The organism is Treponema denticola, from assembly GCF_024181405.1.
Lineage (GTDB): Bacteria > Spirochaetota > Spirochaetia > Treponematales > Treponemataceae > Treponema_B > Treponema_B denticola_D.
Genome location: NZ_CP051302.1, coordinates 1901507 through 1959177, shown reverse-complemented (window position 1 = coordinate 1959177; position 57671 = coordinate 1901507). Strand labels below are relative to the sequence as shown.

General features: G+C 37.9%; 44 protein-coding genes and 3 tRNA genes (2 of these 47 running past the window's edge). 26 read left to right on the top strand and 21 right to left on the bottom strand.

Translation table 11 applies throughout. The features are described from left to right. Both HGJ18_RS09195 and HGJ18_RS09190 read right to left on the bottom strand, forming a co-directional pair. On the bottom strand, window positions 1-389 hold the 5' portion of the coding sequence (locus HGJ18_RS09195) for a DbpA RNA binding domain-containing protein (RefSeq protein ID WP_253696035.1). 238 nt of this gene lie to the left of the window's left edge; only the first 389 of its 627 coding nucleotides appear in the window; the start codon lies at window positions 387-389; its stop codon lies off the left edge, out of view. Between the two features lie 97 nt (window positions 390-486). After that, entirely contained in the window at window positions 487-882 is a 396-nt protein-coding gene (locus HGJ18_RS09190; RefSeq protein WP_253696033.1) for a rhodanese-like domain-containing protein, read from the bottom strand. Window positions 883-1059: 177 nt separating this feature from the next. On the opposite strand from HGJ18_RS09190, the gene HGJ18_RS09185 reads away from it, so the two are divergent. Beyond that, window positions 1060-2466 (top strand): aminopeptidase, encoded by a 1407-nt coding sequence (locus tag HGJ18_RS09185; RefSeq protein ID WP_253696031.1) that lies wholly within the window; start codon window positions 1060-1062, stop codon window positions 2464-2466. A gap of 221 nt (window positions 2467-2687) precedes the next feature. Next, window positions 2688-2770, top strand: a tRNA-Leu gene (locus HGJ18_RS09180). Window positions 2771-2836: 66 nt separating this feature from the next. Here HGJ18_RS09180 and HGJ18_RS09175 read toward each other — a convergent pair. Beyond that, on the bottom strand, window positions 2837-3856 hold the full coding sequence (locus HGJ18_RS09175; protein WP_253696029.1) for an endonuclease/exonuclease/phosphatase family protein: 1020 nt from the start codon (window positions 3854-3856) through the stop codon (window positions 2837-2839). 151 nt (window positions 3857-4007) lie between these two features. Between HGJ18_RS09175 and dnaX the strand changes: the two genes are divergently transcribed. Both dnaX and HGJ18_RS09165 read left to right on the top strand, forming a co-directional pair. Then, window positions 4008-5846 (top strand): DNA polymerase III subunit gamma/tau, encoded by a 1839-nt coding sequence (dnaX, locus tag HGJ18_RS09170; RefSeq protein ID WP_253696027.1) that lies wholly within the window; start codon window positions 4008-4010, stop codon window positions 5844-5846. Then, window positions 5794-8121 (top strand): methyl-accepting chemotaxis protein, encoded by a 2328-nt coding sequence (locus tag HGJ18_RS09165; RefSeq protein WP_253696025.1) that lies wholly within the window; start codon window positions 5794-5796, stop codon window positions 8119-8121. The genes dnaX and HGJ18_RS09165 overlap by 53 nt, the downstream gene beginning before the upstream one ends. Before the next feature lie 61 nt (window positions 8122-8182). On the opposite strand, the gene HGJ18_RS09160 is transcribed toward HGJ18_RS09165, so the two are convergent. Further along, window positions 8183-9634, bottom strand: coding sequence for a C69 family dipeptidase (locus HGJ18_RS09160; protein WP_253696023.1), 1452 nt, complete (start codon window positions 9632-9634; stop codon window positions 8183-8185). Between the two features lie 126 nt (window positions 9635-9760). Between HGJ18_RS09160 and HGJ18_RS09155 the strand changes: the two genes are divergently transcribed. Beyond that, window positions 9761-9834: transfer RNA gene (locus tag HGJ18_RS09155), tRNA-Asp, on the top strand. Between the two features lie 57 nt (window positions 9835-9891). Further along, window positions 9892-9963 (top strand) — tRNA-Pro (locus HGJ18_RS09150). A gap of 1 nt (window position 9964) precedes the next feature. On the opposite strand, the gene HGJ18_RS09145 is transcribed toward HGJ18_RS09150, so the two are convergent. Beyond that, window positions 9965-15265: a diguanylate cyclase gene (locus tag HGJ18_RS09145; RefSeq protein WP_253696021.1), complete on the bottom strand. Its 5301-nt coding sequence runs from the start codon at window positions 15263-15265 to the stop codon at window positions 9965-9967. Between the two features lie 11 nt (window positions 15266-15276). After that, window positions 15277-20607 carry a diguanylate cyclase gene (locus tag HGJ18_RS09140; RefSeq protein ID WP_253696019.1) on the bottom strand — a complete coding sequence of 1777 codons (5331 nt, stop codon included), beginning with the start codon at window positions 20605-20607 and terminating at the stop codon, window positions 15277-15279. 172 nt (window positions 20608-20779) lie between these two features. Here HGJ18_RS09140 and recG point away from each other — a divergent pair, with 172 nt between their 5' ends. The 3 genes from recG to HGJ18_RS09125 all read left to right on the top strand — a co-directional run bounded on the left by recG (window position 20780) and on the right by HGJ18_RS09125 (window position 23614). Beyond that, window positions 20780-22816 (top strand): ATP-dependent DNA helicase RecG, encoded by a 2037-nt coding sequence (recG, locus tag HGJ18_RS09135; protein ID WP_253696017.1) that lies wholly within the window; start codon window positions 20780-20782, stop codon window positions 22814-22816. A 133-nt stretch (window positions 22817-22949) separates the two neighbouring features. Beyond that, on the top strand, window positions 22950-23204 hold the full coding sequence (locus HGJ18_RS09130; RefSeq protein ID WP_002676042.1) for a DUF6364 family protein: 255 nt from the start codon (window positions 22950-22952) through the stop codon (window positions 23202-23204). Further along, window positions 23201-23614 carry a PIN domain-containing protein gene (locus tag HGJ18_RS09125; RefSeq protein WP_253696015.1) on the top strand — a complete coding sequence of 138 codons (414 nt, stop codon included), beginning with the start codon at window positions 23201-23203 and terminating at the stop codon, window positions 23612-23614. Before HGJ18_RS09130 ends, HGJ18_RS09125 begins: the two co-directional genes overlap by 4 nt. A 34-nt stretch (window positions 23615-23648) precedes the next feature. On the opposite strand, the gene HGJ18_RS09120 is transcribed toward HGJ18_RS09125, so the two are convergent. The 5 genes from HGJ18_RS09120 to HGJ18_RS09100 form a co-directional block, all read right to left on the bottom strand. Then, the gene (locus HGJ18_RS09120) at window positions 23649-24383 is read right to left on the bottom strand and encodes an RluA family pseudouridine synthase (protein ID WP_253696013.1); all 735 of its coding nucleotides are present in this window, start codon (window positions 24381-24383) and stop codon (window positions 23649-23651) included. 39 nt (window positions 24384-24422) lie between these two features. Then, window positions 24423-25037: a HutD family protein gene (locus tag HGJ18_RS09115; protein WP_253696011.1), complete on the bottom strand. Its 615-nt coding sequence runs from the start codon at window positions 25035-25037 to the stop codon at window positions 24423-24425. Window positions 25038-25040: 3 nt separating this feature from the next. Next, window positions 25041-25679 (bottom strand): ribosome biogenesis GTP-binding protein YihA/YsxC, encoded by a 639-nt coding sequence (gene yihA, locus HGJ18_RS09110; protein WP_253696010.1) that lies wholly within the window; start codon window positions 25677-25679, stop codon window positions 25041-25043. Further along, entirely contained in the window at window positions 25676-27253 is a 1578-nt protein-coding gene (locus tag HGJ18_RS09105) for a glucose-6-phosphate isomerase (RefSeq protein ID WP_253696008.1), read from the bottom strand. Before HGJ18_RS09105 ends, yihA begins: the two co-directional genes overlap by 4 nt. Window positions 27254-27314: 61 nt before the next feature. Continuing rightward, on the bottom strand, window positions 27315-28925 hold the full coding sequence (locus tag HGJ18_RS09100) for an ATP-binding protein (RefSeq protein WP_253696007.1): 1611 nt from the start codon (window positions 28923-28925) through the stop codon (window positions 27315-27317). Window positions 28926-29039: 114 nt separating this feature from the next. On the opposite strand from HGJ18_RS09100, the gene pgsA reads away from it, so the two are divergent. Together pgsA and HGJ18_RS09090 are read left to right on the top strand one after the other, a co-directional pair. After that, the gene (pgsA, locus tag HGJ18_RS09095) at window positions 29040-29633 is read left to right on the top strand and encodes a CDP-diacylglycerol--glycerol-3-phosphate 3-phosphatidyltransferase (protein ID WP_253696005.1); all 594 of its coding nucleotides are present in this window, start codon (window positions 29040-29042) and stop codon (window positions 29631-29633) included. Continuing rightward, window positions 29626-29856 carry a YdbC family protein gene (locus tag HGJ18_RS09090; protein ID WP_253695997.1) on the top strand — a complete coding sequence of 77 codons (231 nt, stop codon included), beginning with the start codon at window positions 29626-29628 and terminating at the stop codon, window positions 29854-29856. The genes pgsA and HGJ18_RS09090 overlap by 8 nt, the downstream gene beginning before the upstream one ends. A 13-nt stretch (window positions 29857-29869) precedes the next feature. Here the strand turns inward: HGJ18_RS09090 and rnhA are convergent, their stop codons facing one another. Genes rnhA through thiI form a run of 3 tightly spaced genes read right to left on the bottom strand, consistent with a single transcriptional unit; the run spans window position 29870 to window position 32585 of the window. Then, window positions 29870-30352, bottom strand: a complete 483-nt coding sequence (rnhA, locus tag HGJ18_RS09085) for a ribonuclease HI (RefSeq protein WP_253681471.1) — start codon at window positions 30350-30352, stop codon at window positions 29870-29872. Continuing rightward, window positions 30349-31419 (bottom strand): 3-deoxy-7-phosphoheptulonate synthase, encoded by a 1071-nt coding sequence (locus HGJ18_RS09080; RefSeq protein ID WP_253695995.1) that lies wholly within the window; start codon window positions 31417-31419, stop codon window positions 30349-30351. The genes rnhA and HGJ18_RS09080 overlap by 4 nt, the downstream gene beginning before the upstream one ends. Window positions 31420-31421: 2 nt before the next feature. Then, the gene (thiI, locus tag HGJ18_RS09075) at window positions 31422-32585 is read right to left on the bottom strand and encodes a tRNA uracil 4-sulfurtransferase ThiI (protein ID WP_253695988.1); all 1164 of its coding nucleotides are present in this window, start codon (window positions 32583-32585) and stop codon (window positions 31422-31424) included. 115 nt (window positions 32586-32700) lie between these two features. Between thiI and HGJ18_RS09070 the strand changes: the two genes are divergently transcribed. The 3 genes from HGJ18_RS09070 to HGJ18_RS09060 all read left to right on the top strand — a co-directional run bounded on the left by HGJ18_RS09070 (window position 32701) and on the right by HGJ18_RS09060 (window position 37357). After that, complete coding sequence (locus HGJ18_RS09070) at window positions 32701-33543, top strand: hypothetical protein (protein ID WP_253695986.1); 843 nt, start codon at window positions 32701-32703, stop codon at window positions 33541-33543. A gap of 64 nt (window positions 33544-33607) precedes the next feature. Continuing rightward, a complete protein-coding gene (locus HGJ18_RS09065) occupies window positions 33608-36418 on the top strand; it encodes a fibronectin type III domain-containing protein (protein ID WP_253695985.1) in 2811 nt (936 codons plus the stop codon). A gap of 57 nt (window positions 36419-36475) precedes the next feature. After that, the gene (locus HGJ18_RS09060) at window positions 36476-37357 is read left to right on the top strand and encodes a hypothetical protein (RefSeq protein ID WP_253695983.1); all 882 of its coding nucleotides are present in this window, start codon (window positions 36476-36478) and stop codon (window positions 37355-37357) included. 59 nt (window positions 37358-37416) lie between these two features. On the opposite strand, the gene HGJ18_RS09055 is transcribed toward HGJ18_RS09060, so the two are convergent. From HGJ18_RS09055 to HGJ18_RS09040, 4 genes are all read right to left on the bottom strand, one after another. Beyond that, entirely contained in the window at window positions 37417-37617 is a 201-nt protein-coding gene (locus HGJ18_RS09055; RefSeq protein ID WP_253695981.1) for a hypothetical protein, read from the bottom strand. Window positions 37618-37702: 85 nt separating this feature from the next. Continuing rightward, on the bottom strand, window positions 37703-38521 hold the full coding sequence (locus HGJ18_RS09050) for a metal ABC transporter permease (RefSeq protein ID WP_253695980.1): 819 nt from the start codon (window positions 38519-38521) through the stop codon (window positions 37703-37705). A gap of 1 nt (window position 38522) precedes the next feature. Next, window positions 38523-39206 carry a metal ABC transporter ATP-binding protein gene (locus HGJ18_RS09045; protein WP_253695978.1) on the bottom strand — a complete coding sequence of 228 codons (684 nt, stop codon included), beginning with the start codon at window positions 39204-39206 and terminating at the stop codon, window positions 38523-38525. 54 nt (window positions 39207-39260) lie between these two features. Then, entirely contained in the window at window positions 39261-40109 is an 849-nt protein-coding gene (locus HGJ18_RS09040; RefSeq protein WP_253695976.1) for an Rpn family recombination-promoting nuclease/putative transposase, read from the bottom strand. 165 nt (window positions 40110-40274) lie between these two features. On the opposite strand from HGJ18_RS09040, the gene HGJ18_RS09035 reads away from it, so the two are divergent. From HGJ18_RS09035 to HGJ18_RS09020, 4 genes are all read left to right on the top strand, one after another. Beyond that, window positions 40275-42095: an ABC transporter ATP-binding protein/permease gene (locus HGJ18_RS09035; protein ID WP_253695974.1), complete on the top strand. Its 1821-nt coding sequence runs from the start codon at window positions 40275-40277 to the stop codon at window positions 42093-42095. Next, window positions 42092-43750: an ABC transporter ATP-binding protein gene (locus HGJ18_RS09030; protein WP_253695972.1), complete on the top strand. Its 1659-nt coding sequence runs from the start codon at window positions 42092-42094 to the stop codon at window positions 43748-43750. The genes HGJ18_RS09035 and HGJ18_RS09030 overlap by 4 nt, the downstream gene beginning before the upstream one ends. A gap of 131 nt (window positions 43751-43881) precedes the next feature. After that, a complete protein-coding gene (locus tag HGJ18_RS09025; protein ID WP_002667318.1) occupies window positions 43882-44121 on the top strand; it encodes a type II toxin-antitoxin system Phd/YefM family antitoxin in 240 nt (79 codons plus the stop codon). Beyond that, window positions 44118-44513, top strand: coding sequence for a type II toxin-antitoxin system VapC family toxin (locus HGJ18_RS09020; protein ID WP_253695970.1), 396 nt, complete (start codon window positions 44118-44120; stop codon window positions 44511-44513). The genes HGJ18_RS09025 and HGJ18_RS09020 overlap by 4 nt, the downstream gene beginning before the upstream one ends. A 76-nt stretch (window positions 44514-44589) precedes the next feature. Here the strand turns inward: HGJ18_RS09020 and HGJ18_RS09015 are convergent, their stop codons facing one another. After that, window positions 44590-45213 (bottom strand): precorrin-8X methylmutase, encoded by a 624-nt coding sequence (locus HGJ18_RS09015; RefSeq protein WP_253695968.1) that lies wholly within the window; start codon window positions 45211-45213, stop codon window positions 44590-44592. Further along, window positions 45203-46132 carry an Hsp33 family molecular chaperone HslO gene (locus tag HGJ18_RS09010; protein ID WP_253698325.1) on the bottom strand — a complete coding sequence of 310 codons (930 nt, stop codon included), beginning with the start codon at window positions 46130-46132 and terminating at the stop codon, window positions 45203-45205. The genes HGJ18_RS09015 and HGJ18_RS09010 overlap by 11 nt, the downstream gene beginning before the upstream one ends. A 110-nt stretch (window positions 46133-46242) precedes the next feature. On the opposite strand from HGJ18_RS09010, the gene lysS reads away from it, so the two are divergent. From lysS to HGJ18_RS08970, 8 genes are all read left to right on the top strand, one after another. Beyond that, entirely contained in the window at window positions 46243-47829 is a 1587-nt protein-coding gene (gene lysS, locus HGJ18_RS09005) for a lysine--tRNA ligase (protein WP_253695966.1), read from the top strand. A 21-nt stretch (window positions 47830-47850) separates the two neighbouring features. Then, window positions 47851-49512 (top strand): ABC transporter ATP-binding protein, encoded by a 1662-nt coding sequence (locus tag HGJ18_RS09000; protein WP_253695952.1) that lies wholly within the window; start codon window positions 47851-47853, stop codon window positions 49510-49512. An 87-nt stretch (window positions 49513-49599) separates the two neighbouring features. After that, window positions 49600-50670, top strand: a complete 1071-nt coding sequence (locus HGJ18_RS08995) for a DUF2804 domain-containing protein (RefSeq protein ID WP_253695951.1) — start codon at window positions 49600-49602, stop codon at window positions 50668-50670. Beyond that, the gene (locus HGJ18_RS08990; RefSeq protein ID WP_366792991.1) at window positions 50667-51362 is read left to right on the top strand and encodes a YgjP family zinc-dependent metalloprotease; all 696 of its coding nucleotides are present in this window, start codon (window positions 50667-50669) and stop codon (window positions 51360-51362) included. The genes HGJ18_RS08995 and HGJ18_RS08990 overlap by 4 nt, the downstream gene beginning before the upstream one ends. 194 nt (window positions 51363-51556) lie before the next feature. Further along, window positions 51557-53101 carry a lipoprotein 17-related variable surface protein gene (locus HGJ18_RS08985; protein ID WP_253695947.1) on the top strand — a complete coding sequence of 515 codons (1545 nt, stop codon included), beginning with the start codon at window positions 51557-51559 and terminating at the stop codon, window positions 53099-53101. A gap of 246 nt (window positions 53102-53347) precedes the next feature. Next, window positions 53348-54232, top strand: a complete 885-nt coding sequence (locus HGJ18_RS08980) for a YitT family protein (protein ID WP_253695946.1) — start codon at window positions 53348-53350, stop codon at window positions 54230-54232. A 63-nt stretch (window positions 54233-54295) separates the two neighbouring features. Beyond that, window positions 54296-54940, top strand: a complete 645-nt coding sequence (locus tag HGJ18_RS08975) for a hypothetical protein (protein ID WP_010695068.1) — start codon at window positions 54296-54298, stop codon at window positions 54938-54940. A gap of 343 nt (window positions 54941-55283) precedes the next feature. Continuing rightward, window positions 55284-56654, top strand: coding sequence for a hypothetical protein (locus HGJ18_RS08970; RefSeq protein WP_253695944.1), 1371 nt, complete (start codon window positions 55284-55286; stop codon window positions 56652-56654). A gap of 280 nt (window positions 56655-56934) precedes the next feature. Here HGJ18_RS08970 and HGJ18_RS08965 read toward each other — a convergent pair whose 3' ends face one another. Beyond that, window positions 56935-57671, bottom strand: partial view of an SAM-dependent methyltransferase gene (locus HGJ18_RS08965; protein WP_253695942.1) — the 3' portion only. The gene runs 325 nt beyond the window's last position; only the last 737 of its 1062 coding nucleotides appear in the window; the start codon falls outside the window, past its right edge — the gene reads right to left on this strand; it ends in the stop codon at window positions 56935-56937.

The following is a 57671-nucleotide window of genomic DNA, read 5'->3' as shown; positions in this document are numbered from 1 at the left end:
CGTGAAATACCGGCTCCCTGAATCAACAATGTTATAATATCTTTTGGGAAAATTCCTCTTTTTCGGCCTACACCGATAAAAAGACTTGTAGATTCTTCTTCTGCCAATATGACTTTAGGCCTTGACGGTCTTGCAGAGTTTTGTTTAAAAGTGCCTTTTCCTAAACCGTTTCGGTTGTCTTTTTTATAAATGCGGCTGCCACCGATTCCCGCTTGTTTAATAAGGTAGGCGGCAACATAAGACCGCATCGTGAGCGGGACTGCTTTTTTAAAGATTCGGCGATATAAGTTTAATTCTTCAGGATTTTCCTGTGTTTTGATCGCCTCGATAAGATCTTTTAAGGAAGAAATTAATTGTTCTTCATCTTCAATTTTAATTTTGTTTGACACGATATATCTCCTAAAGGGCTATATTGCCATATAATCGCTTTTTAGGCAAGCCCTTTTAATGAGTTTTTTATAAAATCGGCAGATTACATATATGGGGTTATTTTTCCAATTTATAGTTGTATTTGCTTACGCCGTCGGCATCAAATATTTTTTTAAATCCGTGCTTTACTAAAATTTCGGCTGCGGTTCTGCTTCTTCTGCCGCTGCGGCATATAACAATTACATTCTTTTCTTTCCAATCGGAAATTTCCGAAATTCGGCTTTCTATTTCTTGTACGCTTATATTTATTGAGTAAGGCACATGGCCGGCCTTATATTCATAGTCTTCACGGACATCGATTACAAGATACTTTCCCCGTTCCGTTTCATCGTTCAAAATTGCTTCCAGCCGGGAACCGTCCATTCTGATAATATTTTCCGGAGATTTTGCGGTACATGAAACCGAAAAAATCACCATAAGTAAAAAGCTTAAAAATATACATGTTTTTTTCATCATCATACTCCTTGATTTGTACAAATCTACATAAATTCATATAATATGTCAAGATTTATTATTTTTTTATCATAAAAATGTGCATAAAAATTTGCCTGCTTTTCTAAAATTCAAAAAAAGTATATACTAAAATAGTATAAAAACCGTAAACTACGGTAAAAATTAAAGAGGTGCGTTATGGATTTATCTTATAAGCAGAAATCTGCGTGGGAAAATTTGACTAAGGCTGAACTTTCCGAATTAGGAAAACTTTCAGATAGTTATTTGGATTTTTTAGACAATGGAAAAACCGAAAGAGAATGTACTGTAGAGATTATAAAGCAGGCTAAAAAGCATGGATTTAAGTCTCTTGAAGAAGTCGTAAAAAGCGGTTCGGCAAAAAAAGGAACAAAGGTTTATCTAAACAATAAGGAAAAATCCGTTGTTTTGATGGTTTTGGGTGATGATATTACTCAGGGTATGAATATTATCGGAGCTCATATAGACAGCCCCCGCCTCGACTTAAAGCAAATGCCTCTTTTTGAAGAGTCAAATATGGCTTTTTTAAAGACTCACTATTACGGCGGTGTAAAAAAGTATCAGTGGACTACAATTCCTCTGGCTATTCACGGGGTTATCTTTACAAAAGAAGGAAAAAAAGTTGATATTTGCATAGGCGAAGACGAAAAAGACCCTGTTCTTTTTATAAATGACCTTTTGATACACCTTTCAAAAAAGCAGCTTCAGGAAACAATGTCTGAGGGTATAACCGGCGAGCAGCTTAATATTCTTGTAGGAAATCAAAAACCTTCTTCGAAAGAAAAAAAAGACGATAAAAAAGAAGAGTCAAAAAATCCGGTAAAGGACAATATCTTAAAAATCCTTAACGAAAAATACGGTATTATTGAGGAAGATTTTAGGGTTGCTGAGCTGGAAGTTGTTCCGGCAGGAAAGGCCCGAAATGTAGGTTTTGACAGCTCCCTCATTGCCGGACACGGCCACGATGACAGGGTTTGTGCTTATACAAGCTTAAAAGCTATTTTGGAAGTAGAAGCTCCAAAAATGACTGCTGTTGCTCTCTTTGCCGATAAGGAAGAAATCGGTTCCGTAGGAAATACCGGTATGCAGGCTCTCTATTTTGAAAATATGGTTGCAGAGATAGCTGCCTTAAACAAAAACTATAGGGATATTGATGTTAGAAGGGCCTTTGCCAACTCATATATGCTTTCGGCCGATGTTTCTGCAGGTTTCGACCCTGCCTTCCCATCCGTTTTTGAAAAGATGAATTCTGCCTATGTAGGCAACGGTATCTGCATCAATAAGTATACGGGTTCGGGCGGCAAGGGCGGTTCAAACGATGCCAATGCAGAATTCTTACAAAGAGTAAGAAAAATCTTTGATGATAACAAGGTTGTCTGGCAGACGGCTGAGCTCGGAAAAATAGATGCCGGCGGAGGCGGAACAATTGCCTATATTATCGCAAAATACGGTGCCGAAGTTGTAGACTGCGGTGTTCCCGTTCTTTCGATGCATGCTCCATTTGAAATTTTGAGTAAGGCCGACCTTTATATGGCCTATAAAGCTTATAGAGCTTTTTATAAATAATAATACACATTTAACGATAGTATGTAACCTATGATTACCAGCTTTGTTGGATATGTGTAGTTTGATTCCGTAATCCTCCTTCGTACGGAATCGGACTTGCCCGCGTAAGCGGGCTTTTTTTATAAACAGCCTTTTACAGTTTATAAATATTCACTTTAAAAAAGCCTTAAAAAAAGGGCTTTACAAAGTTTTATTTTTATGATAGAATAAGCCTTCAATGAGCCGGCGTGGTGAAATGGTATACACGATAGACTCAAAATCTATTGGGGGCGACTCCGTAAGGGTTCAAGTCCCTTCGCCGGTATTTGTTTAACCGTCCATTTATATGGACGGTTTTTTTATCGGTACAAATAGAACCGCTTAAAAAACATTATTGCCTTTTTAAAAGTATGCCTATCGGTAAATGATCCGAGTAACCATTTCCTGAATAAACGGAGTACTTATCGGGTTTTCCGGAAGTATCGGTCAGCGGTTTTAAATTAATTACGCAAAAGAAGCTTAGATCGAAATTTTTTCCATCGCTTAAATTATCCGAATAGAAAAAATGATCGATTCCTTCCCAGCTTTCCTTGTAAAAATAGCTTCCTGCGGGTTGACTCCCTTCTTGAGCTGCGGCCTGATAGGCTTCAATATTCCAGCAGTTGTCAAATTCGGACAAAAGAGAAAATTCCTCCAGAGTCTGATTAAAGTCGCCGCATATGATAAAGGGCGTTTGAGGCTCTGATGCTTTTAATTCTTTTAGCCTTTTATAGGCCTGTTCTTCCTGCTGCCTCCGAATGGAGTCTGTATCGGAGTCTCCCACCTTGGACTTCCAATGTACATTTAACAGCACCAATTCGTTATCCCCCGTAGAATTGCCTATCCGAATTCTGGTTTCAATCAGGGGCCGCAATGACCTTTTGCCTGAATATATATTAAAAACCTTTGTTTCGGTTATAGGAAATTTTGAAAGCAGGGCAGTGCTGAAGGCTCCGCCGCTTTGGGGAGGAATAAAGACTGCGTATTTGTATGAGTTATTCATCGGGAGAATTTTACAAAAATCATCTATAACGGCACGGCTTTCTATTTCCTGTAAAACAAGGATATCCGGTATGGCCTTTTCCCCTAAACCAAGGGCAAGACATGAAAGATTAACAGCCTCTTTTAGCCTGAAAAGCCTTTCGGCATACTTTTCCTTAGACCATTTTGTCTTTGAACCCTTGAATTCTTTGAATTCCCGGCCGTCCTCTACGGCATCAAAAAAGGTCTGTGCATTATAGCTTACAATCGAAATCTCATCTTTTCCGATGTTTTGTAAGCGGAATACATTTGTACATCCCGTGCAGGCGCACAAAATGAAACAAAAACATATAAAAATAGATAAAGTCAAAATTTTCCTTAATTTTTTCATAACTATCACCTCTACTATTGTTGTATGTTTTTTTGTAAAAGAATATCAAAAATACTAAAAGAAAATATATTTTTTTTCAAGTAATATCTAATAGAAAATTGAATGTGTTGCCTAGTTTAATTTTGGACTAATTTATGCTATACTGTCAGCTATGGAATATCAAGTAACAGCGACACGGAGGCGGCCTCAGCGTTTTGAAGATTTGCTGGGCCAGGAATTCGTTGCCGCAACATTGCAAAAATCGATTGAGGCAGGTAAGATTGCCCATGCCTATCTTTTTTCGGGTCCGAGGGGATGCGGAAAGACAAGTTCGGCCAGGATTTTGGCCAAGGTGCTCAACTGTGCCGAGGGACCTAGGCCTACGCCTTGTGGCCATTGTACCTCTTGTGAGGAAATTACTGCCGGTTCGTGTTTGGATGTAATCGAAATTGACGGTGCTTCAAATACGAGTGTAAATGATGTAAGACAGATAAAAGATGAGATTTTATTTCCTCCGAATTCGAACAGGTATAAAATTTATATAATTGATGAAGTTCACATGCTTTCGACAAGTGCCTTTAATGCCCTATTAAAGACGATAGAGGAGCCGCCTCCTTATGTCGTGTTTATTTTTGCTACCACAGAAATTCATAAGGTTCCTGCGACAATTAAAAGCCGCTGTCAGCAGTTCAATTTTAAGCTCGTATCGATAGAGATACTAAAGCAAGCCTTGGCAGATGCCGCTGCAGAGCTGGGGATAAGGGCAGATGATGAGGCCCTTTATTGGATTGCCCGCGAAGCAACCGGAAGCGTAAGAGATGCTTACACTCTTTTTGACCAAGTTGCAGCCTTTTCGGACGGGCATATAACATTTGAAAAGATACACGAAAAGCTCGGCCTTACGGGTGTCGATTCAATCAATAAGCTTATGTCGGCCTGTGTTGCAAAAAACGGTCAAGAAGCCCTGTCTATCTTGGACGGAATTTTGCAGGGAGGAATCTCGGTCGAGCAGGTAGTTTCGGATTGTGCGGATTATTTTAGAAGCCTTTTACTTGTAAAGCACGGTATTACAAAGGAAGCTCTTATCGGGCAAAGAGCCGACCGCTTTCCTCAGGATATCCTGCAGGGCTGGGAGGCAGTGCAAATAGAACGAGCCCTAAGTATAATGCTCCAACTTTTTAAGGACCTAAGGTTTTCTATTGATCAAAGATATGAATTGGAGCTTGCCGTTTCGCGTCTTTCTTGGCTTGGCGATTATGTCTCACCTGCCGATTTAAAAACTGCCTTTGATGCAGCTAAGAGCCTTATTTCAAGCCGAAGGACGGATGTTGAAACAGCAAGACCTCTTCCTCATCGCGAGGAAAGTCGGACTAAGGAGTCTCCGCGCCCTTTTGACAATGCGGGCAGTTTGACCGAACAATTTAAGGCCGTTTTAAGACGGGACAATAAATTGGACGGGTTTACCGAAAAAAAAAATGAAGAGAAACAGCCGGTTTCAAATAATGTGTCTTCAGATAATGTTTCTTTTGAAAAAAAAGATGAGGCACAAGAAACCGTACTTCAGACTGTCCGCAGTGTAGAGAATGCTTTTAATAATGTAGAGGAGTTAAAAGAACCTTTAATTGAAGCTCTTTTAGAAAAGAGCGGGATATTGTCTTCTGCTGTAGGTCAAAGTAAGGATTGGATTTTAAAAGAAGACAGTCTTACACTTTTTGCCCGCAGCTCGTTTGACTATACGCTGATTCAAAAACAAAAGGATACGGTTATCGACTCTATTTTTGAAATTACAGGAAAAAAAATTAAATTAATTTTAAAAGAATATATTCCGCCTCAACCGGAAAATAAAGTTGAGGAGACGGTTAAGGAACCGGAAAAAATCCGTACCATAACTGATGTGTTTATGGGAAAAATAGTTGAGTGTAAAAATTTGATATCGGAAACTGAAGAAGGGGAAGAAAATGAAGTTCAAAATGCACAAATCCCTGCTGCAATGCAGGAACAAAACTCTTAGAGATTTAAAAAATAAAGAAAAAAAGCCGATAAAATTTTTTGCGGCTCTATGCCTTTTTTTATCGATAGGCTTATCATGTTTTTCTGAAGAAATAAAACGAGGTATTTTAGACCTACGAAATGCCGATTTTAGATCTTCACCTGTTTTAACATTAAACGGTGAAACGGGCTTTTATAATAATAAGCTCGTTTTTTCAAAAGAGGATATCGAAAAAGCCGAAGTATTTATTCAATGTCCTATGGACTGGAACAAAGCTGTTCTTTCAAATGGAACAAAGCTTTCAAATTTAGGAAGCGGGACGTATACATTTAAAATTTTATTGCCGAAAAAGGCCGGTAAGCTTACCCTCAAAATTACTTCTCCTGTTTCGGCCTGGGCATTTTTTGTTGACGGAGAGGAAGTTATGAGGGCGGGAACTCCTGCTTCTTCAAAAGAAAATTCAAAAACCGGCATGCAGGATATACTCTATGACATTCCGCAAGACCGTACAGAAATTTATATTGCAATTCAAGTTTCAAACTTTGCCCATTCACGCGGAGGAATTTATCATCCGGTCAGTATAGGTACTAAAGAAGCTATAGAGAAATCGATTTTAGACAAACGCTTTGTAGATATCTTTGTTTTTGGTTTCTGTATTGCAATAATCTTTTATCACTTGGCTCTTTTTATCTTTCATCCTAAAAATAAAAGTCTTTTGTTTTTTATATTTTTTACTTTAGTTGTTGTACTTAGAAATCTTGTGATAGGATACGTATTCAAGTATATCTTCCCTTCAGCCTCGTGGGAGCTCATCACAAAGTTGGATTATTTTACCTTTGCATCTGTAGGATTTTTTATATTCACATATTTTAGATCTCTTTATAAAGATGATACGAACGCTATTATCTATAAAATCATATCGATAGAAGCTCTTGCCTATTTTCTGTTTATCTTAGTTACACCTGCATACATTTACGGAAAATTGATTACATATCACCAAATAGTCATTCTTGCAGAGGTTTGTTATGCTTTTTATTTTGTGATAAGGCTTTTAATCAAGAAGAGGGTAGGGAGTATTCCGATTTTTGTCGGCGTTATATTTTTAATCATTTCATCTATAAATGATGTTCTTTACAGTATGATGCTTTCTAATGTAGGAAATCTCTTGCCGTTCGGATTTTCAGGATTTTTGTTCGCCCAAGCTTTTTGTCTTGCTTGGAGAAATTATCTTGAAACTAAAAAAGCTGAAGAAGTCAGCTCTATGCTTATTGCTTCGGATAAGCAAAAAGGTTTGTTATTTGATGAGATAAAGAATACAAGCGGAGAACTAAAACAGCATGAAATTACCTTAGCGCAAAATATGGACATAGCTGAAGATGCAATGAAAAAACTTTCAGGATATGCCGAGTCTGTAAGACAAGAAATTACGGTACAAGATGGAGAATTAAGAGGAACTCAAACCGCTACAGACAGTCTTAATTTATTTTTGGAAAATATTTCGCAAGGAATTGAAAATCAATCGATGGCTGTAGAAAATACGGTTTTACAAATAAAAGAGCTTAATAATTTAACGAATGATTTATCCGATAAATTTAAGACTATAAATGAAGGTTTTGCTTTGCTTTCAGATGCCAGCAAAACAGGCAAGGATAATTTGGCAAAAGTTACTGCAATTATAGGGAATATTTACCAAAGCTCCGAGGTTCTTCTTGAAGCTAACCAGCTAATTACCGCCTTAGCAGAACAAACCAACCTTTTAGCAATGAATGCCGCTATAGAAGCAGCTCATGCAGGCGATGCGGGTAAGGGCTTTGCGGTTGTTGCCGATGAGATAAGAAAACTTGCAGAAGGCTCCGCAACGGAGGCGGATTCTACCGGCAAGATATTAAGCCGAATAAATAATACAATCCGGCAGTCGGCAGAGGCCTCCGGAGTACTTCAAAAAAGTTTTGACGATATAAATCAAAAAGTTTTTGATTTTCAAAATATTTTAGCTAATATTTCAGGTTTTATTTCAGATGTAAGCTCTCAAACGGAAAAGATGGATTCGATTATGAACACTCTTTTAGAAGAGTTTACCAATGTACAAAAAGAAAGGGATAATATCAGCCTAACGCGTTCGGATATTTCAAACAGCTTTAAGAACCTTTTAAATGCAACGGAGCAAGTTAATTCTGAAATTTCAGAGATGTTGAACAGTATTAAAACCTTGGATCAGGCTATTGTAAAAACCAGAGAGGTAGAATCTCAAACAGGTTCTTCAATATCCAAGTTAAATGTTCTAATTAGAGAATAAGTCAAAAGAACAAAAGCCCCAAGAAAATTCTTGGGGCTTTAATTTTACGGTTTGACATCCTTTAAAGGTTTTTATCCATTGTAAATGAAAGTTTTGAATACTTAAACGATTCCAACATCAAATCGGAAAGATATTCTTTTGTTCTTTTTAATACATGCTCTGCTGTTTTGCGGTTTTCTTCAGTTAAAAATTCGCTTAAAGATTTTGCAGGTATTTTAGCCGCTGCGTCGGTAATCTCTTTTACTCTGGCTCTTCCGTAACTTTGCATTTCGGTAAGATAGGCATTATTATCATCCTTAAATGCGGAGTAATGGGCTTCAACAAAATGGCCGATTAGCTTAAATAACCAGTAAGCATTATCGGTAGAAACCATACGGGTCATTCTTTTATAGGCCGTCGGAGTATCCAAAACATTTGTAAAAAACGGAATATACGGAACAAATGCTGTTGTCCCGAGTGCCAGCCACTGTATTCCTTCAAGCCCTTTTGGAGATTTGGGCCTTAATTGTAAAATATGGGATTCGGCTGTACGTGAAAGCGAAATACCTCTAAAGCGTGTTTTATTAAACTCACTATTGCCTATGCCGATAGGATCAAATTCCGTTTCATTATAGTGAGAGCTTAGTATGTATTCGACATCTTCAACCGAGATAAGGCGGTTTGCTTTTTGGATAAAAGGAATATCGTTGGATACCGGAGATTGCTCTATTTCGGGATTAAGATATTTTTGAGCAAACCAAGCTCTGGGAGTGTTGTAAACCCTGTCTTTTTCGTTTGATGTTCCGAAGATATGTCTAAAGTTAAAACCTTCCCTGTCAGGATTCAGCTTATGCTCATTTACAAATTCCTTGATACCCTTTGACCACATATAATAATCAGGTTTTTTAAAATCGATTTCTTCGATTGAAACCTGATTTGGAGCTACGGCATAGCAGTCATCGGGAATTCTTACGGCAACCCAATGATGGCCGCAGGGAATTTCCATATACCAAATCTCATCGAGGTCGGCAAACAAAATACCGTTACCCTCGGCAGAACCGTATTTTTCGATGAGTTTTCCCAAATAGCTTACCCCCTCCCTTGCAGAGTTTATAAAGGGGAGAACTATGTCGTTGATTGCATCCTCTGCAATTCCGTTTTTTACCAAGGGGTCATATGCAAGTACCTTAGCGTTTCCGTAGACACTTTCGGTAGAGCTCAGGGCTACGTTTTTTTCGTTGATTCCCGCTTCGCCGTAAACGCCTTGGTTTTCCTTATCGTTCGGATAGGCTTGCGGAACGGAGGTGTAACGGTATGCCTTTGCAGGGAGGGGAATCTCCACGCCTGTGTTTTTAGATTTATAAATGCGGTTTGCTTCGTTTACCGCCTTTTCTAAAACAAATATTTTGGGGCTTATTGCCAAGTGAAAATCCTCATTTCTTGCAATGAGAATTGAGCCGTCGATGCTGGCTTTTTTGCCTACCAGCACTGTTGTACAGTCGGTGTGTGCCGAAAAAGATTTTACATTATTCATATTTTTCCTCATATGTTAAATTATATTTACAAGTAAAACTATACTCTAAAAACGATATTTTTGCAATATTTTTCTTAAAAACTATTGACATTTTTTTTTATTTTTGATAAACTGGCTAAATCTTATGGGGGCGTAGCGAAGCTGGTTATCGCGCTGGCCTGTCACGCCGGAGATCGCGGGTTCGAGCCCCGTCGCTCCCGAAAAAGCTCACCGCCTTAGTGGTGAGCTTTTTTATTTTATATCTGCATTTTTATTTACGGGCAGTAGCGCAGGGGTAGCGCGCTTGGTTCGGGACCAAGAAGTCGGGGGTTCAAATCCCCCCTGCCCGATTTAAAAGAATGGAGCAATTAAGCCGGCAAATAGACTTGCTAAGTTTACCTCTTCCGTTCCGAACTTTCTTTTTCTGATTTCAACTACAAGATAGATTATAGCCTTTATTTCATCCTTTAGGATTACAGGTACAAGAATGGTAGAATTCCAGTTGGGGATTCCCGTTATAGCGCTTCTTCCCGAAATGTTTTCCCAGTCTATTTTGCATAGCTCTTTTTTTTCGGACATAACTTCGATTATAAAGTCTCTATTTACGGGAAATTCCGGCTTTGAAACAGGTTTATATTTAAAGATTCTTTTGGACATCTTTTCCTTGACAGGGCATATAAAGATTCCTGAATCGGCGCCTGTACTGTCTATTATTTTTTCAAGACAAATTTCGAGCCTTTGTGTTTTTGATATGGAATGCCGTATGAGTGAAGCCGTATCGATAAAGCTTAGAATATTTTTTGTATCGTTTATGGTATTTCCTGTTAATATTCCGGCTAACCTGTCAGCCTTTTTTTTGATGGATTCAAGATCTTCTTCCCATACGACTGTTTGATTCCTTCCCCAGTTTTTTGCAGCATATAGGGCTTGATCTACTTTTGACAATAGATCTTTTTCTGCTGTGCCGTCTGTGGGAAACACGGCTATACCCATGCTGATAGTTATCCTAATAGCCGGATTATCAAAATGCAACGCTTCTACCTGTTTTCTGATTTTTTCTGCTATTATTAAAGCTTGTTTTTTTTCCGTATTAGGGAGTAGAATAACAAATTCTTCTCCGCCGATTCGCCCGAGTATTTGTCCTTTTTTTAATACACCCAATGCAGTTTTAGCTGTCGCTTTTAAAACCGTATCACCCATCTGGTGCCCGAAGGTGTCGTTTATTTTTTTAAATTTATCCAGATCATACATTAGGATGCTGAACGAGTTGTTACTTATTTTGGAAACTCTTAAAATATCGGTTAGTGCATTTTCGGTGTATTTTTTTGTTAACGCCGATGTCAGCTTATCTGTAGCCGCCTCCTGTTGTACCTTATAACTTTCTATTAAAAATGAAAATATATTTTCAATGTTTAGGCAGAAACGTATTCCAAAATTACCGAAGTTATTTATTTCTTTATTTGATACAAAAACCAAGTAACCGGTTACAGTATTCCCTGTTTGATGATTATAAGAATTTATCGGAACAACAAGGTGTGAGGAAATTTCGCTTTCTGTCTTAATATTTACCGTATTGTATGTAGATGATTCTATTAATCTTGCAATTTTTTCTATAGTTTCATTTTGACCGAAATTAAATAAGGATTCGATTTTATCATTGGTTGTTGTAATAAATACATCAGCCGCATTTGCAAGTAAATTTAAAGCCGTAAAATTTAGAAGGTTATTTATATTTTGTAAAAAATCATCTGAAAATTTTTCAATTATGTCATCAATAGACTTATTCTTAAATATACCGGATTGTTTTGTTTGTGATATAATATTAAAAATAAAAGCCGGATTATTTTTTAATTTTTCGACAGCATTTTTGGATAACAGTTTTGCTATCTGTTTATAGGATAGTACTTCTTTAAATTTTGTATATTCAGGTTTTATTTTTCTGTTGATATAATCGTCTATTATCAATGAAGGTAATCCGTAGTGGTGAGAATTAAAATAACTTGCTTTGAATTTTAACGGTATTTTTTTTATAAAAATATTAATTAATTTCTGAGCCTCAACAAAATTAATCATTGCCATGTTAATATTATTTTTTCTCAGATGTATTAGACCTAGTTTAATATTTATATCTATGCTTAAGTCCGTCATGTATTTATTTCCAAGAAGATTCAAAGCCTCTATCAGTTTTTTTTCCGAATTTCCGGGATCTATATAGGCTTCTAAAAATAAAAGAGGTGCTTTTATTAAAGGTTGATTACTGTGGCAATTTATGTCAAGTATAACTTTAACTATTTTTTTAAAGTCAATGTCAGAGCGGAATATTATAATTTTTCTTATAAGGTAGACTAACTCATAAAACAAAAGATATATATTTTCTAAAAAGGCTTGCGTCGAGGCTATTGCCAAGATTTCTTTTTCGAGTTTTTCAATAGAATTTATTTTACCTTGTGCAATTTTATTTAAAGTCATACACAGTGATAAAAATATTTCTAAAATCTCTTTAATATCTTTTTCCCCTTGTATATGCTTCTCCAAAATTTTGATGTCAGCTTCAAAATGCCCCATGGCATAGTAAAAACTGCTCCTTGTTTGTTCAAAAATACTTATATCAATCGGATCCTTGTGTATGCTTTTGTTTTTAAGTATTTTCGATATTTCCGATTCGGATTCATCCACTTTGTCATACATACATAATGACAGATAAATTTCATAAAGAATAGTGTGAGCAAAAAATATTTCGTTTGTATCAAAATTTTGTATTATTTTTTTTATAGCTTGATTGCAAGCCTCATAGGCTTTTTCATAATCATATAAGTGTAAATATGAGATACTTAAATTAAGTAATGTAAGGATTTCCGTAGCAGAGTTGCCCGATGCATTATTTTTTAAAATTCTGTTATAATATACTATTGATGCCTCAAAGTTTTTGTATACGTGTTCTTGAATTACAGCCAAGTTGTTGCAGACAATATCTTCAATATTTGTATTGCCTATTTTTTTTGCATTTTTAAGAGTTTCCAAATAAGTTCTTTCTGCCTCTTTGTGATCTCCTGAATAAAAAAGGTTTGTACTCAAATTCAATAGTGCTTTTATTTTAAGTGATTTAAATTCTTTTGAATTACCGCACTTTAATATAATTTTTTTTGCTTCATCGGCAGCTTCAGTGTATTTTTTAGTGTATTGTAAAAATTCTACCTTCGCTTTATCAAGCAATAATTGAGTATAAGTATCATTTGCCTCGGCCGTAATTTTTTCGGCTATAGCTAATGATTTAGCTATTTGTTTAGCTTTTGCTTTAGATTGAATTGCTTGAATTATTTTTATTATATGAACTTGTGCTGTCGCTATTTTGTTTGAATTGAAGTTGCTAATTATTTTTTCGGCTATTGCTATTTTTTTTCTGCATCCTATCATATCTTCATTTTCTAAATATGATTCTGCAAGAATAAGGAGTATATCAAGTTTACTGTTTTTGTCTGTATTTTGGACAAACAAATAGACTTTTTCAAATATCTCTATATAGGCTAGATGAGTACATTGCTTTTTTATATTGTCTTTATATTTTATGCAATAATTAACCGCTTCTTCAAATAATCCCGATTTTTCTGCATGCCAGATCAACTCATTAATATTTACTGTTTTTTTTGTTTTTATTCTTTGTATAATTTTTTTATGTATTTGCAGCCTATAAGCATGATCAAGCTCATCATACAACGTTTTTTGTAAGATTTTATTTATGATTGAATACTCATTTGCATTCTGCTTTGTCGTTTTTTTTATGATGTTTTGCTCTAATAGTTTTGGTATATATTTTGTAACTTCAGAGTCTGTTACATTCAGTATCTTTGGTAAACTTTCAGCTTTAAAGCTTGTTTGAAATATACATAGGTTTTTTAAAAAAGTTAATTCATCTTTATCCAGATTTTTTATCTGCTTTCTTACCGACTGCTGTATATTGATAGATATCGGTATCGGAATAGAAGGGTTAGACAAGCTGTCTGAAAGTTTACATAGCTCCATTGATTGGTCTTTTTCCAGCTCTCCCGAAACAGTAAGTTCTTTTAGTGCTTCATTAATAAATAAGGGGTTACCGCCGGTATTTGAATATATTTTTTTTAATAATATTTCCGGGATGTTTCTTATATTTATCGTATTTCGTATTAAAGTTTCGGTTTCCGCTTCAGATAAGCTTTGAAGGTTTATTTTTTTTATAGACGTTTGATTCGATAATGTTTTAATAAGTTTTTTTGCATTTTCATTATTGTTAATTAGACTTTCATTGGCAGATTGTATCAGTATTATGTTTTTTTTATCGGAATTTTCTATTGTTAAGTACAATATTGCTTTTGTTATAAATTCACTTATCAAATGTATATCATCAATTATAAAAACTATAGGCCGTGATAATGAGTTTTCCAGTATTAGGTCCGTTATTAAGTTTATAAGCCTATATTTAAGTGCTTTTATTCGTTGTATATCTTCATTGATTTCTATTTCGGATTTTAAAGCATCAATAATACTGGTCAGTTTTTTTTCATGATTTTGTTGAATTAAAGAATTTTTTAAAAATAAACTTTTAATGAGATGCAGAATAAAGTTAATATCGTCTATATTACTCAGGTTAGTAATATAATAAACGTCCACTTTTTCAAGTAATAGCAAAAAATATATCTCTGATAAGAAATAGGTCTTCCCAATACCGAAGGGCCCTGTGATTAATATATTTTTATTTTCGGTTTTAGACGTTTTTGTTTGTTTAAATACGGAAAAAATCTCGTTTTTTTCTTTTTCTCTATTTATGGGAAATTGATAATTTTTTATAATGCTTATCGGGGTTGAGATATTGTAATCGGTATTTATGCTGTAATTAATATCCGATATTATTTCATAAAAGGGATAAGGTTCTTTTTTGAGTTTTCGCGTATTAATTTTGTTATATATTTTTAAAAAACATTTGTAAAGGTGTTTTTTGCTTTCGTCATTTAACTGGTCGCTTTCAATATGTTGCAGTTCTTGAAAATATCTTTCATGATTTTTTATTATGCTTTTTTTAAAGAGCAAAGATAAAATGATTGTTTTTAAGATATCGTGATTATAAGTAAATGTGTGAATCTCTTCATTTGATAAAAGTTTTATCTGCTCTGGGTATTGATTTTTTTCGGTGATAAGGTCTTTTGCCTTTATAAGAATTTGCTCGTTATTTTTTATCACATATATATTGGTTAGATCAAAGTTATTATATACTATTCCGTATGTTAGTAAATAGTTTAACTCTTTAAGTATTGCTGCAAATAATTCGAAGATATCTTTTGTTGTGGCATTAAGTAAAAAATCTAATATGGGTTCTTTTTTTTCTATATACTCTATTGTGTATAAGTATATTTCCTCATCTATTATTTTATTGTCTATACTTATTAACCGTGTAAAATCATGATTTTTTATATGAACGCTTTCTTTTAATTGTTTGATAAGAAGAAATTTTTCTCTAATAAATTGCATAAAGGCTTCATCTAAGTCTGAAGCATATATCAGTCTTAATTCAAGTTGTTTTTTGTTATCGGAACCTAAATCATGGACCAAAAATCCTGTATTAGTTTTTAATTCTACCGGGAGCTCGTTAATAATTCTATATCTGTTATTTAATATTTTCATTTGACCCTCCCTTATATATTTGCAGATATTATGTCAGTTAAAAATGTGAAAAAAATAAATTTATTTAAGCTAAATTTGGTATGCTTTTCAGGAGCTGCCAAATAAATTACTCCTATGGTATCTTCATTCTTTATCATAGGAGCGATCATTACGGAATTCCATTCCGGCATATTGGTTATACTGTTTCTTTTTGCTATTGAATCCCAATCCACTTGGTGAATACCCGTGCCGTCTTCAGCAACCATGTGAACCAGTTGGTCATTGATCGGATAAGATTCAAATCCTATTTTTGCATTAATTTTAAAATTTAATTCGTTGTTTTTTTTGTTTTTGGATTTAAGAATGATGGCTCCGCTCTCGGCTTCAAATAGTTTTATTATTTTTGATATTAAAGTCTTTGATAGCTCTGTTTTTTTGATATTAGTTTTTAATATATCGCATAATTCTATTGTTGCGGACAGATTCTCATTAAAAAAAGATCCATCAGCTATAATAACAGCATTTTGACTTGTTTTATCTCCTTTTTTATTAATTATAGACGGTGCCCATACGGTGCTTTTATTTCTTCCTGTATTTTTGGAGTGATACAATGCTTGATCCGCATTTGAGAGCAGGTCGGCAGTTGTTTTTCCGTGTTCGGGAAAGGTTGCAATTCCAAGGCTTATTGTTATGGTTGCATCGAATTCCGTAAAAACCAAATTTTCTATTTTTTTTCTAAAATATTCGGCTGTTTTTAAGGCTTTTTGTGAGTCCGTATCGGGTAGAATGACAGTGAATTCTTCACCTCCGTATCTTCCCAATATCTGCCCTTGGCTTAAGGAGTCTAAAATAGTCTGAGTTACTCTTTTAAGAACAATATCGCCTACAAGATGTCCATAGGTATCATTTATATTTTTGAATTTATCCAGGTCATATAAAATAAGGGAGAATTTAGAATTTGAGTTATATAAGTTTCTGATAATATTTTTGAAAAAAGTTTCAAAGTATTTTCTTGTATAGGCTCCGGTTAAAGTATCATATGATGCTGATTGTTGAAATTTTTTACTTTCGATAAGCATGGTTAAAAGGTTGGAGTGCTTTTTACAAAAAGCTCTTCCTTCATATGAAAAATTATTTACTACATTTTCCGATATAAAAACCATAAACCCTAATAGTTTGTAATGATTTGATCCGAAATTCTTTTTATTAACGGGGATCACCATGCATGGCTTGTTTAGTACGGCTTCTATTTTAGCCGTATTCTGATATCCGAATTTTATTATAAAATCAAATATCTTTTGTAAATCTCGGTTTTGATCTTCATTGTGTAAGATAAAAGATGGTTCATCGGATGTGCCTATTTCTAAAAAATCATAGGATGTGGCGATTACATTTAAAGCTAAGAATTTCATTATTTCCGATATATTTTGCGTATAGTTATCGGTAAAATTATTAACGATTTCGACAGATGTAATATGTTCATAACCTTCATTTTTTATAAAGGTTTGTATCAATTTATTTTTTAAGTTTTTATCCCTTTTTATAATATTTATATGTTTAAGCTTTAGAATTTTTTGCAGTTCTGAATTAGTTATTTTTTGGTTATATTTTTTTTCTTTTTGTGTGGATTTTCCTTTTATAAAATCCGAAACTATATCGAAGGCTCTGTTAAATTGCCAATTATTAAATAACTTTGTCTTGTATTTTTCAGGGGTGTTTTTTAGTATATCTAATATTTTGTTTTGAGCTTCAAGATAATATATAATGGCCAAGTTTTGGATCCCGGCAGCACAATAGTAATCACCTAATGTCATATTAAGGAATAATGCGATATTTATCAACTTCTTAGGTTTAATGAGTTGAAGATTTTCTTGTAAGATATGTTCTGTATCTGTTTTGTTTAAATAGATATTTAAATAGTTCATTCCTGACTGTTGAAAATCATATAGATCGGGCATATCGAATTTTACTATCTGCCGTATTAATGGAGAAAAATCAATATCAGGGCGCTTTATAGTCGTGGTAATGACTGTATCAAAGAAGTTTTTGGTAAGCTGTCTTATATTTTTCGTGCTATAATTTTTTATATTTATATATAGGTTAAAGATTTTTATTAATTTATTTATATCGGATTTTTTTCTTTTAATGATTTGTAATGTTTCCAGCATAAAATATACTATAAATATTTGATGATCCGGCAGATGCTTTTTTAGCTTTATGCTTCTTTGTAAATAGACAATTGCCTTATTATTATATCCGAATTCTTGGTACATCCTTGCCATGATAACATAAAATACACAGTTATGCTGGCTCGCGGACTTTTTTTTGTTTTCTCGTACTGTTTTTATATATTCTTTTCTATACTCGCAAAATTCTTTATATCTACTTAAGTTTTGGGTTATCTCCATAAGTGTTGTAATGCATGGAATCTTTAGCATTGCCATGTTATTGGCAAGTATTTTGTTTTCTGCCTCTTTTGCATATTCATAAGCTTCATGGTTGCTTTGAATTTCGCTTAACATTCGTGCATAATTAATTATAGAAACAGTTTCAATAGCCAAAAATCCTAATTTTTTGGCCAAACTTATAACATTCTTTGTATATGTGAGAGTCTTTTCAATATTTGAATATCTCTTCCAATGCATTATCGAGATATTATACATTGAAATAAGTTCTGTTTTTATATTATTAGATAAAGATGAAAGCTCTTTTGCCTTTTGAAAGCATTTAAAAGATATTTTCTTATTATTTTCTTTATCATAAAGATATCCTAAGCATATATAAGCTTCAGTTCTATAGCTAATATATTCGGGCCGGTTTTTTGTTAGATTAAATATTTTATGAGTAGATTCTCTAAAATCACGATATTGCCGTTTTAAATGATAGTATAAACACTTTGCATGTTGTAATCGTAGATTGACTATATCTTTAGATGTTTTTGTATGTAATTCCGTCAGTTTGTTTACGTAAAAATTAACTTTTTCTTCATTTGAAGTTCCATACTCATGCCTGGCCATTAAATTATAATAGGACGATAAAAGATTTGCATCTTTTATTTTAGGCAATATTTCTTCAAGGCTTAATATAATTTCCGCTTCCTTATTTGTAATATTCATCTGATTATATAGTTCGAATATTTTTAAGAGAATCTGAAATTTAGCTTTTATGCTTTGACCGGATATCATTGAAGTAATTTTTTCGTAAATTTTTATTGCGGCATCCGGATTTTTTTCCTTCATATTTTTATCCACTATATCCAGACAGTAGCTTAATGCGGCCTTTTTATTCCCCGATTCTTTTAGATACCAAATAAGCTCATTTACATCAGTATCGGGTTCCTTTTGAAGAATTTGACTTATTTTTTTATGCTGTAACATTTTATTCTTAGGCGGCACCATTTGATACAAAATATTATGCATAATTTGATTGGTAATAGTGTATTCCAGTTTGTCTCCTGTCTTTATAACGGTGATCAAACCTTTATTTATAAGTTTATTTATATTTTTATCTATTTGTTTTGACGACATAGATAGAATCTTATATAAATACTCTATTTTGAACTTGTTTTGAAATAAGGATACTTCAAGAAATATTTTTTTCTCGCTTGGGGAAAGAACATTTAATTGATTGGTTAAAACTTCTTCAATCGATTTTGGTATTCTATTTTGAAGTTTTTCATTGTATATTTCATCCTTAATGAGCCATGAGCCTGTCAGCTTGTCCCTATATATTGTTCCGGCATTGACAAATTCTTTTATCATTTCAATAATAAAAGACGGGCAACCTGATGTATGCTTATATAGGACAGGACCAAAACTTAAAGGAAGATATTTTAATAGCATGATATTTTTTAACATCTCTATGGTTTCTTCTTTTGAAAAATAATTTAGTTCAAAAGTTTGACATTTTTCATAATTATTCAAGATGTTTAAAAAAGATTCGAATTTAGGTGAAACAGGGGAGACAGCTTCATCATAAGACAAAATAACTCCAAATCTTTCAAGCTCCGTAATTTCCGTGGCTAAATATAGAATCGTATCCAGCATAAAATCGTTTGCAAATTCTACATCATCCATAATTAGAAATACAGGCAGTTGTCCTATTGTTTTAAAAAATAAGTTTTTTCCTTCATTAAAAACTTTAAACTTCATGTAATCATATTCTTTTTCCGTATTAACGGCAAGTTTACGATCCCTGATTAGTTTTATATTTTTTATTAGGTTTTCTCTTTCATCCATATTTTGGGCCGAATATGAATTTAAAAATAGTTTTCCTAAAAAGTCATCCCAAAATTGATCCGGACTGGAATTCCTTAAATTATAATTAGCATATATATTTGTCCTTTCTAAGGATAAACGGTATTCGGCTTCTTTTAAAAACCTTGTTTTTCCTGTTCCCTGAGTTCCCTTGATAAGAAATACCTGTTTCTTTGCCTTTTTTGCCTGTATCTCAACTCTTGCCTGCGATACCATATTTATTTCTTTTTGTTTTCCTACTATTTTAGGACGGAAAGTTATACTGTTAAGGGGCGGAATAATATCTGCAAGGTAGGTTCTATTAAGTTTTCTGTTTATATCTTGAATTATGTTGTGTATTCTAATTTTCTGATTTTTATCTTTATGATGAATGTATTTTTTTGCTATTTCATATAGTGCCGTAAAAATATCTTCATCTTTTTTATTTAAATTTTTATTTTTATAAGCCGTTTTTAGTTTGGTAAGAGCCGATGAAACACTTGTTGTAAGTTCTTGTCCTGCAAGAAGTGTAACTATAAAGGAAATAACGGTATCTATATTTTCATTGGTCCCTGTATAATCTTCAGCCTCGGTCAGCCGTACTGATGTGCTGTTTTCAAGTTTTGCCGATACGATATCCTTTATCCTGACTGTAAAATCGTCTTTTTCTTTGACTATCATTACATTGCCGTGAGTGAATATCTCATACTCAAACCCAATGTTACTCGCATGAACAAGACTCTGGCAAACCGATACGGTGATTTTGAGGATATCTTCCATTGAACATATTTGTATAAATTCCAAAACAGGTACTGCATTTTCAAGATGTTCAGTGGTAAAAATATATAAAATTTCATCCGGACTTGAATGGGGCGAGGAGGGATAGGACAAGTATAAACTGGAAAATCCGTAATTTTTAAGATGAAAATAATTATCGATAGTGCTTATGGTAATGAAATTGTCTTTAAAAAAATCAAGTACTTCTTTTTTTAGCTCTAGGGATGATACAATTTTCAAATTAATTTTTGTGTTTTCCGACCATAAGTCTGCGGCCAGAAATTCCTGCACATAAGGCATTGAGTTGCTTATTTTGTTAATAATCTTGTATCGGCTATTGATTATCTCCATAGACTAAACCAAGGCCTGTGATTTAGTAAAAATGTAATCACAGCAACCGAACAAGTCTATCATATCTTATTAAAAAAGTCTAGTCTTTTAAATTTTTGGATTTTTGATTTTCGAAAACTTACATGTTTGGAGCCCCTTTGTCAAATTTAAAAACTTGTGTTACAATAAACTTATGCTGATTTCCGAAATACAGGGTCCTCTTACAAATATTGCCGGAGTAGGTGCTGCCGCAGTCTCACAGCTAAAAAGGCTTGGAGTAGAAAATGCAGGAGACCTTTTAAGGCTTTTCCCGCGGGATTGGGAAGACCGCTCAAAAATAAATGTTTTTTTGGATTGGAACAGGGTGCAAAAAATACATGTAGAAGTTACAGTTGCAGGCCATGAATGGTTCGGCTTCGGAAAGATGAAAACCTTAAAGCTGATAGTTGCCGACAAAAACGGAATGATGGCCTCCCTTATATGCTTTAACCGCCCCTTTTTAGAAAGAAGCTTCCCTGTCGGGGCTCGCGCCTTTGTATATGGCTCTTTTTACCGCAAATACGGCGAGATTCAGTCATCCGCATTCGATCTTGAAAAAACTGAAAACATGCAGGCAAAGATTCTTCCCGTTTATCCCCTGACTTCAGGGCTTGGACAGGCAAAACTGCGGAAAATAATTGCTTCCGCCCTAAAAATGTATGCCCACGGCATAGATTCGGAGCTTCCCGATTCTATTTTAAAAAAATACGGCCTTCCGCCTAAACAGGAAGTGCTTTTTATGCTCCATGCTCCAAAATCTATGGCTGAGGTAGAAAAAGGCCGCCATGCCCTCATCTTTGAAGAGTTCTTTTTGTTTCAATATGCCATAGGGATGCGCTCTATTGAAAGGAGGGGACGGCTTCCCAACCTTGAAGATGAAAGCAATATAGGCAAAACCGTCAAAAAAGAACCTGTTTTAAGGCCTCTTCAAAGTTCTCTTTTGGAAAGGCTCAACTTTAAGCTTACTCAAGACCAGCTTTCGGTTTGTGCCGAAATAAACGAAGACTTGGACGGCCCTAATCCCATGGCCCGCCTTATGCAGGGAGATGTAGGTTCAGGAAAAACCCTTGTTGCCTTTTTAGCCTGCTTAAAGGTAATAGAACAGGGAGGGCAAACGGCATTTTTAGCTCCTACGGAGCTTTTAGCCCGTCAACATGCCGAAAATGCAGCCCGTCTCTTGGAGCCCCTCGGCATCCGCCTTGCCTTTTTAACCGGAAATACCAAGGCCAAAGGAAGAAGCAGGCTTTTACAAGAATTACAAAAGGGAAATATCGATTTGATAATCGGCACTCATTCTCTTTTTTCTCAAGGGGTGCAGTATAAAAATTTGAGGCTTGCCGTAATCGATGAGCAGCACCGTTTCGGCGTTCTCCAGCGTTCGGCCATAATCCAAAAGGGTGCCGAGAGCAATGAAGAGAAGATGAGCCCCCACCTTCTTATGATGAGTGCGACCCCTATTCCCCGCACCCTCGCTCTTTCTATCTTCGGAGACTTGGATATTTCGACCATTAAAACCATGCCGCCCGGAAGAAAGCCGATTATCACCTATGTTGCGGGGGAGGATAAGGCCGAAAGGGTTTATAACTTTATAGGACAAGAGATTCTACAGGGCAGACAGGCTTATTTTGTATACCCGTTAATAGAAGAAAATGAAGATTTGTCCTTAAAATCCGCCGAAAGGATGTTTGAAGAATTAAAGACGGGCTTCCCCAATCATAGTTTGGCCCTGATTCACTCCAAGGTTGCGGAAGAAGAACAAAAAAGAATAATGGAAGAATTCAGGTCGGGAAAGCTCAATATACTCGTTGCAACCTCTGTTGTAGAAGTCGGTGTGGATGTTCCCAATGCGACCTGTATGGTAATAGAACATGCGGATAGGTTCGGCCTTTCCGCTCTTCATCAGCTTCGCGGAAGGGTTGGGCGTGGAGACCTGCAAGCCTATTGTTTTTTAATTTACGGAAAAAAAATTACCGAGGACGGAAAGGCCCGGCTAACCGTAATGAAGGAAACAAATGACGGTTTTATAATTGCCGAAGAAGATTTAAGGCTCCGCGGCCCGGGAGATATAGGAGGGGTTGAGCAGTCGGGTTATCACCTAGGCTTTACAATTGCCGATCCTGCCCGCGATTTTAAAATTTTGCAGGAAGCCAGAGCTGCCGCCTTTGAACTCCTCGAGCAAACTAAATTTTAGAAAGCTTCTAGCAACTGTTAGAAATACCTGTCTAACATAGATAGGTTTAACATCGCCTTTTGTTAATATATAAAATATATACTTATGGACTTACACGTATTTATATGCTATAATTATACGTGTGAGGTGATATATGTTGGCAAAGCTTACATTGACTATAGAGCAGTCTGTAATAGAACAGGCAAAGGAATATGCTCAAAAAAAGAATAGGAGTGTTTCTCGAATTGTAGAAGAGTATCTGAAAAATATCGTAACCAATCATGACATAGGTACTTCTTTTTCTAAAATGAAATCACCTATAACCGATAGCATTTCGGGAATGTTTCATGATAATGGAAAATCTTATAAAGATATGCTCAGTGAAGCATTGCAGGATAAATATTTATGATAAAAAGGGTCTTTATTGATACAGATATTATCCTTGATGTTGCATTAGCTCGAGAACCGTTTTTTACTGCCAGTAAAATCATATTAGCAATGGCAGAAAATAATATTATCATAGGAAATATTTCATCGAATTGTGTTGCCAATATTTATTATATATTGAGAAAATCCGGCGGTGATAATAAGGCGAGAAAATTTATACTAAATATAGTTAAGTATATAACCGTAATAGCAATCAATCACCGGAATGTATTAGACTCACTAAGATCAAAATTTTCTGATTTTGAAGATGCATTACAACACTCTTCGGCTGTAGAGAACCAATGCGAATATATAATAACCAGAAATATTGAAGACTACAAAAATGCAAAAATAAAAGGCCTGTTGCCGGAAGAATTTATCGGAATGTTCTAATACGGATAAAAAGATTCTTTTGCAAAGCTGCTTTTTATATTTTGGAAAGCTGGTTTATAAGGCCCGCCATATCCTTAGGGCAGCTTGCACTTATTTCGATTTTTTCCTTGCTTATAGGATGAAAGAATTTTAAGGAATAGGCGTGGAGGGCAAGACGAGAGATTATAGGGCGTTCCTCATATTTGTCTCCTTTCCAATTCTTTTTTAAGGCCGATATGTAAACTGGCTCTCCGTTTCCGTAAAGATTATCGCAGAGGATAGGAAGCCAAAGGTGTTTTAGGTGAGCCCTTATTTGATGGGTTCTGCCCGTTATGGGACGGGCTTCCAAAAGGCAAAAGCGGCTGAATTTTTTAAGAAGGCTGAATTCGGTTAAAGACTCTTTTCCTTTTTTTTCGTCTATGACGGTGCGGTGCAGCTTATCCCCGTCTATTCTAAGTTTTGCCTCAGTTTTAAAATTTTCTTCTTGAGGAATGCCGGCCGATACCGCATGATAGATTTTTTCGATTTTGCGGTTTTGAAAATCATCGTTTAAAATTTTATGGGCTTCCGCATTTAGGGCATAGATAATGAGGCCTGAAGTTTCCTTATCGAGCCTGTGGACAGGATAAATTTTTGTCTCTTCCCTATCCTTGTAAAGTTCTTCAAGTATCTTATCAAGGCGGGGAGCTTCGCTGTCCCAGCGGTCGGCTCCTACGAGGAGGCCGGCACTTTTATTTACAATGAGAATATCCTTATCTTCATATAGAATTTCGTAAAGCTTTTTTTTCATTATAATTCCAAGTTTGTGATTTTTAGCCTTGATTGCCGGTTAGAAAGCTGTCGGTATCTTTCCGTAAAATAGGCTCAAGGCTCCATCGGTCGAAATTAAAACTTCTTCTTTTGTATTGCCGTTTATATAATTGTCTGCCTCAAAAATAATCAAGTCCAATTTGTCAAGATTAAAATCTTTTTTTTCGTTGAATGTTTCGGCTCTAAGTAAGGTTTTGGTATTGTACAAAAAAATCCAGCCGATTTCTCCCTTCGATACCGAAAACTTTAAAACCGAATTTTTGTTTAGAGCAAAGTTTTTTACTTCCGTTTCTACACCGTCTTTTACCATGAGGTTAAAATCCCTTACCCTTCCCATACTGACCGTTTTTGCTCCGCCGTCAAAGGCATAGACTTCGTAGGGCTTAAGTTTGGTAAAGTTTTTTTCGTCATGGCTTATTTTTAAGTCTCCGTTTAAGGGAGAAATAAACCTGAAAAACCCCGGAAGAGGGGTAAAGTCGGATCTATCCAAATCGACGGTAGCGGAGCTTAATCGGAATAAAAAATCTCTTTTTTTATAATCGGCTTCATGCGGATATATAAAAAGCTCCGTTGTAGTGCCTCCGCTCCAGTTTGAAGTTTTAAAATCTTTTTCTCTGTAATGTGTAATTTTCATAAGTTAAATCCTTTTTGTTATTAATGATAAAATATTATCCCGTCCCGTTTTTTTTGCAGCAGAGCTTATTATAATGAGATCTTCGTTAAAGTTAAAAAAAGAGACCCAAGCATTTTTTGCCTTTATCTGATCATTTTTGCCTATCTTATCGGCCTTGGTTCCGACTATTACAACCTCAATATTTAAACCGTGAAAAAAGCCGATACTTTCTTTTTCGGTTTCGGTAGGTTCCCGCCTCATGTCCATTAAAAAAAAGATGGTCTTTAAGAGGGGGCGGTTTGTACAATATTCGTAGAGCATCTTGTCGATTTGCAAGGTCATGCCGCCTGAAAGTTTTGCATAGCCGTAGCCCGGAAGGTCTGTGAGCACAAACATGTCTTTTGGAGGCGGCCCTGAAAACTTTTTTGTCTTAGGGTTAAAATTTAAAGAAGCCGGACAGTTTACCAAGAAAAAATTTACTTCCCGCGTCATTCCGGGACGGGAACCTGTCTTGACCAAATTTTTTCTGTTAACAAGCATGTTTATAAGGCTTGACTTTCCTGCATTGGAGCGCCCGAAAAAAGCAAATTCCGAAACACCGATTTCAGGAAACTGTTCCGCCTTAACGGCTCCCTTTATAAATTCCGCATTTATAATTTTCATAAAAGGAATTCCGAAAAGGCTTTGAGGGCAGGGGGCATATCGTTTGAAAGCACCTTCTTTGCAAGGGTTTTTCCGAGCTGAACACCCTCTTGGTCAAAGCTGTTTAAGTTCCAGATAAAACCTTGGAACATTACCTTGTTTTCGTAATGAGCAAGGAGGGCTCCGAGATTTTCGGGGTTTAGCTCTTCCCCATAGATTAAACTTGCGGGGCGGTTGCCTGCAAAGTCCTTGTTTTTGTTTGTATCGGTTTTTCCTGCAGCAAAGGCCATAATTTGGGCTGCCAAATTTGCATTCAGTTTTTGCATATTGGTTGAGCCCTCGCTTTCGATATCAAGACCGATTTGACTTTTTTTAAAGCCTATAAACTGCAAGGGGATTATATCGCTTCCCTGATGAAGGAGCTGATAAAAAGAATGTTGCCCGTTTGTACCCGGCTCTCCGAAAATTACGGGACCCGTTTTATAGGAAACTTTTTCGCCGAAGCGGTTTACCGTTTTTCCGTTCGATTCCATGTCCAGCTGCTGGAGGTGGGCAGGGAAGCGGGAAAGGGCCTGACTGTATGGAAGAATGGCTGTCGCCGAGCAGCCTAAAATGTTTCTTTCATAAACACCGAGGAGGGCATCCAAGAGGCTTGCATTTTCTTTTATGTTTTTGTTTAGTGAAAGCTTATCTCCTTCCGCAGCTCCTTTTAAAAAGGCCTCCACCGTTTCCATGCCGAAGGCGAGGGCGAGCACTGCCGCTCCGCAAACCGAAGTTGAAGAATATCTTCCGCCTATAAAATCGTCCATATAAAAGGAAGTAAGATAATCGGGGTTATTTGCTAGGGGGCTTGTTTCGCTTGTAACGGCAAGCATTTGTTTTTTGCAGTCAAGGCCGTTTTTTTCGAGAATGGATTTTACAAATCTTTCGTTTGCCAGAGTTTCTTGAGTTGTGCCGCTTTTTGAAACAAGGATAAAAAGGGTGCTTGCAAGATTTATGGAGTTTAAAACTTCGGCCGCATCGTCGGGGTCTACATTAGAAATAAAATGAGCCCTCATCTTTGTATTTACCCGATTTTTTAAGGCTATGTACATGGCTCTAGGGCCTAAGTCCGAACCGCCTATTCCGATCTGAACCACATCGGTAAAGACTTTTCCTTGAGAGGTTTTAATCTTGCCCGAATGAACAGCCTCGGAAAATTCTTTTATTTTTTTTAGCTCGTTGAGGTAAAAGCTCCTCATGTTTACACCCTTATAAACCACATCATTTTTTAATTGGCCGCGGGTGAGCTGATGGAGAACCATACGGTTTTCGCCCGTATTTATAAAATCTCCGTTTAATAAAAGCTCATACTTTTCGATCAGCCTTTGCTCATCGGCGAGGGACTGCAAAGCCTTAAGAATTTCATCGTTTACAGGCTTGGCCGCATAATTGTATTTGAGGTTTCCGCCCATTTTAACCGAATAATTTTTTACTCTTTTAACCGAATTTTCAGTATTGAAAATATCTGCGAGCTTTAAATTTTCAGCTTGTTTTTTATGAACTTTTTGTAATTGTGTAAAAGATGTACACTTATCTAAATTTTTCCATTCCATAAATTCTATTCTAACCTTTTTTGACAAAAAAAACAACTTGCTTGGCAAATCTTTAAAAGCTTTAATTGGAGCAGTCTATAAGCCAGTCTTTAATCGTACGTTTTTCTTCATCAAAACTTGAACCGATTGCTATGACTTTTTTACCGCTGCCTGAGTACTTGTCTGCATAATTTTTCTCTTTGATTTGTTTTACGGCATTTTCCGCCGTTTCATTTGAAGTAAGTTTGAACTCGAAGATATAAACCTTATCCTTGAATTCTACAACACAATCAGCCCGTCCGGTTGCGCAATGAACTTCCGTATGCACAAACTGGTTCATAAGAGCGAACACAAGATAAACCGCAGTCTGATAATTTTGCTCCCGCAAAGCTAGGTCTTTTTCAGTTAGACTATCATAGGGAATACCCGATATTATGCCTTTAAGTTTTTCCATAAAACCGTTTATATCTCCCGCTTCAATTTGTTCATAAAATTCCCAAATCGAAAGTCCTGTTTTGTCGGTTCTTATCGGAGTGTAGGCCGGAAGCAAGTTATCCAAAAATCCGTAACGTACCTCGTCATTCGGAAAGCCCAAGCGGTACAGCCTCGAAAAATCGTTATAATCTTTAATGGTCAGATACCCCGATTGAAAAAGAATGGGCAAGGGATTTATTGCATCTGCTCGATATGCTTCCAGACCGGACTCGTTCATCTTTACATTCCCGTCAAGGTCGGGAATGTTGTAATAAGCTTTTTTTAAGTATTCTACCAAAAATGTTGGCGTACCTGTTGCAAACCAATAGTCACGCATCCTTCCATCGGCAAAAACATTTAACAAGCTAAATGGATTATACATATTTTTTCCGTCTTCGGAAAATTTATAACCGTCATATCTTTGCTTTAATTTTGCAAGAGCTTCCTCATAAGTCAAGCTATTATTTTCTGCGAGGGCTGCAATCTCAGGTTTAAAATCGGCTTCAAGCTCTTCTTGCGAAATACCGCAAACAGCAGAATAATCCGACAATAGGCTTAAATCACGTAAGTTGTTTAAATCGCTGAATATGCTGACCTTACTGAATTTTGTAACTCCGGTTAAAAAGGCGAAGCGGAGGTATTGGTCCGCACTTTTTATAACGCCGAAAAAACCTTTGAGGATTGTGCGGTAGGTTTCGTTTAAGGCTTCATCCTTCCACATCGTTTGAAGAAGGGGCTTATCATATTCATCGATAAGAATAACAGCCTGCCTGCCGGTTTTTTCATAAGAGCGGTTTATCACTCCGAAAAAGCGTTCGGTAAGAGTATTTTCGGAATCCTTACTGCCGTAAAGTTCTTCCCACCTGCAAAGATGATTATTTAAAAGGCTTTCCAAGTCTTCCCTTGTTTCATATTTTGCAAGGTTAAAATCTAAATAGAGTACAGGATACTCCTGCCAGATTTCACGTTTTCCTTTTTCGGCTTCTTCAAGTTTTTCGATAGCCAAACCTTTGAAGAGTTCCTTTTGTCCTAGGAAATAAGCCTTTAAGGTTGAGAGCAAGAGGCTTTTCCCGAAGCGGCGCGGGCGGCTTAAAAAGTGGACTCGGCTTTCGTTTACTAATCTCCAAATAAGCTCTGTTTTATCTACATAGATAAAATTTTCTTTTCGTATAACCTCAAAGCTTTGAACGCCTATGGGCATTTTTCTAATCGTACTCATGATTATATTATATCAGAAAAATACGGGGTTTGCAATCGAAAAAGAAAAACACATTTTTAATAAGCCCATTTTTGCCTATTGACAAAAACGGATTAAAGCTACATCATATAAGGCATGAAGCTATCTAATATTTTTACATCATCGCGGCTGGTGCTGGCGCCCATCATCTATGTTTTGTATTTTTTACCGGATTGGGTTCCGTTTATAAATCCTAAAATTACCATCCTTATTATAATTCCGATTTTTATCTTTATGGAATTTACCGATTTTTTGGACGGCTATTATGCAAGGCTGCATAATCAGGTGGATGATTTCGGAAAAATATTTGATCCTTTTGCGGATGTAGTTGCAAATGTAACGGTTTTATTTTGTTTTTTGATGGACAGCTTTTTGTTCGCTCCCTTCTTTTTGATTATAGTTTACCGCGAATTCGGTATCATGTTTTTGAGGATGAAGGCCCGCGGCGAAGGTATAACTATAGGGGCTAAGATGGGCGGAAAAACAAAGACCGTGCTTTATATCATAGCGGCAAGCGTTTCAATGTTTTTAAAACTTGAAAAGATTTACGCATTTTTACCGCCGGCCATTAGCCGATACATTCTTTATTTTAACTGGCTTCTTTATTTTGCGGCTGTTATCTTGTCGCTTGCTTCATTTACAGATTATATTACTTCATATTTAAATAAAAGGAGAACTGCTGATGAATAATCAGGACGAATTCAAATTTGAAATTACAAAAAGCTACGGAGTTATCTCCGCGGGAAAGGGCGGTTGGAACACCGAACTTAACGAGGTATCATGGAACGGCCGAGATCCTAAATTCGATATAAGGCCTTGGTCTCCCGATCACCAAAAAATGGGGAAGGGAATTACCCTTACAAAGGATGAGCTTATAGCTTTAAAGAAACTTTTGGACGAGGCTGGGATCTAGCCACGAGCGAGAATTACATCATTTTTTGGCAGGCTTCAACTGCAAGGCGGTCACAGGCTTCGTTTAATGGATTTCCTGCGTGGCCTTTTACCCAAATCCATTCAGGCTTAATCGAGGCTGAAAGGGAATCCAGCTCTTGCCAAAGGTCTTGGTTTTTTACGGGCTGTTTGGAGGCCGTCTTCCAATTATTTTTTTTCCAGTTAAAGATCCACGAGCTTATGCCCTGCTGCACATATTGAGAATCTGTGTGTACCGAAATGCTTTTATAGTCCAAGGCTTTGCCGGACTTGTCTGCCAAGGATGCAGTCCCCTCTTTTATCTTTTTTAAGGCCCTTATAACAGCCATGAGTTCCATGCGGTTATTGGTGGTAGATTTTTCGCCCCCATTTTCTCTGCATATTTCTTCTTTTGAATCTTTGTTTACCATTATGTAGGCCCATCCTCCGGGGCCGGGATTTTTGGAGCAGGCTCCGTCCGTGTATATTTCAATATTCATTTTTGCTTTCTCCTTTTATATTTTTCATAGACTCTTAGTATTTCTTTTTGAGTTTCTTCCCAGCCTAGGCAGGGGTCGGTTATGGATTTACCGTATTCGCTGCGCTCCTTTGCTTTTTCTATCGAGGTGTTTCCCTCTTGGATAAAGCTTTCAATCATACAGCCCCTTATATAGTCAAGAGGTTCATTCTTATCGAAGCGGAGCTTTAAGCTTTCTTCAAAGATGTTTATCTGTTTTTTCGGGTCCTTTCCTGAATTTCCGTGGGAGCAGTCTATTACTATGCTCGGTTCAAGCATTTTTTCTTTCATAAGAGAATCCGCTTTTTCAACTTCTTCTCTATTATAATTGGGCTTTGAAACCCCTCCCCTTAAAACCAAGTGAGTGTCGGGATTTCCGGTTGTGTGCACTATTGCCGAAAGTCCGTTTCTGGCAATACCTACAAAGGCATGGGGCAGGCGGGAAACAATTACCCCGTTTATAGCGGCCGTTATGTCTCCGTAGGTGGTATTTTTAAAGCCGACCGGCATTGAAAGCCCTGAGGCTATTTCTCTGTGGATTTGACTTTCGGCCGAGCGTGCTCCTATCGAAGCCCAACTTACAAGGTCGGCAATGTATTGGGGAATCATAGGGTCTACCATTTCGGAGGCGGCAGGAATGCCTATTTCGGCAAGTTTAATCAAAAATTTTCTTGTCTTTTGAATGCCTCCTTCAATATTGATAAAGCCGTCAAGTTCAGGTTCTACGATAAGGCCTCTCCAGCCTAAAACGGTTCTGGGTTTTTCAAAGTAGGTACGCATTATAATATAGAAAGAATCGGAGCATTTCTTTTTTAGCTCTAAAAGGCGCATAGCATAATCCTCGGCTGCCTCCGTGTCATGAATCGAGCAGGGACCGACTATGAGTAAAAAACGCTCATCCTTTCCGTTTATTATATTGCTGATAGTTTTTCGGGCTTCGGCTATAAAAGAATAAAGAGAATCCGAGGCGGGTATTTTTTCTACCATTTCGGCAGGAGAACTTATACAATGAATCCTCTCGATTCGGAGGTCAATAAGGTTTTTTATCATCTTTAAAAACTCATCTTTTTTACTTCTCTTTGAGCATAAGCCTCTTCTAAAAGGCTGTCTATTTCCATCCTTTCGAAAATTTCGGCAGCGTCTTTGAGGTTTGAGTGTAAAACAGGGTGCTTGGGTGAAAACATTACACAGCAATCTTCGTACGGCAAGATTGAGGTTTCGTAGGTGCCTATTTCCTTGGCTTCTATCGTAATTTCTTCCTTATCAAGGCCGATGAGGGGCCTAAAAACAGGAAATTCCGCATAAGAGTTTGTTACGGTCAAGTTTTCTACCGTTTGGCTTGCAACCTGAGCAAGGCTTTCTCCCGTGATAAGGCATTTGGAATTTATACCCCTTGCCGTCATATTTGCTATTTTCATCATGCAGATTCTCATCATTAAAGTTAGATAGGCCTCGGGGCTTTTTTCTCTGATTTGCTGCTGCACCTTTGTAAAGGGAATTATATTGAGGTATCCGCCGAGGCCATAGCCCGCTAAAATGCCGGCCAGTTTTTCAACCTTAGCTTGAGCTTCGGGCGAGGTATAGGGATGAGAGTGAAAATAGATATAGTCCAGCTTCATCCCGCGGGTAAGCATTTTAAAGCCTGCAACGGGGGAGTCTATTCCTCCCGATAGGAGTAAAAGCCCCCTTCCCGAACAGCCGCAGGGAAGTCCCCGCCGTCCCTTGTGCTCAAGGCCGTAGATAAAGGCCTTTTCTCTTACTTCGATGGAAATTACAATGTCGGGATTATGGACGTCTACTTTTAAAATTCCTTCGGTATGGATTACCCCTCCCACTTCCCGTGAAATTTCGTAGGAGGTCAGGGGGAAGTTTTTTTCGCCTCGGCGGGATTCTATTTTAAAGGTCTTAGCCCCCGCATCCCGGGCTCTTATAGCCTCAGCTTTGGCTGTTTCGGTAATGGCTTCAATAGTTTTTTCGGCAGGAATGGCTTCTGCCCAGCCTGTAATGCCTATGAGTTTATTTAGGGCTTCTTCGGCTTTTTCTTTAAATTCGGGCTTAATGCTTACATACATTCTTCCGGCCCTTACGCGTATATTGGGCTTAGCCTCCGGTAAATAGCTGCGTAAATTCTGCGAAAGCCGCATTTCAAAGTCTTTTAAATTTCCTTTTTTTAGGTTAATTTCGCCTATTTTTGCAAGATAGAAAAGTTCTTCCATAAGTTCATATTCTAGCTAAAAAATGCAAAAAAGTCCATCAGTGAAAATCTATAATAATTTATCCTCTTATTGACATTTTTATAAAAAATTCGTACTCTTTACCCGAGAGGTGTTTATGAAACCGATTAAGAAACTTTTTTTTCTGGTTATGTTTGTGTTTGTAGGTTTTTCGGCCTTTGCTTTTGAAGAAGGCTTTACTCTGGGACTTAGATCTAATTTTTCCGGCTCCTACACTGACCCCCATATAAATGAAGCTGATAAACAATATTTGGGTGCCGCTTTTATGCGCGGTATGGCCGGTTTTATTATGAACGGAGAAGCCGAACTTACCTATATTTTTGATTCGAAACGATATTTTAATTATACAAATAATAATACATTTGGAGGACTTGGACTCGCCTTTAATATCGGTGTAGGGCAGGGGTTTTCGGGACAGATTTCGGGCAGTAATGGTATCGAAGTTTATTGCCGTGTCTATATGACGCCGGTTGTAACCTTCGGAACAAGCCTTAAAACAATGCTTTTAAAGAACAGGCTGGTTTTAGGTTTCGGCATAGGCGGAAGGCTTCTGGCAGATCCGCAGCCAACCTATGAATTGTATACAAATTTAAACAAAGAGCAACTAGAGAACTTAGCAGGAGAAGGATTCGATTTTTCTCCTGAAACGGGAACGCTCTATATCCCCGAATCCATGATGAAAAAAATGAATCCGCTGGGGCTTGTACTAAAAACTTCGATAGAATATAATCAACCTGTAATTGCTAGAATGGACATTATGATAGGCGCTTATGCCTCCTATGCTGTTTATAAGCCTGGCTATGTCTCCTTACCGAGAAAACTTATGGAAAATGCAAAAAAACAAAATCCTCAAATTAATTTTGAAAGAGATGAGATAAAGTCCTTTTATATGAACAATTTGGACTTCGGTATAAGTTTAGGCCTTTTATTTAAGGTCTAGATTTGAAAATGAGGATATATTTCATTATTGATTTAATTGATATTAAAGTTTACAGGAGTTGTTTATGAGTTTTATGAAAAGAAAAAAGCTGTTTATTTTGTGTTTAATACTTTTTATTGAGTGTTTAGTTTTTTCGTGCCAGCCGGCGCTCGGTTCTTCCTGGTACAATCGTTCTGTCGGAGATCGTGGCGATAATAAACGAAGCCTAACCGTAAAATCGATAAAAGTAGGTGCAACTACCTTATACCCTGAAGAAAACGGCGAAGATTTTATTGGAAAGGTAAATGTACAGGACGCCATACTCGATTCTGACGTTATAAGTGCCTCCGTAGTCGATAACAGAGGCATACCGGTTAAAGTAACGGTAACCATAAAAGGAAAAGACGGGCAGGCCGCCTTAAAAGAAGGTGAGTCCGTAACCGTTCCTATCAGAATAATAGACGAACAAAACCCCGCCGTCGAAGTACAAAAATTCCTTTTTTTGGAACAAGACAGCTCGATAAATAACGGTAGTGCTGATTATAACCCTAAAGACCCGCATGGTAATAAAAAGTTTATCGTAAAAATTAAAACTGAAACTGAAGAGGTAGATCCTTGGGTGTACTATAAAGAAGGGGAACCCGATGAGCGGGATACGGATAACTTTAACTCAAACAAATTCAATGAATGGGTTGTATATATAAACGGTTTTAACAACGCTGACAATGTAGCAAGTTACAAATTTAAAGAAGGAAGCTGGACAGGTACGCCGGATACATATGCAGGACAAGATTTTGGAAGTTGGCCCAAAACAAATACTAATGTAAAATTTTACCGCTATAAAACGAGAAAGGAACGCTGGTCTCAGCATGGCGGTTACACGCCGACTCCCGACCCTGAGCATGAAGATCGTTTCTTTTTCTACCGTTTTACATCAAAGATAACAATCGGAGATCTTGATAATTCAATGTTCTGCGTAGACCGGTATTCAAAATTCCTCTTTTATTACAGCGACCCTATGGATATAAGCAGCGTAGGCGTAACAAGTAATTGGCGAGATTATGCACAGCCTAGTGAAAATAGCCATACTTATTTTCCTGAACCCTTTTATATGACAGACCCGGTAGGCTTTGTAAAAGAAGACGGCTCGGTGGTATTGTATGACTGGATAAAAAAGAATATAAAAGCAAATAATTATCATGCGCAAAAAAATCCTGCGTTTAAAGAACCTGCTGAAAAAAAGTCTTTTAAACCGGGGTATTCTCCCTATATAGGGCAGGTTAAAGCAACCAAAAAAAACGTTACCAAAGATACAAATCCGAAATATACGGCCGTTAAGCCCGTTATTTCGGAACAACCCAAAGACGGTTATGCAAAACTGAACAGCCCCGAACTCGTTTTTGAGGTAAAAACGGAACCTGTACCGGACGGCGAAACGATTTCGTATCAATGGTATAAGGCCGATACGCGGACAGGAGCCGGTACGAAAATTGATGACGCAACGGAATCATCATACAAAATAACCGATACCTCAACCGAAACAAAATGCTATTTTTACTGTATCGTCAAAAACACGAATACGGGCAACAATAAATCGGAACAAACTGAAAGCGAACGGGCAAAATGCCACATAACTGACGGGCAAATTGAGTCCGATGCTTTAAACCCTGAAATAACGGAACAGCCTAAAGGCAAAACCCTTCGTCTTAACAGTACGGAACGGCTTACCCTAAGAGTAAAAGCCAAATCCAAAGATGACGGAACCTTATCATACCAATGGTATAAGGCCGCCTCGTCTGAGACAGAAGGAACGGCCGTAACGGATGCCGATAAAGCCGAGTACACCTTTACACCCGATACCTCTGCTGCCGGCATAACATACTATTATTGCCTAGTTACGAATACTAACAATACGGTTCAAGGTGAACAGTCTGCAAGCAAAAAAAGTGTTTATGCTGCAATCGAGATCGAAGAGTCTTACAAGGTTGAATTTTCTGTTTTGGGAGAAGAAGGAGGCACTCTTGCTGCTCTGCACAACGGTAAACCCATCAAATCCGGAGCCTATATAAAAAAGGGTGAACAAGTCAAATTTATTGCAACACCGGAGCCTAATTCTCGGTATAAGGTTAAAAAATGGTTTGGTGTACCGGAAGATGTATTTAAGGATCAAGATAAAACGTTTGCTGTCTTGACTGTAGAATCTGCAAACCTAAATGTTTCCGTATCTTTTATTACAATGTTCCTTAAAATAACTCCTAAAATTCACAATGAAAGTTTACAGTCTTGGTCTACGGCAGACGGTGCTCACATCAACCATAAATATATTGATGGTGTTCATCTTGCGCATGATCTTGCCGTTACGGTAAATGCAAACGGCGGTACGGATAACATACAATGGAAATACGACTTTCCTATTGAAGGATCAGATGGCTGGTTCACAGGAATCACAAACGGCGGACGCGGTGAATATGTGAAAGAAGAAGATTTTGTAAAAATAAATAAGTATAAGGATGATAATAATTTTGTTCTGGCTAAGGATTTTTCTGATTTTTCTGAAATGAATATTTTATTTAAAACCTATCTGATAAAATCGAATAGGCATGATTTTTGGCGTACTGAAAAGACATGGGCAGGCGGCGGACCTGTATACCGCAAACAGGTTTTAGACAATAACAGTATCATTAAACTTGTCTACAACGAAACTATCGGAAAATGGAGTTTAGATGCAGCTGCACTGCAACTTAATCAGCCGGAGCGTGTAAATATTACTTATGACCAAAATTTTACTCTTTCAGCAGGAGAAGAAAAAGATTTTGTAATTACCTACACAGTAAATAATCCCGATACAAAATCGGAAGGAACTATCAAAGTAATTTATACAATCAGCTGGAAATAATTTTAAAAGCCGAAGGCTCCCCGTGAGCCTCCGGCTTTTTTCAAGTTTAGAAATCTTATGAAAAAATTCGTTTTAAAGTTTTTCAATTTATTTTTGTTTATCTTTTGTTTTGTGAATTTTCTAATAGCCGGGGACTTAGAGGACAATAGTATAAAAGCTAATCCCGAAAATCCTGACTGCATTTACGAAAAAGCAAGGCTGGGTGATTGCCTAATCCACATGGCAAAAATTACTTCGCCCTCAAAGGGGTCGGCACCGGCAGTTGAAATCCTTTTTACCTCCGATTTTAAATGGGAGCCGTGTGCTCCGCATGAAGGTTGGGGAAAAAAAGGTAAAACTTATCAATACAGTGAACCCGAGGTGCCGGGTTCTTCTATATTTTTAGGCATAACAAATAAGATAAACGATGTAGTTTATTACAAGGTAGAAGGAGTTTACCCCTTTGATTTGGCTCTTTATGATGAGCCTTCAGAAGCTAAGATTCTTCAAAGGTTTATCTTTTTTAAATTTACCGCTTATGCGGCTAAGGACAGTATTTTTGAAAATGCTCTTAATAATTTAATGTGTGCACTTGATACCCATACTAAGCTTCTTTACGCCTACGGAATGCCGAGTGAGTACAAAAAAATAATCGGAAACAATTATATTCCGCAAAAATGGCTGCCTTATGAAATACATCCGAACACGGCGGAAGCAAAATTAAAGTTTTATGAATATGACCCAATCGGCTTTGTTTCCCTTGAAAAAACTCACAACTTTTTGGGTGTAAAGACAAATGTCCACTTATACGATTGGTGGAACGAATCTGTAGGTGCCGGCTCTTCGATGAAGACCGTAAAAGAAAAACGCTTTATGCCGCGTCTTTCAAGCGAAGCCCTTGAGGACTGGACTATCCGAGATGCTTCTAAGCCTGTCCGTTCCCCGTATAGAAAATTTTAAATAAGGTTGGTAAGCTGTTTTTATGGATCTATTCTTTTAGCACATAATCGATTGCTTGTTCAATCTGTAAAAGTATGTGCTTGGATACTTTTCCAAACGGTTTCCAGACTTGATTCTCTAATTTTTTTTAAGGCTTCTCCTTCTGCCAACATAGAAGTTTGTTTATTCACATTATTTGCAATAAAGGTAAGAAGTCGAATCTGTTCTGCTAAAGAAAAAGAAAGAACTTGATTTTCAACTTGTATAAGAGCATCAGACATAATCTACCCCCATAACTATAAATTATATACTAAATTGCCTTTTTCCGCAACTTGTTGCTTGCCTATTATTTATTTTCTACTTTTATTATGCAGACAGCTTATTCCGTTTAACATATTTTAAAAATAAATTTATCCCTATTGTCAATATTAAGACAATGACCGACACGAGGGCTGTAAAGCCGCCGGGGGCGACATTTAGGTGATAGGATAAGACCAAGCCGAGCATGATGTCTGCGACGCTTATCAAAATAGAAAAAATCAATGTCTTTTTAAAGCTCATTTTTAATTGAAGAGCCGTTGCGACGGGGAGGGCTATCATCGAGCTTAAAACCAACATTCCTACTATTTTTAATGAAACGGCTATCGTTGCCGCTGTTAGACCTGAAAACAAGTAGTTGATAAGGCGGACCTTAACTCCCATTATTTTTGCAATATCTTCATCGAGGGCTATGTACACCATCTTGTGATACATGAGGCCGAGAGTAACCAATGACAAGATGCTTAAAGCAATCACGGTAATCAGATCCGAAGAAGAAACGGTTAAGACGCTTCCGAATAAATAGGTTTCGGCATTTGCTCTAACGGTTCCTGAGCTTATGAGGGTAATAGCGATTCCGACACTCAAGGACAAAACTATTGAGAGGATTAAATCTTGGTATTCTTTAAAAGCATTCCGCAAGGCTTCTATCAGGGCTCCTGCTGCTGTCGTAAAAATAAAGGCACCGAGGATGGGGTTTATTCCTGAAGCGAGGGCAAGGGTAACGCCTGCAAGGGAGCTGTGGGAAAGGGTGTCCCCTATGAGGGAGTATCTTCTGAGTACTAAAAATAAGCCGATTGAAGGACAAAGGATTCCTATAAAAAAAGAAACGATAAAGGCATTTTGCATAAAACCGTATTGAAGCATTTTATTTTTCCCCCTTTGGTTTAAATTGAACAAAGTTCGGATTAAAAAATTCCGAAGTATATTGTTTGGGATTACACAAATGGCCTTCTCCGTTTTTTATGTGAAATATTTTGGTGGAATTAAAAATAGCGGCATCCAAATTATGGTCAACCGAAATGACGGTCAGCCCCTTTTTAACGTTTAAATCTTTTACAAAAGAATAGATTTCTTTTTGCCCCTGAACATCTATTCCGGTAGAAGGTTCATCTAAGATTAAAAGGTCGGGATCCCCGATAAGGGCTCGGGCTATGTAGAGCTTTTGAAGCTGGCCTCCGGAAAGTTCTCCTACAAGGCTGTTTTTGTATTCGGTTAAATTCACTCTTTCCAGGGCTTTTAGAGCACAGTCGCTTTCCCGTATCTTTAATATTTTTCTATAGGAATTTAAAAGTTCAAAAAGCGTAATCGGGAAATCGTTTAGGTTTTCTTTTTTTTGCGGAAGGTAGCCGATTCTTTTTGCATCGATAATAATTTCACCTTTTTGTATTTTCAGCAATTTTAAAATCAGCTTTAGGAGGGTGCTTTTTCCGCAGCCGTTTTCTCCCACAATCGAAATATAATCGCCTTGTTTTACTTCCAAATTTATATTTTTTAAAACTTCTTTTTTTGAATTCGGATATTTAAACTTGAGAGAATTTATTTTTACCATAGGAATCGCATTTTACTTCTTTTTTTTAAAGATTGCAAGACGGACTTGTATTTATTAAAGATTGTTTATTTCGTCTTGTTTTAAGCCTGTGGCTTGCATAATGACTTCGTGTGCCACGCCTAGATCAAGTAAGCTCTTTGCTGTTTCGAGTTTTGTTTGATATACGCCTTCTGTATAGCCCTCGTGTTTTTCTGATGCCATATCGTGTTGATATTTCATGCGGGATTCGTAGAGCCATTTGTCTCGAGGACTCATTTCCATTACTTCAATAGCTGCATTTGCTTTTTTCATCGTTTTGGAATTTTGTGCCAACATCTTTCTTACCTCCCTATCATCTGTTTCAATAAATTTCAGCCAGCTTAATAAGCGTTTTGTTTTAATGTCCTTATAATTTGATTCTTCTAAAAGCTTTGCTGTTTCAAGATTTATAATATGAATCTCAAGTTTTGAAAATAAAGGCTCTTTTGTATCCTTTTCCATAACGAAATATTTATTGTGCAAACGCTTATTTTTATTAAAGCCTTTTCCTATCAAATTTATTGTAATACATTTCGGAAGATTTGTATAGTCTTGACCTTGTTTTATACTTTCGTTATACATTTTTGACCAATAATATACGCTTCTTTCAGGAAAATCTCCTCTCCACCTATTCTGTATTTCAATATTTATAATTGTTTCGTCTTTTAGTCTTAACTTTATATCCAAGATACCTAGTTTTTCGGTCAAAATTTCTTTATGAAATTCTTTATCCAAAAGTTCTAATCCTGCGATATTTTCAGGTAGAATGTCGAGTATACATTCCAGCAAATCTTGTAGGATGTCTGTATTTTCCTCAGTTCCAAAAATACGCTTAAAAGCATAATCATTTCGTAGGGTTATTTTGAAATTTGTATCATTTTTCATTTGTTCCTCTCATACCTCCTATTATATTTATATGAAAAAATAATATTTATGAGTAAAATTTAAAAAATATTTTGTAATTTATAATTACAACAGCTTAAAAGTTAGCCTATTGCTATTTTTATTTCTTTCCTATAAAATACGAATATATTTTCTTAGAGGTTAGCTATGATTCATAAACGCCTGACAAGGTCGGTGCCGAAAAGTAAAAAATGGATATTGCTTTCGGCTCTTTCTTCATGGATTTCTCTATTGTGCAATGTGGTTATAACTTTTGTAACTGTGCGCTTTATTTTCAGCTTATATAATTCTTCGCTTGATAAAAAAACGGTTTTTGTGTTGTTATGCGCAGCTTCAGCGGCCTTGATAATAAGAGTTATTGCCGTCCGTAAGCGTTCTTACTTTTCGTATAGGGCAGGAACCGAGGTTAAAAGAACATTGCGCTCGATGCTCTACGATAAATTTATTTCGTTAAAGCTTAATTATTCTCAGTATATAAGCATGGCCGAGGTTACTCAAATAGGTACTGACGGAATCGAGCAGCTTGATTCTTATTTTGGGGCTTATCTGCCTCAGTTCTTTTTCAGTATGGCGGCACCGATAACTCTTTTTATAATTCTTGCACCGATAAACTTTTTTGCCGCCCTTGTGCTTTTTATCTGTGTGCCCTTAATTCCTCTTTCGATCGTGGCTATTCAAAAGATAGCAAAGCGTATTTTAAAAAGATACCTTGACGTTTATACGGGGCTCGGAGATTCCTTTTTGGATAACCTCCGCGGCCTTATCACATTGAAAGCCTATTCCGACGATGAGGCTCAGCATAGTGAACTAAATGCCGAGGCGGAAAATTTTAGACGGGTAACGATGAGGGTTTTAACCATGCAGCTTAATTCTATCTTTGTGATGGATACCGTTGCATACGGCGGGACTGCCCTCGGTACCATTGTAAGTCTTTATCAGTTAAGAGCCGGAAATCTTTCGATAGAAGGCGCTCTTCTTTTTATTTTGCTATGTGCCGAATTCTTTTTACCTCTGCGTGCCTTGGGCTCGTTCTTTCATATAGCGATGAACGGCATAACCGCAGCGAACCGCCTCTTTGAATTGATGGATGTAAAAAGCGATTCGGCTTCAGTTTTAAGCGAAGCCGAACTTGAAGAAACAGCAAAAAAAATTAAAGGGTCTCAGCCCGGCAGTCAGCCTGATTCTCTACAGGGCAATTTGCCTTCGCTCGAAGTAAAAAATTTAAACTTTAATTATAACGAATCAAAGCAGGCTCTAAAAAATATCTCTCTTGAATTTTTAAAGCCGGGTTTTTACGGCATCGCAGGAGAAAGCGGTTCGGGTAAATCCACTGCGGCTGCCTTACTTATGGGCTTACAAAAAAACTATTCCGGCGAAATTCTCTTATCGGGAATAGAAGCAAAAAAACTCCCCGACGAATTTAGAGCTAAGTATATGAACCTTGTTTCTACCGAAAGCTTTTTATTCGGAGCTTCGGTTAGAGAAAACCTTTTAATAGCGAAGCCTTCTGCAAGCGATGAAGAATTGATGAGCGTATTAAAAAAAGTTCTCTTAGACGAGTTTATTTTAAACAGAAACTCTTCGGGAAACGGTAATTCGGGCTTGAACTTTTATATTGAATCGGGCGGAAAGAATTTGTCGGGCGGACAGGTTCAGCGTTTTGCTCTTGCACGGGCACTCCTCCATGATGCGGACATTTATATTTTTGATGAGGCTGTAAGCAATATCGATGTAGAAAGTGAAGAGCTTATTTTAAGCACTCTTTATGAATTAAGTAAAACCAAAATAATTATTTTTATTTCGCACAGGCTTGCAAACATTGAAAATGCAGACCATATCTATGTATTTGAAAAAGGCGAAATAAAAGAAGAAGGAACTCATTCAAGCCTCATTGAAAAAAATGGCATCTATGCAAGGATGTATTTGCAGCAAAAAGATCTTGAAAAAATACGGATGGGTGTAAAATGAAAAAAAGCGAACTTATAAAAAAATTGATAGTATTTGTAAAACCTCTTAGCGGTGTTATGACTATAACGGTCATCTTAAGGGTTTTGGGCTTTATCATTGCAGCGGCCATCCCTGTTTTGGGCGGAGTCGGCATTGTTTCTCTTTTAGACTTAAAGATTTTTAATGTTTCGGTTTCCTTGAATTTTGTAATCATAGGTCTCATCGTCTGTGCCGTAAGCCGAGGTATCTTTAGATACGGCGAACAGCTTTCGGGGCACTACATAGCCTTCACCCTTTTGGCTCTGATACGGGATAAAATTTTTACGGCTATGAGAAGACTCGCCTTTGTAAAATTACAAAAAAAGGATTCAGGCAGTCTTTTGTCTATTATAACCGCCGACATAGAATTGCTCGAAGTTTTTTATGCCCACACAATAGCCCCGGCAGCTTCTGCCGTTCTCTACTTTATTTTTGCCTTAATTATCTTTGCTAAAATACACATTGTTTTGAGCCTTACGGTTGCCCTCATCTATATAGTCATCGGCTTCTTCCTTCCGCTCCTCTTCGCTAAGATGGATGACGGGGCCGGTGTAGAATACCGAAAAAAAATGAGCTCCCTTAATTCTTTCTTTTTGGACTCCCTCCTCGGAATAAAGGAGATTATCTTTTTTGACAAGATAAAAGAAAGAAAAGATGATATTGAAAAGAGAGGCGAGGCCATAAGCGGAACCTTTAAGCTCTTAAAAAACTTTGAGGGGAAAACCTTTGCAATTACGGAAGCGGCTCTTACTCTTTGCAATTTTTTAATGCTGGGCATTTCTGCCTTCCTCTTGGTAAACGGAAAAATTGACTTTGCCGCTTTTTTAATTTCCAACCTGATGCTTCTTTCAGGCTACGGCCCGATAATTGCGGTTTCTGGTTTGGCAGTAAACTTGCAGCAAACATTTGCTTCAGCAGAAAGAGTTTTTTCCCTGCTTGAAGAGAAACCGGAACTTGATGAAGTTACAGACGGCCAAAATGTAAGCTTTGAAAAAGTCAATGCCGATAACATCAACTTTAGATATGACGATATGGAAGTTTTAAAGGATGTAAGTATCTCCGTTAAAAAAGATGAGATAGTCGGTCTTTGCGGCAAAAGCGGAAGCGGTAAGAGTACATTGCTCCGCCTAATCATGCGCTTTTTCGATCCACTGTCGGGTGAGGTAAAGATGAACGGCATCGATATTAAAAAGATAAACACGGCAAGTTTACGAGAAGCTGTTTCTTATATTACCCAGCAGACCTATATTTTCAAAAAATCTATTTATGAAAATATTCTTCTTGCAAACAGGAATGCTTCAAAAGAGGAAGTTATCGAAGCTGCAAAAAAAGCTGCAATCCACGATTTTATTATGAGTCTTCCCGAAGGCTATGATACGAAGATGACCGAGCTTGGAGGAAATCTTTCAAGCGGCGAAAAGCAGCGTCTAGGTCTTGCCCGAGCCTTTTTGCACAAGGCTCCTCTTTTGTTACTCGACGAGCCGACCGGAAACTTGGACAGTTTAAACGAGGCCCTCATTTTAAATTCAATATATCAAGAAAAAAAAGACAAAGGCGTTTTAATCGTAAGCCACCGCAAATCCACCGTGAACGCCGCCGATAAAATTGTTTACATTGAAAAGGGAAGGGTAAGGTAGAAACGCACTATCAAAGATTGGCGCACTGAAGAGCTTGTTTTAAATTAATGAAACTGTATATAGCACGGCAATAGTATTTTTTAAAATGTATACAACTTGACTATGTTATACATACATGGTACTATATTTATATGAAAACATTGTCTGCAGCCACAATAAGAACAAATTTCTCTTCACTTTTAAAAGAAGTGGAATTAGGTAAAGAAATCGGGATAACATTCGGCCGAAAAAAAGAAACAATAGCGGTAATTGTTCCAATTGAAGAATATAAGAGAATAAAAGTGAGAAAACTAGGTACATTGGAAGGAAAAGCAACGGTTGAATTTAGTGAGAATTGGGCAATTACAGATGAAGAATTTATTAATTTATGAAAATCCTACTAGATACACATTATTTATTATGGTCATTTATTGATACAAGTAAAATATCTCGGTCAGTTTATAATAAACTATTAGCAGATGAAAACGAAATTTTCTATAGTCAGGCTAGTTTATGGGAAATATCAATAAAATTTAATATGGGAAAACTATCTTTAAACGGGATAAAACCTGAAGAATTCTACAAAGAACTAGAAAATAGTTTTTTAAAATGCAGGTCTTTTCAAAATGATGAATTAATTACCTTTTATAAATTACCGATAGAACATAAAGATCCATTTGACAGAATAATGATTTGGCAAGCAATACAGTCTGATTACCATTTTTTGTCTGTTGATCATCAGATTACAAATTATAAAAAATACGGTTTAAAAATTTTGTTCTAATACAGGGCTCCACGAAGTAAAAATCCATATCGGAAGGGCGGATTCTTAATATCCTCAAGCCTTTTGTAACTTTTTTTTACTCCCTTTCTACCATCATATAAAGCAGGGCATTTATGATAGAGGCGGCGACATTGCTTCCGCCCTTGGTGCCTACGGTAGAGATTTGGGGAAGGGGGCTTGAACGCAGGGCTTCTTTCGATTCGGCAGCTCCTACAAAGCCGACGGGAACGCCGATTATAAATTCGGGGGAAACTTTTTTTTCTTCGCAGAGCTCCAAAAGCCTAAAAAGAGCCGTCGGGGCATTGCCTATGACAAAGGCTTTGGCTCCTTCTTGGACTGCAAGGTCTACGGCTGCCGAAGAGCGTGTGATTCCGTTTTCCTTGGACATCTTAAAAACCCTCTCGTCATCGATGAGGCATAAAAGTTTATTTTCGGTTTTTGAGAGGGCGGGTTTGTTGATGCCTGTCAGTACCATCTTGGTATCCGTAAAAATAGTTACGCCCTTTTGAAGAGCCCTTTTAGCCGATTCTATAAAGTTATTTTGAAATACGATTATCTTTCTATACTCGACATCGCCCGTAGTGTGAATCATCCTCTTGGCTATAATTTTTTCTTCTTCCGTAAAAGTAACATCCTTCATGCTTTCTTCAATTATATCCATGCTTTTATTTTCTATTTCCATAGGTTTTTTAATGTACATTGATTTTTTCCTTTAAGATACTTTTGGGATATTTATAGATTGAACCGCAGTTATGGCAATAAAGCTCTATTTGCTCAGGGCCGTTTTCGTACATGTCTGCAATTTCTTTTTCAGGTAGGGTAAAAAGTTTATTGCGGAAATTTTCCTCCGAGCAGGGACAATAAAAGTCTATCTTTCTTTCGATTAAAACTTGAGGATTACAGTCACGGAAAAGGCCGAAGATGACATCTTCCCTGTCTCCGCCTTCTGCAAACCATTGGCCTATCGAGGGGCAGGCAGCAAAGGCTCTTTCCGCCTTTTCTATCAAGGCTTCTTCGGCTCCGGGCATTAGCTGAATATACATTCCGCCCGCCCCGATAATTCTTCCTTCCTTGTCGAATTGGATGCCTGTATTAAAGCCCGTTACCGTCTGCTCGGATTGTAAAAAATATTCGGATAGGTCAAGGGCTATGTTTTTGTGTTTTATCTCGACGATTCCGGTTAAGGGTTCTCTGGCACCTTCAGGAAAACGGATAACCGAGATTTTTCCTTCTCCGAAAAGAGGCTTTAGGTCCCACGTTTCTAAGGGCCTATCCGGTCTTATGGGGTCTTCCAAAAGATAGCCCCTTACAAAGCCTTCGCTGAAGGCTTCTACACTAAAGCCTACAAGGGGGCCTTGGGTGTCGCATCTAAATATGATTCTGTCTCTTCCTTTCATTGTCGGAATTAAGAGTGCCCCGCAAAGGGAGGCGTGGCCGAGGGCTAGGCTTTCTAAAATACCTAAATTGTGCTGCACCCTCATCTTATTTACAAAGCGGGTTCCGTGAAAAAAAGCTCCGCGGATTTGGCCTTCGCCGAGCATAAAGACCGTCATTCCGTCTTCGTGCATGGTTTTAAATTTTTCTATTAAGACGGGATCGGTTATCGGTTTATCTATCATAGGCGGATTATACCAGAGTTTGGGCTTTTGTACAAGGATTGACACCTTCTCTTTTTTTGTATAAAATACCATGTTTTTGTCTATATTTAAGTGTTTTTAAGGAAAAAATTATGTCAAATGAAAAGAAATTATTACATTGGGCGGATCAGGCTGCCGAAAAAATCATAAGAGAGAGGGGAGACCTCGATGTTTATACCTGTGCGTCCGGTATTACGCCTTCGGGAACAGTTCATGTAGGAAATTTCCGCGAAATTATTTCCGTCGATTTGGTTGTGAGGGCTTTGCGCTCCCGCGGAAAAAACGTGCGCTTTATTTATTCTTGGGACGACTATGACGTATTCCGCAAGGTTCCCGCAAATATGCCCAAGCCCGAAGTTTTGGAAAAATACCTCCGTTATCCGATTACGATGGTTCCAGATACATTTGAGAGGGATGAAAACTATGCCCGTCATCACGAGCATGATGTAGAAGCCGTATTGCCCCGCGTCGGAATTCACCCCGAATATCTTTATCAGGCCGAACGCTATCAAAAGGGAATGTATGCCGAAGGAATGAAAAAAGCCTTGGATAACAGGGAAGATCTTAAAGACATTTTAAATACTTACCGAGATGAGTCTCATAAAATTACCGAAGAATACTGGCCCGTTTCCGTTTTTTGTACAGCCTGTAATAAAGACACAACAAAGATAGAATCATGGGACAATGACTGGACTCTTAAATATTCTTGCGAATGCGGACATTGTGAAGCCGTGGATCTGCGTAAGGCAAAATCTGTAAAGCTGGGCTGGAGGGTTGACTGGCCCATGCGCTGGGCTTTTGAAAAAACCGTTTTTGAGCCGGCCGGAAAGGATCATCATTCACAAGGAGGTTCCTTTGATACTGCAAGCTTGGTTTCCGACCGCATTTATAATTGGCCTGCTCCCGTAAGTTTCCGATATGATTTTATCGGTTTAAAGGGTGTGCCCGGAAAGATGGCCTCTTCTAAGGGAAAGGTTGTAAGCCTTGCCGAAGTACTCGAAGTTTATCAGCCCGAAGTTGCCCGCTATCTTTTTGCGGGTACAAGGCCCAACACCGAATTCGTTATCAGCTTTGACCTTGATGTAATTAAGATTTACGAGGACTATGACAAAACCGAGCGCATTGCGTGGAAGGCAGAAAAGGCTAAAAACGATGAGACCTTCGAAAAAGAATATAGAATTTATGAGCTTTCTCAAATAGACGGAATGCCTGAGTGTATTTCCTATCAAATTCCTTTTAGGCATTTATGCAATCTTTTACAGATAAATTCGGGCGATATTGAAGCCGTAATCAAGGGGCTTCCCGATGTAAAGCCTGCTCAAGTCGATAGGCTGAGAACCCGTGCCGAATGTGCTTGGAACTGGATCACGGACGGGGGTGCTCCCGAAGAATTTAAGTTTGCTTTAAGAGCTGACGGCTCAAAGGCTGAACTTTCCGAGCCGGAAACAAAGGCGATTAAAACGATAAGGGATTCCCTTTTACCTAAAATGGACGCGATGGACGAAAAGACATTTTCGACAGCCCTTTACGATGCTGCAAAAGAATGCGGCTTGGAACCCAAACAAATGTTTGTTGCCGTTTATCAAGCCCTTGTTTCAAAGGATCAGGGCCCGCGCCTTGCAGGCTTTATGAAAACCATCGGCAAAGAAAGACTGGAGAAAATATTTAAAGATTATTAAAACTTTTTATGGAGGAACATTATGTTCAAATTTTTAAAGACATGGTATATGGTTTTATACCTTGTCTTGCAGGCCCTTTCCACTGCGTTGGAAGTAGGAGTTTCGTATGTGATGATGCTGGCAATAGACTATGCAACAAACGGAACTATCGAAAAGCTGCACTTGTACCTCATTGGTACCATAGCCTATCTTGTTATCTCCTTTTTGGTCAATATTGTGACTACAAGGGTGCGTGAAAAAGCAGGTGCACAAGCGGTTTTTTCATTGAGGGAAGCCTTGATGAAAAAAATATTAACTATGAGCACTAGCGAGTACGCCTCGCGCAATTCGGGAAGCTATGTTGCCTTTCTTACAAAGAATGTTGAAAAACTGGAAGAGTCTTACTTTTGGACAATCTTCCGAATTTATCCTTCATTTTTACAGTTGATAGTTTCGGTTATTTGGCTTTCAATTATGGATTGGAGGCTTTCCCTCTTTGTGCTTTTTACCGGTCTTATCCAGCTCATTGTGCCTAAATTTACGGTGAAGCCTGTAGCTGAAGCCGAAAGAGACTATATTGAAAAGAGCGAAAACTACACTATCAGCCTAAAAGAAATATTTTCCGCCTTTGATTTGATTAAGTCCTATAACCTTCAGGAAAAAATCGAGATTCTTCACCGCAATGCGAACACCGGTTATAAAAAAGCTTCTTTTAAAGACATGTGCATGAACGGCTTTATGGGAAGCCTCGGAGATTTGCTTTCCAACATAACCTACATAGGAGTTTTCTTTTTAGGTGCCGTTTTGGTTCTTCTGGGCTTTTTTAAAATCTCGGTAATCATAGCTGCAAGCCAGCTTGTTGTTTTTATTGTTTACCCTTTGAGTAACCTGACACACTACATAACTTCGCTTTTAGCTTCAAAAGCGGTGATAAAAGAGCTTGATGAGATTTTAAATATGGAAGAAAAGGACAGCTACTTCAAAGATATGGAAGCAAAAATTTCTTTTGAAGACTCGATAAGTTTTGAAAACATGAGTTTTTGCTATCCTCAAGATGGTGGAGATGAAGATGATGAAGAAAATCGGGGCTCTTTTCCTGCCTTAAAAAATATAAATCTTAGCGTAAAAAAAGGCGAAAAGGTTTTAATTGTCGGGGAAAGCGGTTCGGGAAAATCCACCCTTTTAAGCCTTTTATACAAAAAATTTACCGGCTATGAGGGGCTTATAAAGATAGACGGAACGGATATCCGGTTAATACCCGATGCCTCTTATTTTAAGCTTGTGTCGGTAGTGCATCAGTCTCCATTTATCTTTGACGACACAATCAAAAATAATATTGCCCTTTATAATGAAGATATAAGCGATGAAAGGATTAAAGAAGCCTGTAAAAAGGCCGGCTTACAAAGGTTTATCGAAAGTCTTCCTCTTGGACTTGAAACAAGGATAGGGGAAGGAGCCTCTAAAATTTCAGGCGGAGAAAAACAGCGCATAGCCATTGCGAGGGCCTTGGTAAAGGATTCCCCCATTCTGTTGATGGATGAAGCAACCTCTGCCTTAGATAAGGAAACGAGTGCCGAAATAGAAAATACCGTGTTATCCCAAAGGGAACTAACCTGCATAATAATTTCGCACCATGTAAGCGAAAGCTTGCGGGCTAGGGCAGATAAAATTGTTACCGTAAAAGACGGATCAGCCGATATTTAGAAGCGCAACAGCCGATCTTTGCAAAACTTAAAAATTCATTAGTGAAAAGGCTTTTATTTTTTTGCAAATTGTGCTAACATTCTTTCTATGGCTAATGATAACTTGTACACACGCAAGATAGAACCTGCACCCGATAAGCCTGTACAAAACGGAAAATCGAATTTTGGCACTTTTTCAGGCTGCTTTAAAAAATTCGATATAAGAGGGCTTTATCGGGTATTCGGTAATATTCCGCTTCCTAGAATAATTACCAACGGGCGGATTTCGGGGACGATGAGGTTTTTGTTTTGCGATGATGAGATAATAGGCGAGATGGCATTTTTTTCATGCTACATTTTTTCCTTTATGGAAACAACCTTTTGGGTTCGTAAGACTCAGCAAAAATATGCCTATCGGCAATACCTGCCGGGCGGCTTTATTCATATTCCTAAACACATAAAATACAGCGTTACTGCCTGCCGCAAGTCATATAGATATGCCCGTATTTTCTCCCGTCTGTCGCATGGAAAACTTCATGCCGACTTTGACTTTTCGGCCCGTGACTCCCGTCCCTCATGCGAAGGCCGTTTGGATCTGGATATTCGGGATAAAGAAGCCTTGGATTTTTCGTGCGTAATTCCCAACTATGTGAGCCGGCGATGTATGGCCATGTACATGCAGACAGGGACGGTAAAGGGCTGGGTAAGTTTGGGGTACAATGAAGATATTCAGCTAAAAAAAGAAACGGCCGTAGGCGTTTTTGATGTGAGAAAAGCCTACACCGGTTTTAGGTCAAAGCGTACCCTTGTAAACGGACTCGGCAAACTGGGAGATAAGTCTTTGGTTTTTTATCTTGCAAATTCGATAGCAGCCGACAGCAATAGGTATAATGATAATATGATACTCTATGACGGGAAGCGCACCCCCCTTCCTCCGGTAAGAATAACCCGTCCCTTTGGAATCATGGGAAAATGGATAATACAGGACACCGAGAGCATGGTAGACCTTGTGTTTCTTCCTGTTTCAAAAAATTACAAAAGAGTAAATGCTGCCGTTTTTAGGACGGAGTACAGTACCGTTTACGGTCATTTTGAAGGTACCCTGCTGACAGCCGACGGAGAAGAATTAAAGCTAAAATCTTTTCCCGGCATAGCTAAAAAATATAATATCAGAATATGATGCTTAAAATAGAAGGGGTCGACATCGAGTGGGCCGAATCAAAGGGACGGAAACTCAGGCTTACCATATCACCTAAGACGGCTCTGCCCTGTATACATGTTCCAAAAAACTATTCTCAAAGCAAGGCCTTGGACTTTGTAAAAGAAAATATTGCGTGGATAAAAAAACATCAGGCACGAATAGAAGAAAAGATTTTTAAGAAGAATATAAAAGCCTCATTAAAGGACGGCTCCACGGTAAGTTTATGGGGAGCCGACTATAAAATCAAAATACTGCGTGCCAAAAAAAATGCAGGCGTCGCAGTCGATGATGATTTTATCTATTTAAAAGAGCCTTTCGGAGCGGATCCTAAAAAACGGCCTTCAATTTTGAACCGTCTTTATAAAAATGAATTGGAGCTTTATGTAGAAGAAATCTTGCCCTTTTGGGAAGCTAAGATAAAGGAAGCCGCCTCCGAGATAAAGTACAGGGATATGAAAAGCAAGTGGGGCTCCTGTAATTCTTATACGGGCATAATTACCTTAAACACAAAGCTTGCGGCCCTTCCTTGCGAATGTGCCGAAATGGTGCTGGTGCACGAGTTCGTTCATTTTAAGGAAAGGCTCCACAACGACCGCTTTAAGCGATACATGACCAAATATCTTCCCGACTGGAAAGAAAGAGTTAAGCTCCTGAATTCTGAAGACTATTAGGGGAAGACTGCCAAGTTATTTTCATGACAAGTATTATGGTTTAGTTTCTTATGGATACCTCTTTATATAAAAGAATATCGAAGAATATATTTCCTTGATAGCTGTTTTTATTTGATATTTTAGAAAAAATTCAATACATTTGTTGTAACTAATTTTTGTGAATTAACCTTAACTTTATGTAGATGATTAAAGAGATGAAACATATAACGAAATCAATAATATCGGCAGTACTTCTTTTTTTTGTACTGTTGACAATGGGCTGTCCGCAGGCCGGCAAACTTTCAGGTACGAAAAATTCGGGAACAGCTCCTGCCGTACCGCAAAACCCGTATGAATTGGTTGAAGCGGACGTGCTTACGGCATTCGGTTTAACAAAAGGTACGCAATCCCCCTTTGAAGCTGCCAATAAAATTGCTTCCGGAACTTCGAACAATTCTTCAATTGTGTTTATGCAAAAGGAAGTTACAGCCTATGACGATGAAGCTGGAACGTTTACCGTAAAAGTAAGAGGCGCGAAAAACGGAAAAGAATTTGAAAAAGAGATGAATTTCAGCGGGTTTGCCAATCCCTATAATGCTCAGCCGTGGATTATAAATCTTTCCGATAACAAGGTGGAGCTGAAGCTCGATGAAGGCATTGAGGGAAACCTTTCAATCGAAAAATATGCGGAAAAAGCGAATGCAAATATTGCAGCCTTTTTTAAAGCACCGCTTACTTTTTCTTTCGAGAAGAATAACGGAATTTCCGTTAAGCTCGGAGATTTTCCACAATATAAGCTGATCGCAACCCTTGCAAAAGAAGGAACCGATAAAGTTAAAATCGTACCTGTGTATACGGTTAAAAATCATAAAAAAACTGCCGGCGGATCGGATACGGTAACAACAAAGGAATACTCGGATTTTTATCACTTAACATCGCCGCTGACAAAAAATTATTTTACCGAAGAAGACGTGTTTAAGTATGTTTTGAATAAAACAGTCGATGAGGATGCCATAAAAGTTGTCGCAGACGAGTTTGCTTCGGCTATTTATGCTTTTGCAAAAGAAACCAAAAAAGCACCTAGCGATCTTTTTTCTGAAGAATTTAAAGCAAAGGTCCAAGTTTATACCAATCTTTATCAAACTCAAGATGCGGATGAACATTGTGCACTTGATATTGACTACAGTGTCTATAATCCTTCAAACGGCGGGATCGATGCTAACGATTACACAGGTACATTGACAGCAGCTATTTGCATTGCGACAAAAGATCAGATTGCAGACCAAAACGGCATTACGGCATTCAAAAAGGTAACAAAGTCCGGTTTTGCAAGTATTCCCGATGATGCGGCTCTCGCGACGAACACACATCTTTTCTTTAATCTTATGGCGAGTAGTCCGTCAACTTTAACGCAAACAGATAAGACTAAATGGGAAAAAAAGACTTTTGACAAACATCCTTTATTTTCTGTCGATGTCGATGGAACTTATACAAATAAGGAAAATAGAATTAAAATAAACAATCCTTTTAAATCGGAAATGAATCCTTTTCTGTTAAGTGTCAACGACTCACAAAGGGATGTTTCTACTCGTTTGGGTTGCGGGCATAATGGGGCATCAAAAACCGTACACGAAAATGAAATTTTAATTAAAAGCATTGTGCTCAACAAAACTGCCGGATCAAAATCGATGGATATTTATGTAACGCTCCATGGAGGTTCAAGTAAAGAGTTAAAAGTTACGGTAACGCCGTATTATTAACCGCAAGGCAAGGCTGCATTCGGGACAATGCCGGAAACGCCTTGTTGTATTGAAAACGGCTGTCTTAAAAGCCTCTTGATTTTTCGACATGCCCACATCACCGCCGGTCGGAACTCATGTTTCCGATCGGTTTTTTTGTTTTGCCTCTGTTGATTTTTTTAAGAAAATGGTGTAGTATAACCCCTGTTTGTAAATTCGTATCTGCTCTGTATAAAAAATTCTATAGATATTTGGAGAATGTATATTATGAATAAAATATTACCCGCCAAACATATTTCTACAAAGTTTGTTATAGGTGTCTTGTTGGATGTTTTTTGGGTTACGGTTGGAAGTGTGCTTGCAGCAGTTGCATTGCAATTTTTTCTTATTCCGGGAACAATTGCACCGGGCGGTGTCAGCGGTTTGTCGGTTGCAATCGAAAAGCTGACGGGTATAAGAGTTTACATATTGAATTTAATTATAAATGTTCCCCTATTTATTTTTGGAGCAAAACTTTTGGGTAAAAAATCCGCTGTTTTTACTCTTCTTTCTATTTTGGTGCTTTCGGGAGTTTTGGCTGTTTTACCCCAAGATTTTGTATTTACCAATGATCTTTTTTTACAGGCAACCTTCGGAGGAATTCTATTAGGAGTAGGTTTGGGAATTGTGTTTAAACGAGGCGCTACTACAGGAGGCACCGACCTTGCCGGAGCCATTGTAAACAAGCATTTTCCCGGATTGAGTATAGCAAAGGGAATGGCTATAGCCGATTTTGTAATAGTAGCCTTTGCAGGTGTTGTAGATAATAATCCTAACACCTCGCTTTATTCTTTAATAGCTCTTTTCTTTTGTACAAAGATAGCGGATATGATTCTTGACGGTTTAGGTTACTTTAAGGGCTTTTTCATTGTCAGCTCTAAGCCTGCCGAAATTGGAGATGCTCTTATGAACAAGCTGGAAAGAGGCGTTACCCTCCTTAAGGGAGAGGGCATGTATTCAAAGCAGGATCGTCCTGTTTTGCTCTGTGTTGTAAGCCGGGCTCAATTTGTCAGGGCAAAGGAAATTATTACCGAAATAGACGAAAAGGCTTTTATCATGGTCTGCGATATGCAGGAAGTTTACGGTCTCGGCTTTAAGCAAAAAATAAAGTAAACTCATCCTTACAGATTTAAATAAGTCATTGACGGCAGATAGTTAATTATGGTATAGTTAAGTATGGATTCAGGAATTTTTATTACGGATAACAGATTAAAGTTTTCACAAGAGCTTGCGAATAAGCTTAGGGATAAGGGCTTAAAGGTTTGTTTGAGTTCGGAATATAAAGAAGATAATAAAGAAAGCGGTGTTACTACCGAAATCGAATGGAACCGCTCATCTCTTTTTTCTCTTCAAGCTATTCCGCTTAAATTAAAAAACATAAATATTGCAGCAGATACGTCGATTTTGATTTTTGATGCTCCTGCTTATTCCAAAATATATCCGGGGACGGATGCCCTATCTATAGACAAGACGATAAGCGATCTTGTTTCTGCGAATGCAGCTCTTTCTCTTGTTTTAAAAAACTACTATATTAAAAAAGCTCAAGGCCGTCTAATCTTTGTTCATCGTGATGCGGATATTCCTTGCGGTAATCCTAATATTTCGGCTGCCTCTGCCGCCTTTGCCCGTATTGCAGAAGAAACGGTTGATGCCGTAAGAAAGACGGAGCTTCCCGGCGTGCAAACTCTTTTGGTAAAATTAGAAGGTTTTGAAGATGAGGTCTTTGCCGATTGGTTATGCAATCAGATAGCATCACCGGTTTTGTCCCGAAGTCCCGGACGATGGGTAAAAGCAGGGCAGCGCAGCTTTTTTGGAAAGTAAGTAATAAAATTGGAATACACCTGCAAATGTCTTGCCCTGTAGAAAATATGCAGATTACTGTGTCGCATTGCTAAAAATGTGAGAGAGGGGCATGTATTAAAAATTTTAGAACACTGAAAAACAAAAAACAAACTTGCGTCTGACAAGTGCATCTCTTTTCCCCTACAAAAACGCCGGGAATAAACAGCCGGAAACAAACTTATTGATTTTATCGGTACTTTGTCTTATACTGTAAGTATAGTTGTTGAACCTTGCGGCTTAAAACGGCGCCGCTCGCTTTCAACTGTATGTACCGGCACGGAAAGCCGGCAGTTATACCTTTTACGATACGAGGAGGAAACTTATGAAAAAAAATGTTATTTTACTGTTTGCGGCAGCACTGCTTACCGCTGTGCTGATATTGCAAACTTCCTGTAATCTTACCGCCCCTGAATACGGCATAGTAACACTCGACTTCGAAAATGGTGCGGCGCGGTCTATCGGGGCGAACGGGCTTCCTAACCTGTCGGACAGCACAATGCAAATCGATATTACAGGCAATTCTATCGTGCCCATTACAAAACAGCTTGAAAAAGACGAACCGAAAGTTTTTTCGCAATTTCTGCCGGTAGGCGAAACGATACACATAAAGGTCTCTATTATAACCCCGTCGGCAACGTGGGCGGGCTTTACCGACCTAACCGTAGAAAGCGGCGATAACGAGGCTGCCGTTAAACTGAACAAGGTAATAGCGTCCATGCGGCCGATACCGTTTTCGGTGAACGGCAGCAGTGCACCATATACATTTAAACTTAATATGGGCGGGATTCCGCTTGAGATAGCACAGTCCGGCTCTGGCCGCGACTACCTTTTTTTTACGCGGGACGGTAAGGGTCGGCTGTATGTAGCATATTCTGATCCCCCGGTCGTAATACGGCGGTATACCAGCGAAGGCGATCATGAAAAAAAACTATCTTTGCCCGGCAGCGTAACCTCGGTAGACAGTTTTACAACCGACTTAAAAACGGGAAGGGTATATATGTCGAGCGGCTCAACTCTTTATGAAATAGACAATAACGGCAACCTTATGCCCGTTATTGGCTCTGCGGGTACGATTAAAGCCAGTGCCGCCTATAACGGGTATTTATTTGTGTATAGCAGTTTGCCGGCAGGAGGGCAACTACAAATGTATCGGCTGACCGGTACAACAGCCGCTCCGATAGGTATGCCGGTTCAAGATCCTTTAAAAGATATTATACCCATAACAGATGATCCAGTCATTACCCACCAAAGTGGCGAATGCCAAGATATGTTTGCGTATGGGAATAAAGTGTATCTGGTGTTTACGATCGGCGCTCCATATGACGGCAGCAAAGCTTTTTACGGCGGGGTTCTTGAGTACACCTACACCGAAGACGGCCATATCACCGAGTCGGGCAGGTACGGATTTGGCAGTATGGAAAGCTATATAGAATATCCCAGTGGCAGTGGGACTGCTGTGTATCGTTTCAATGATGATGCGCCTTACGAGCGTTTTTACGGTGCACGGCGCATTATCGGTTTTGAAGACGGCATCTTGTATATTGCCGACGACGGTGCAATATTCAGATCACTAGAGTTAGTAAATGATTATAAGCTAATTGCAAACATAAACCGCATCGCAAAACTCGACACACGTTCAGGGATTTTAACATTCGAAAACACCGATGCCAAATGGTATAGGGAGTGGCGATAACCTGATCTATGCCGGACGTAGGCTATAACCTACGCCGGCCAAAGTACATAACCTGCGGCAGACGTAGAGCATAATTCGACAGTGCGTCAAAACAGTATTCGAGACTATCTCGAAGCTCGATTAAAAAATATACCTCCTTGTATATTTTTTAATCACGAGTTTTAGGCCTTTACCCGCCATGGACGGTTGTGATATAAGTGGTAGAGTTTTACTTACAGAACCACCACACTTCCTGTGAAGAATGGGTAATTGCTAAGTTTAGATGCCGAACAACTTACAGTTATATAAATGGGGCTTTTAACCAGGTTAGTTCGTGTTTGTTTGCCGTAAGATGAACAATCTTTGAGTCCGGAATTGCCGCGAATCTTTTAACGGTTTCGTTATCGGGTTCTCCCTGCATCTTTATTGTGCATATAAATTTTTCGCAAAGGCCCGAGTCAATCCATTTTATAATCCAATCATAAAGCCTCGGAGGATAACAGATTACATCGGAGCAAAGCCAATCTATTTTTCCTATGTCTTCCGGCTTTAAAGTAAAAGCATCATGTTTTATAAATTCTATATTTTTCTTTGCCATTAAATCGGGCCTCAAGGGACTTCTATCGATTGCGATAATTTTGCAGCCTAAGCTGTCCAGCACCCAGCTCCAGCCTCCGGGGCAGGCTCCGGCATCGAGGCAGACGGAATCGGCTGCGGGCAGGGAATTCTTTTTTCCGGAAGAAGCTGTGGGCAAGGCTTCGGCTTTTTCAGCAAGGCTGTTTTTCTCTTGATATTTTTTTAAGTAGAAATTTAAGAGGGTTAAGGCTTCCCACATTTTTAAGTAGGCTCGGCTCGGAGGATTTATCTTATCTTCTTTAAAGAAAATTTCTCCCCGAGGGAAGGGACTTGAAGTTTTTGCCGAAGCGAAAATTTGATTTTCGTTTAAAAGAGTCCAGATTCCCATTTCTGCTGACGGAACATCGTAGGGAAAGTTTCTTTCTTTTTTGCTGATGAAGGGAAGCTTTTTTTCGATGAGCT

Coding starts and splice junctions, on each gene's coding strand:
- HGJ18_RS09190 (WP_253696033.1), bottom strand. CDS start 882: ATGAAAAAAACATGTATATTTTTAAGCTTTTTACTTATGGTGATTTTT.
- HGJ18_RS09145 (WP_253696021.1), bottom strand. CDS start 15,265: ATGAAAATATTAAATAACAGATATAGAATTATTAACGAGCTCCCGGTA.
- pgsA (WP_253696005.1), top strand. CDS start 29,040: ATGAAGCTATCTAATATTTTTACATCATCGCGGCTGGTGCTGGCGCCC.
- HGJ18_RS09050 (WP_253695980.1), bottom strand. CDS start 38,521: ATGCTTCAATACGGTTTTATGCAAAATGCCTTTATCGTTTCTTTTTTT.
- HGJ18_RS08980 (WP_253695946.1), top strand. CDS start 53,348: ATGAATAAAATATTACCCGCCAAACATATTTCTACAAAGTTTGTTATA.
- HGJ18_RS09130 (WP_002676042.1), top strand. CDS start 22,950: ATGTTGGCAAAGCTTACATTGACTATAGAGCAGTCTGTAATAGAACAG.
- HGJ18_RS09020 (WP_253695970.1), top strand. CDS start 44,118: ATGAAAATCCTACTAGATACACATTATTTATTATGGTCATTTATTGAT.
- HGJ18_RS09010 (WP_253698325.1), bottom strand. CDS start 46,132: ATGATAGATAAACCGATAACCGATCCCGTCTTAATAGAAAAATTTAAA.
- thiI (WP_253695988.1), bottom strand. CDS start 32,585: ATGGAAGAACTTTTCTATCTTGCAAAAATAGGCGAAATTAACCTAAAA.
- HGJ18_RS08970 (WP_253695944.1), top strand. CDS start 55,284: ATGAAAAAAAATGTTATTTTACTGTTTGCGGCAGCACTGCTTACCGCT.
- HGJ18_RS08990 (WP_366792991.1), top strand. CDS start 50,667: ATGATGCTTAAAATAGAAGGGGTCGACATCGAGTGGGCCGAATCAAAG.
- HGJ18_RS08995 (WP_253695951.1), top strand. CDS start 49,600: ATGGCTAATGATAACTTGTACACACGCAAGATAGAACCTGCACCCGAT.
- HGJ18_RS09165 (WP_253696025.1), top strand. CDS start 5,794: ATGAAGTTCAAAATGCACAAATCCCTGCTGCAATGCAGGAACAAAACT.
- HGJ18_RS09015 (WP_253695968.1), bottom strand. CDS start 45,213: ATGTACATTAAAAAACCTATGGAAATAGAAAATAAAAGCATGGATATA.
- HGJ18_RS09060 (WP_253695983.1), top strand. CDS start 36,476: ATGAAAAAATTCGTTTTAAAGTTTTTCAATTTATTTTTGTTTATCTTT.
- HGJ18_RS09105 (WP_253696008.1), bottom strand. CDS start 27,253: ATGGAATGGAAAAATTTAGATAAGTGTACATCTTTTACACAATTACAA.
- HGJ18_RS09035 (WP_253695974.1), top strand. CDS start 40,275: ATGATTCATAAACGCCTGACAAGGTCGGTGCCGAAAAGTAAAAAATGG.
- HGJ18_RS08975 (WP_010695068.1), top strand. CDS start 54,296: ATGGATTCAGGAATTTTTATTACGGATAACAGATTAAAGTTTTCACAA.
- HGJ18_RS09125 (WP_253696015.1), top strand. CDS start 23,201: ATGATAAAAAGGGTCTTTATTGATACAGATATTATCCTTGATGTTGCA.
- lysS (WP_253695966.1), top strand. CDS start 46,243: ATGTCAAATGAAAAGAAATTATTACATTGGGCGGATCAGGCTGCCGAA.
- HGJ18_RS09090 (WP_253695997.1), top strand. CDS start 29,626: ATGAATAATCAGGACGAATTCAAATTTGAAATTACAAAAAGCTACGGA.
- HGJ18_RS09120 (WP_253696013.1), bottom strand. CDS start 24,383: ATGAAAAAAAAGCTTTACGAAATTCTATATGAAGATAAGGATATTCTC.
- HGJ18_RS09100 (WP_253696007.1), bottom strand. CDS start 28,925: ATGAGTACGATTAGAAAAATGCCCATAGGCGTTCAAAGCTTTGAGGTT.
- HGJ18_RS09115 (WP_253696011.1), bottom strand. CDS start 25,037: ATGAAAATTACACATTACAGAGAAAAAGATTTTAAAACTTCAAACTGG.
- HGJ18_RS09175 (WP_253696029.1), bottom strand. CDS start 3,856: ATGAAAAAATTAAGGAAAATTTTGACTTTATCTATTTTTATATGTTTT.
- HGJ18_RS09160 (WP_253696023.1), bottom strand. CDS start 9,634: ATGAATAATGTAAAATCTTTTTCGGCACACACCGACTGTACAACAGTG.
- HGJ18_RS09080 (WP_253695995.1), bottom strand. CDS start 31,419: ATGATAAAAAACCTTATTGACCTCCGAATCGAGAGGATTCATTGTATA.
- HGJ18_RS08985 (WP_253695947.1), top strand. CDS start 51,557: ATGAAACATATAACGAAATCAATAATATCGGCAGTACTTCTTTTTTTT.
- HGJ18_RS09070 (WP_253695986.1), top strand. CDS start 32,701: ATGAAACCGATTAAGAAACTTTTTTTTCTGGTTATGTTTGTGTTTGTA.
- yihA (WP_253696010.1), bottom strand. CDS start 25,679: ATGAAAATTATAAATGCGGAATTTATAAAGGGAGCCGTTAAGGCGGAA.
- HGJ18_RS09065 (WP_253695985.1), top strand. CDS start 33,608: ATGAGTTTTATGAAAAGAAAAAAGCTGTTTATTTTGTGTTTAATACTT.
- HGJ18_RS09185 (WP_253696031.1), top strand. CDS start 1,060: ATGGATTTATCTTATAAGCAGAAATCTGCGTGGGAAAATTTGACTAAG.
- HGJ18_RS09140 (WP_253696019.1), bottom strand. CDS start 20,607: ATGGAGATAATCAATAGCCGATACAAGATTATTAACAAAATAAGCAAC.
- HGJ18_RS09025 (WP_002667318.1), top strand. CDS start 43,882: ATGAAAACATTGTCTGCAGCCACAATAAGAACAAATTTCTCTTCACTT.
- recG (WP_253696017.1), top strand. CDS start 20,780: ATGCTGATTTCCGAAATACAGGGTCCTCTTACAAATATTGCCGGAGTA.
- HGJ18_RS09030 (WP_253695972.1), top strand. CDS start 42,092: ATGAAAAAAAGCGAACTTATAAAAAAATTGATAGTATTTGTAAAACCT.
- HGJ18_RS09040 (WP_253695976.1), bottom strand. CDS start 40,109: ATGAAAAATGATACAAATTTCAAAATAACCCTACGAAATGATTATGCT.
- HGJ18_RS09000 (WP_253695952.1), top strand. CDS start 47,851: ATGTTCAAATTTTTAAAGACATGGTATATGGTTTTATACCTTGTCTTG.
- HGJ18_RS09055 (WP_253695981.1), bottom strand. CDS start 37,617: ATGTCTGATGCTCTTATACAAGTTGAAAATCAAGTTCTTTCTTTTTCT.
- dnaX (WP_253696027.1), top strand. CDS start 4,008: ATGGAATATCAAGTAACAGCGACACGGAGGCGGCCTCAGCGTTTTGAA.
- rnhA (WP_253681471.1), bottom strand. CDS start 30,352: ATGAATATTGAAATATACACGGACGGAGCCTGCTCCAAAAATCCCGGC.
- HGJ18_RS09045 (WP_253695978.1), bottom strand. CDS start 39,206: ATGGTAAAAATAAATTCTCTCAAGTTTAAATATCCGAATTCAAAAAAA.